Annotated in this window: 32 protein-coding genes (1 of these 32 cut by a window edge); 21 read left to right on the plus strand and 11 right to left on the minus strand. The window is 72.7% G+C overall.

Features of this window, described 5'->3' with window-relative positions; genetic code table 11:
- Both ABD191_RS22245 and ABD191_RS22250 read left to right on the plus strand, forming a co-directional pair.
- Positions 1–298: the 3' portion of an ABC transporter ATP-binding protein gene (locus ABD191_RS22245; protein ID WP_344085374.1), read on the plus strand. The gene continues 401 nt to the left of window position 1, outside the view; the window shows 298 of its 699 coding nt (coding positions 402–699); its start codon lies off the left edge, out of view; the stop codon is at positions 296–298.
- Positions 295–1,482, plus strand: a complete 1,188-nt coding sequence (locus tag ABD191_RS22250; RefSeq protein ID WP_344085377.1) for an ABC transporter permease — start codon at positions 295–297, stop codon at positions 1,480–1,482. The genes ABD191_RS22245 and ABD191_RS22250 overlap by 4 nt, the downstream gene beginning before the upstream one ends.
- A 55-nt stretch (positions 1,483–1,537) precedes the next feature.
- On the opposite strand, the gene ABD191_RS22255 is transcribed toward ABD191_RS22250, so the two are convergent.
- Positions 1,538–3,172 carry a hypothetical protein gene (locus ABD191_RS22255; RefSeq protein WP_344085380.1) on the minus strand — a complete coding sequence of 545 codons (1,635 nt, stop codon included), beginning with the start codon at positions 3,170–3,172 and terminating at the stop codon, positions 1,538–1,540.
- Positions 3,169–4,377, minus strand: a complete 1,209-nt coding sequence (locus tag ABD191_RS22260; RefSeq protein ID WP_344085384.1) for a type VII secretion protein EccE — start codon at positions 4,375–4,377, stop codon at positions 3,169–3,171. Before ABD191_RS22260 ends, ABD191_RS22255 begins: the two co-directional genes overlap by 4 nt.
- A gap of 448 nt (positions 4,378–4,825) precedes the next feature.
- Here ABD191_RS22260 and ABD191_RS22265 point away from each other — a divergent pair, with 448 nt between their 5' ends.
- The 3 genes from ABD191_RS22265 (at position 4,826) to ABD191_RS22275 (ending at position 7,447) form a co-directional block, all read left to right on the plus strand.
- On the plus strand, positions 4,826–5,026 hold the full coding sequence (locus ABD191_RS22265) for a hypothetical protein (RefSeq protein ID WP_344085387.1): 201 nt from the start codon (positions 4,826–4,828) through the stop codon (positions 5,024–5,026).
- Between the two features lie 82 nt (positions 5,027–5,108).
- Positions 5,109–5,957 carry a hypothetical protein gene (locus tag ABD191_RS22270; RefSeq protein WP_344085390.1) on the plus strand — a complete coding sequence of 283 codons (849 nt, stop codon included), beginning with the start codon at positions 5,109–5,111 and terminating at the stop codon, positions 5,955–5,957.
- A gap of 56 nt (positions 5,958–6,013) precedes the next feature.
- On the plus strand, positions 6,014–7,447 hold the full coding sequence (locus tag ABD191_RS22275) for an RNB domain-containing ribonuclease (RefSeq protein ID WP_344085393.1): 1,434 nt from the start codon (positions 6,014–6,016) through the stop codon (positions 7,445–7,447).
- A 61-nt stretch (positions 7,448–7,508) separates the two neighbouring features.
- Here the strand turns inward: ABD191_RS22275 and panB are convergent, their stop codons facing one another.
- The 3 genes from panB to ABD191_RS22290 form a co-directional block, all read right to left on the minus strand.
- A complete protein-coding gene (gene panB, locus ABD191_RS22280) occupies positions 7,509–8,345 on the minus strand; it encodes a 3-methyl-2-oxobutanoate hydroxymethyltransferase (protein ID WP_344085395.1) in 837 nt (278 codons plus the stop codon).
- Between the two features lie 104 nt (positions 8,346–8,449).
- Positions 8,450–10,225, minus strand: a complete 1,776-nt coding sequence (locus ABD191_RS22285; RefSeq protein ID WP_344085398.1) for an NAD+ synthase — start codon at positions 10,223–10,225, stop codon at positions 8,450–8,452.
- 59 nt (positions 10,226–10,284) lie between these two features.
- Positions 10,285–10,779 carry a hypothetical protein gene (locus ABD191_RS22290; RefSeq protein ID WP_344085401.1) on the minus strand — a complete coding sequence of 165 codons (495 nt, stop codon included), beginning with the start codon at positions 10,777–10,779 and terminating at the stop codon, positions 10,285–10,287.
- 319 nt (positions 10,780–11,098) lie between these two features.
- Here ABD191_RS22290 and ABD191_RS22295 point away from each other — a divergent pair, with 319 nt between their 5' ends.
- From ABD191_RS22295 to ABD191_RS22310, 4 genes are all read left to right on the plus strand, one after another.
- Entirely contained in the window at positions 11,099–12,451 is a 1,353-nt protein-coding gene (locus ABD191_RS22295; RefSeq protein ID WP_344085404.1) for a glutamine synthetase family protein, read from the plus strand.
- 83 nt (positions 12,452–12,534) lie between these two features.
- Positions 12,535–12,837, plus strand: coding sequence for a transposase (locus ABD191_RS22300; RefSeq protein ID WP_344085407.1), 303 nt, complete (start codon positions 12,535–12,537; stop codon positions 12,835–12,837).
- Entirely contained in the window at positions 12,834–13,724 is an 891-nt protein-coding gene (locus ABD191_RS22305; RefSeq protein ID WP_344085410.1) for an IS3 family transposase, read from the plus strand. Before ABD191_RS22300 ends, ABD191_RS22305 begins: the two co-directional genes overlap by 4 nt.
- A gap of 175 nt (positions 13,725–13,899) precedes the next feature.
- Positions 13,900–14,529 carry a hypothetical protein gene (locus ABD191_RS22310; protein WP_344085413.1) on the plus strand — a complete coding sequence of 210 codons (630 nt, stop codon included), beginning with the start codon at positions 13,900–13,902 and terminating at the stop codon, positions 14,527–14,529.
- A 416-nt stretch (positions 14,530–14,945) separates the two neighbouring features.
- Here ABD191_RS22310 and ABD191_RS22315 read toward each other — a convergent pair whose 3' ends face one another.
- Positions 14,946–15,470, minus strand: coding sequence for a MarR family winged helix-turn-helix transcriptional regulator (locus ABD191_RS22315; protein ID WP_344085416.1), 525 nt, complete (start codon positions 15,468–15,470; stop codon positions 14,946–14,948).
- A gap of 99 nt (positions 15,471–15,569) precedes the next feature.
- On the opposite strand from ABD191_RS22315, the gene ABD191_RS22320 reads away from it, so the two are divergent.
- A complete protein-coding gene (locus ABD191_RS22320) occupies positions 15,570–18,695 on the plus strand; it encodes an efflux RND transporter permease subunit (RefSeq protein WP_344085420.1) in 3,126 nt (1,041 codons plus the stop codon).
- A 31-nt stretch (positions 18,696–18,726) separates the two neighbouring features.
- Here ABD191_RS22320 and ABD191_RS22325 read toward each other — a convergent pair whose 3' ends face one another.
- Complete coding sequence (locus tag ABD191_RS22325) at positions 18,727–19,260, minus strand: GNAT family N-acetyltransferase (RefSeq protein WP_344085423.1); 534 nt, start codon at positions 19,258–19,260, stop codon at positions 18,727–18,729.
- 211 nt (positions 19,261–19,471) lie between these two features.
- Between ABD191_RS22325 and ABD191_RS22330 the strand changes: the two genes are divergently transcribed.
- The 8 genes from ABD191_RS22330 (at position 19,472) to ABD191_RS22365 (ending at position 31,785) form a co-directional block, all read left to right on the plus strand.
- The gene (locus tag ABD191_RS22330; protein WP_344085426.1) at positions 19,472–19,879 is read left to right on the plus strand and encodes an SCP2 sterol-binding domain-containing protein; all 408 of its coding nucleotides are present in this window, start codon (positions 19,472–19,474) and stop codon (positions 19,877–19,879) included.
- Positions 19,876–21,966: an amylo-alpha-1,6-glucosidase gene (locus ABD191_RS22335; RefSeq protein ID WP_344085428.1), complete on the plus strand. Its 2,091-nt coding sequence runs from the start codon at positions 19,876–19,878 to the stop codon at positions 21,964–21,966. The genes ABD191_RS22330 and ABD191_RS22335 overlap by 4 nt, the downstream gene beginning before the upstream one ends.
- Before the next feature lie 87 nt (positions 21,967–22,053).
- The gene (locus ABD191_RS22340) at positions 22,054–24,534 is read left to right on the plus strand and encodes an FHA domain-containing protein (protein WP_344085431.1); all 2,481 of its coding nucleotides are present in this window, start codon (positions 22,054–22,056) and stop codon (positions 24,532–24,534) included.
- Positions 24,535–24,629: 95 nt separating this feature from the next.
- Entirely contained in the window at positions 24,630–26,090 is a 1,461-nt protein-coding gene (locus ABD191_RS22345) for a hypothetical protein (RefSeq protein WP_344085433.1), read from the plus strand.
- A gap of 14 nt (positions 26,091–26,104) precedes the next feature.
- A complete protein-coding gene (locus tag ABD191_RS22350; protein WP_344085436.1) occupies positions 26,105–28,369 on the plus strand; it encodes an FHA domain-containing protein in 2,265 nt (754 codons plus the stop codon).
- A 14-nt stretch (positions 28,370–28,383) separates the two neighbouring features.
- Positions 28,384–29,106 carry a vWA domain-containing protein gene (locus ABD191_RS22355; protein ID WP_344085439.1) on the plus strand — a complete coding sequence of 241 codons (723 nt, stop codon included), beginning with the start codon at positions 28,384–28,386 and terminating at the stop codon, positions 29,104–29,106.
- Between the two features lie 17 nt (positions 29,107–29,123).
- Positions 29,124–30,431: a protein phosphatase 2C domain-containing protein gene (locus ABD191_RS22360; RefSeq protein ID WP_344085442.1), complete on the plus strand. Its 1,308-nt coding sequence runs from the start codon at positions 29,124–29,126 to the stop codon at positions 30,429–30,431.
- A 10-nt stretch (positions 30,432–30,441) separates the two neighbouring features.
- Entirely contained in the window at positions 30,442–31,785 is a 1,344-nt protein-coding gene (locus ABD191_RS22365) for a protein kinase domain-containing protein (protein ID WP_344085445.1), read from the plus strand.
- 32 nt (positions 31,786–31,817) lie between these two features.
- Here ABD191_RS22365 and ABD191_RS22370 read toward each other — a convergent pair whose 3' ends face one another.
- Positions 31,818–32,789 (minus strand): DUF559 domain-containing protein, encoded by a 972-nt coding sequence (locus ABD191_RS22370; RefSeq protein ID WP_344085448.1) that lies wholly within the window; start codon positions 32,787–32,789, stop codon positions 31,818–31,820.
- Between the two features lie 138 nt (positions 32,790–32,927).
- Between ABD191_RS22370 and ABD191_RS22375 the strand changes: the two genes are divergently transcribed.
- From ABD191_RS22375 to bioD, 3 genes are read left to right on the plus strand one after another with little or no spacing between them, the layout of a single operon-like run.
- Positions 32,928–34,367 (plus strand): alpha/beta fold hydrolase, encoded by a 1,440-nt coding sequence (locus ABD191_RS22375; protein WP_344085450.1) that lies wholly within the window; start codon positions 32,928–32,930, stop codon positions 34,365–34,367.
- 10 nt (positions 34,368–34,377) lie between these two features.
- Positions 34,378–35,670: an adenosylmethionine--8-amino-7-oxononanoate transaminase gene (locus tag ABD191_RS22380; protein WP_425560810.1), complete on the plus strand. Its 1,293-nt coding sequence runs from the start codon at positions 34,378–34,380 to the stop codon at positions 35,668–35,670.
- Between the two features lie 2 nt (positions 35,671–35,672).
- The gene (gene bioD / locus ABD191_RS22385; protein WP_344085456.1) at positions 35,673–36,383 is read left to right on the plus strand and encodes a dethiobiotin synthase; all 711 of its coding nucleotides are present in this window, start codon (positions 35,673–35,675) and stop codon (positions 36,381–36,383) included.
- Here the strand turns inward: bioD and ABD191_RS22390 are convergent.
- The 3 genes from ABD191_RS22390 to ABD191_RS22400 all read right to left on the minus strand — a co-directional run bounded on the left by ABD191_RS22390 (position 36,380) and on the right by ABD191_RS22400 (position 41,334).
- Positions 36,380–37,195 (minus strand): metallophosphoesterase family protein, encoded by an 816-nt coding sequence (locus tag ABD191_RS22390; RefSeq protein WP_344085459.1) that lies wholly within the window; start codon positions 37,193–37,195, stop codon positions 36,380–36,382. The two genes, bioD and ABD191_RS22390, sit on opposite strands and share 4 nt — an antisense overlap.
- Positions 37,196–37,324: 129 nt before the next feature.
- Complete coding sequence (locus ABD191_RS22395; RefSeq protein ID WP_344085462.1) at positions 37,325–39,982, minus strand: DUF7824 domain-containing protein; 2,658 nt, start codon at positions 39,980–39,982, stop codon at positions 37,325–37,327.
- On the minus strand, positions 39,979–41,334 hold the full coding sequence (locus ABD191_RS22400) for an SWIM zinc finger family protein (RefSeq protein WP_344085465.1): 1,356 nt from the start codon (positions 41,332–41,334) through the stop codon (positions 39,979–39,981). The genes ABD191_RS22395 and ABD191_RS22400 overlap by 4 nt, the downstream gene beginning before the upstream one ends.
- Between the last annotated feature and the right edge of the window lie 237 nt (positions 41,335–41,571).

The raw sequence follows: 41,571 nt of genomic DNA on the forward strand, positions 1-41,571 counted from the left end.
GGTGGGGTTGGGCGACCGGCTCGACCACGTGCCGTCCGAGCTGTCGGGCGGGGAGCGGCAGCGCGTGGCCATCGCCCGCGCGGTGGTAGGCGAGCCGGTGCTGCTGCTCGCCGACGAGCCCACCGGAAACCTCGACAGTGTGGCCGGCGCAGCCGTGCTGGAGCTGCTCAAGGAGCTGCACCGGGCCGGCACGACCGTCGTGGTCATCACCCACGACATGGGGGTGGCCGAGCAGCTGGACCGCCGCATCGAGATCAAGGACGGGCGGATCGTGGCCGACACAGGGGAGGGCGGATGAGAAAGCGTGCCAGGATCCGGCTCAGCCCGGCCGACATCGGCCGGCTCGGCGCCGTTGGCCTGCGTACCCGGCCGCTGCGGGTGGTGCTGTCCGCGCTGGGCATCGCGATCGGCATCGGCGCCATGATCGCGGTCGTGGGCATCTCGGCGTCCAGTCGCGCCGAGCTGGACCGCACGTTGAGCCGGCTCGGCACGAACCTGCTGACCGTGCGGCCCGGCAGCACCATTCTGGGCGACGACGCAAAACTCCCACCGGAGTCCGTGCCGATGATCGGGCGTGTCGCGCCGGTGGAGGCGGTGGCGGCAACGGGGGCCGTCAACGCCTACGTGTACCGCAACGATCACATCTCCCCCGGCGAGACCAGCAGCATCGACGTCCTCGCGGTGGACCGGGATCTGCCCGGGACCCTGCGGTTCACCGTGCGCGAGGGCAGCTGGCTCACCCAGGCGACGGCGACGTACCCGGCCGTCGTGCTCGGCTCGCGGGCCGGGGAACGCCTCGACATCCGCGCCCCGGGGGTACGGGTGTGGCTGGGCGGTCAGTGGTACGCGGTGGTGGGCATCCTCGATCCCGTCGAGCTGGCGCCCGAGCTGGACAGCGCCGCCCTCATCGGGTGGCCGGCCGCCCAGCGTTACGCGACGTTCGACGGCCACCCCACCACCGTGTACCTGCGGGCGAACGAGGAGCAGCTGGGCGCCGTGCGGTCCGTGCTCGGACGCACGGCCAACCCTCGGGCGCCGCATGAGGTGGCGATCTCCCGGCCGTCGGACGCCCTGGCCGCCAAACAGGCGACCGACGCCACCCTCTCGGCGTTGCTGCTGGGGCTGGGCGCCGTGGCGCTGCTGGTGGGCGGCATCGGCGTGGCGAACACGATGGTGATCTCTGTGCTGGAGCGGCGCTCGGAGATCGGCCTGCGCCGGGCACTCGGCGCGACGCGCGGCCACATCCGCACCCAGTTCCTCACCGAGTCGCTGCTGCTGTCGGCCTTCGGCGGCGGTGGCGGCGTCATCATCGGCGTCGCGGTAACCGCCGCGTACGCGACGAACCGGGGGTGGCCGGCCGTCGTGCCGCTGTGGGCGACGCTGGGCGGGCTGGCCGCCACGATGGTCATCGGCGTGCTCGCCGGCCTCTACCCCGCGATGCGGGCCAGTCGCGTCGCGCCGGCCGCCGCCGTGGCCGGCTGAACACCGGCCGTTGGGGCGGGCATCGCGGCGCCCGCCCCAACGAGCGTGGGCGCCGTCAGGCCCGGCCGGCGGCGCAGTTGACCCGTTCGGCCTCTGTCTGGACCAGCCAGACGTAGCGCTCGCGGCCACCGCCGACGAGGCTGACCATGTCATCGGCCAGTTGACCGAGCCGCTGACGGCTGTGTTGGGGCAGGTTGAGCGCATCACGCGTCAGTTCGGCCTCGGCCGGCCCGACGCGCTGGAGCACGGCGACATCGCTCTGCCGGACGGGCGCGATGCCGGTCTGCTCCAGCCGGCGCAGCAGGGTCAGCTGCGTCTGCCACGGCCCGAGCTGCTGTTGCAGCCCGGCGCCCACGACGCCCCGGTCGTAGAGGAGCAGCATCGGCTGCCGCGAGCTCGCCGTCAGCGCCAGCGGTTGCTCATCCGTCAGGACGGCCACCTGGTCGCCGCGGCCGGTCGCGCGGTCGCCGAACCCGTGCCACGCGGCCGGGTCGGTGGTGACGACGACGACGCGGGCGCCCAGGCCCAAGGCCCGGAACGCGAACAGCTGCGCCAGCCACGGGCTGCCCACGGCCGCGACGCGGGTGGGCTGGCGGCGGAAGAACGCGATCGGCACAGGGGCGCGGTTGGCGTCCATGCCGAGGAGCAGTCCCACGGGCGGGCTCGGCAGCCGCAGTTGCGCGAGCGCGGCGCCGTTCGCGGTGTGGTAGCCGATGCGCATGCGGGTGAGGTGGCGCCCGCGCTCCCGCCGGCCGGCCTGGTTGATGGCCTTGTGGCTGCCGAAGTCGCCGCCGCGCGGGGGCGCGCCCGAGATCGCGGTGGCGGACCCGGCCGGCCGCTGCGCCGGCGCCGGGGCCGCCGCGGCGCGGCTCTCGCGCGCGGCGATCGTGGTGCTGGCGGCCTCGGCGGCGGCCTGACGGCTGCTGGTGGGCACGCCGATCGCCGGCTGCGCGGTGGTCGGGTCCGCGACGGGCGCGGCCCGCTGGGCGGGCGGGGCGGTCGCCGTGGCCTGGGCGGGCGGGGCGGCGGTCGCCATGGCGTGGGCGGGCGGGCCGATCGCGGCGCTGGCCCGCGTCGGTTCAGCCACCGCGCGGCCAGCCGGCGCGGACTGCGGTGCGGGCTGCGCGAATGGCGGTGCCGGCTGCGCGGCTGCCGGGGGCAACAGCGTGGACGGCGGTGCGGGCCGCGCGGAAGGCGGGGGTGGCGGCGGTGGGGGCGCGGCGTGCGGGGACGGCGACCCGTGCGAATGCCGCGGCGGTTGCACGGGCTGCGGCGGTTGCCCGGGCTGCGATAGCAGCGGAGTGAGCGCGGGCGGGCCCGGCGGGGCGGGTGGTGTGGCGGCGGACGGCAGCAGCGTGGTGTGCGCGGGCGGGTCGAACCCGTGCCGTGCCGGCTGGCTGGCCGGCAGTAAGGGCTGTCCCGGGCCCGCCGACCGCACCGGTGGCGGTGGCGGCGGCGCGAACGCCTGCTGCCCGGCGCTGTGCCGGGGCGGGGAAGCGGGCCCGTGCGAGGCCTGCCCCGGCGCCGTGTGCCGCGCGGAGGTGGGTGGCGCGGTAGGCGGCGGCGCGGCGGGCGGCGCCCACGGATGCTGGTCGTCGGGCGGTGGCTGCTCTCGCGGCACGGAGGGCCACTCGGCGGTCGCGTCGGAGTCGCGCGCGGGCCGGCGTTCGCCGTACTCGGGACTGGTCATCCGCCGCCACCCCCGGTCGGTGCGGACGCGTAGACGGCGAGACCCTGCTCGCCGTCGAGCGCGAAGAGCCGGGCGTTCGCCTTGCGTACGCCCCGGTCGAGCTGCTGACACAGGCCCGCCAGCTGGTCGACCGGTGCGGCCAGGCGGACCAGGCAGCGCATGTCGACGAGGCGGTCACGCGGCACGAGCACGAGCGACACGGTTGTCGCGGTCGCCGGCGCCCTGGTGAGCCAGCGCAGCAGCGCGTCGGCCTGGGTGGCCGGCGGCCAGTCGCTTAGCCAGAACGAGCGGTGGGCGAGGTCGCGGGAGTGCCACAGGGACCACTCCTCACGGGGCCGCACGGTGGCACCGCCGCTGGCAGGGGTCAGGTCGCAGGCGTGGGCGAGGGCGCTGAGCAGGCCGTCGGCGTCGAGGACCCGGTGCGCGACGCCCGCGTGGCGCAGCGTCTTGCCGACCCGGCGGACGACCGTGGCGACGACGGACGCGGCCAGGTCGGCGTTGCGGTACGGGTCGGCGCCGGACTCCGCGAGCCCTTGCTCGTCGAGCCGGACGGCCATCCACGTCGTGTATTCGCTGGCCACGACGGCGTCGCCGACCAGTTGCCGGTACGACTGGCCCGCCGGGGTGGCCGTCGGCGAAGCGGGCACCGCGTGCGCGACGATCTGCAGCACGGTGCCGGGCTGGCCGGTCTCGGTCAGCGCGGCGAGCAGGGCGGAGACCGGCACGCCGGCGCCGGGTGCCTCGCTCGTGACGACCGCTTCGGGCGCGACCTCGACGACGCCGAACCAGCCGGCCTCGTCGCGTCCGACGCCGACCGAGCTGTCGTCGGCGAGGGCGATGTTCTCGATGGCCAGGCCCGGCGCGAGCGCGCGCAGGGCGGTGAGCCGTGGCTCGGGGTGGTCCGGCGCCCGGGTGCGGGAGCGGCGGCGCAACTGTGACGCCACCATGCGGTCGTCCACCCACCAGCGGCCCTTTCGGCGGGCCAGGACGGCGACGAGCAGGGCGACCGTGAGGACGCCGGCCACCACGACGGCGAGCGCGGACCGGCCGGCCGCCGCCAGTACTCCCACAATGCCGACCTCGACGGCGAGCAACTGGAAGACGTGGACGGGCCCGAGCTTTCCGGGGGCGCGTCGCGGGGTGAGGACGGGACGCGCTCCGGGCCCGTCGGGCCGGGAGTTGGTGTCCGCCTGCCATGTCGACATGGTCGCTCGACGCACTCCCCCCTGCACCGATCCGCTCGCTCGCCCGCCACGCGCTGCGCGTCGCATCATCATAGGGACGGCGGCCCATCTGTGGCTGACCCGGCGGGGTCGTCCGGCCGCTGTAGCGCCCGTCCCGACGGTAGTGCCTGCGGCGGCGGAGAGTCCAGATGTGACGGCGGTACGCGTCTACCGGGCCGTGGCGCCCGGTGCGGGCCCGGTCGCGGCGTGGTTTTTTCTGGGCGGCGTCGCCCGGCCCGAGGCGCGCCCGGCGCCACTGCGGCGGCCGGCGGCGAGTCGTGAAACCCTTGCGCCGCAACGGTTTCCTCGTCAGGTGTGCGGCTGCCGGCGGCCGGGCATCATAACGAGGGATTACGTCTAATGTGGAAGTCTCGGCAAATTTTCGGATGAATGAGCACCATATGGGAGGTTCAGCGTGCATAGTGATGACATGAGAAGCGGCGTGGGCGCTCGGTACTACTGGTGCCTGTTCCACAACCGGGTCGAGACGGACGACAACGTCTGCCCGGGGCACCGCCGTCTCGGGCCGTACCCGACCGCGTCGGAAGCGCAAGCGGCACTGACCAAGGTGGCCGAACGCAACGCGGAGTGGGACGCCGAAGACGCCCGTTGGGAGGGCGAACAGACGTGACGGCTGCGTCACGCCGCCGAGGGGGTCCGTCCGGCGGACAGCCGCCGGACCGACCCGACAGATAACGCCTGAGGAGGCAAAAATGGCCGTTGCGAAGAGGGCCACGACCAGACCGGCCGCGAAACGCGCGGCTGCCAGCAAGAGCACGACGAGCGCCGCGAAGAAGACCACCGCGCGCGCGTCGGCCGCGAAGAAGGCGCCGGCAAAGAAGGCCACCACGCGCACGACCTCGGCCCGCAAGGCCACGGCGAAGCGCACGGCGGCGGCGGCCACGCCCGCCAGGAAGACGGCCGTCAAGGCCACGGTCAAGAAGACGGCGGCGGCGAAGAAGACCACCGCCGCGAAGAAGACCACGGCGGCGAAGAAGACGACCGCGGCCAAGAAGACCACGGCCGCCAAGAAGGCGCCGGCCACCAAGCGGACGACCGCCGCGCCGGCGAAGAAGACGACCGCCAAGAAGACGACCGCGGCGAAGCGGGCCACGGCGGCCAAGACCACCGCCGCGAAGAAGACGACGGCCGCGAAGAAGACCACGGCGGCGAAGAAGACGGCGGCGGCGAAGAAGACGGCGGCCGCCAAGAAGACGACCGCCCGCGTGAGCGGCGCGAGGAAGACCACGGCCGCCAAGAGCACCACCGCCAAGAAGACCACGGCGGCGAAGAAGACGACCGCGGCCAAGAAGACCACGGCCGCCAAGAAGGCGCCGGCCACCAAACGGACGACGGCCGCCAAGACGACCGCGCCGGCGAAGAAGACGACCGCCAGGAAGACGACCACGGCGAAGAAGACGACCGCGAAGAAGACCTCGGCGGCCCGCTCGACGCCATCGCGCCGCACGGCCACCGCAACGCTGAAGAAGGCGGCCAAGCGGGCGCCCACCCGCCGGTCGACGAGCGCGTCGCAGAGCATGGCGCGCACGATGGCGACCTGATCCACACTGACGGCAATCCGATGCCATCGGGGCGGCGGCGCTGGTAAGAACATGAGGTGGTTACCAGACTCGTCGCCGCCCCGAAAATCGACTTCTCCGACCTGCGCCGCGAGCTGGAGCTGCCCATCGGCTTCCCGCCCGCGGCGCGGCATGAGGCCGAGGTGGCCGCGGCGGGCCCGCTGCCGGCCGACCCCCGCCGGGTGGACCGCACCGATCTGCCCTTCGTCACGATCGACCCGGCGACGTCCCGCGACCTGGACCAGGCCGTGTGCCTGGAGAGCGCCGGCAACGGCGGCTTCCGGGTGCACTACGCCATCGCCGACGTCTCCGCGTTCGTGCCCGTCGGCGGCTCGCTGGAGCGCGAGACCTGGCAGCGCGGCCAGACCATCTACCTGCCCGACGGCAAGGTGCCGCTGCATCCCCAGGTGCTCTCGGAGGGCGCGGCCAGCCTGCTGCCCGACGCGGACCGCCTCGCCGTCCTGTGGACGATCGACCTGGACAGCGACGGCGCCACCCGCGCGGTGTCGCTGACCCGCGCGACCGTGCGCAGCCGCGCCAAGCTCAACTACGCGGGTGTGCAGGCCGCCGCCGACGCGGGCGAGCTGCCCGAACCCATCGCGCTGCTGCCCACGGTCGGCAACCTGCTCATCGAGCGGGGCCTCGACCGGGGCGCGATCAACCTGCCCATCCCCGAGCAGGAGGTGGAGCCCGACGACGGCGGCTTCCGGCTCGTCCTGCGTGCCCCCGTCCAGGCCGAGGAATGGAACGCGCAGATCTCCCTGCTCACCGGCATGAGCGCCGCTGACGTCATGCTCGCGGGTGGCATCGGCATGCTGCGCACGATGCCCACGCCGCGCCCGGAGGCGATCGCGTCACTGCGGGTGGCCGCCGCGGCCCTCGGGGTGGCCTGGCCCGAGGGGGCCGGTCCCGGTCGCGTCCTGCACACCCTTGATGTGAGTACGCCCAGGGGAGCGGCGTTCGTCGACCGCGCCGCCGAGCTGATGCGCGGCGCGGGCTACACGGCGTTCGACGGCACCCCGCCGGCGGAGCCGGGCCACGGCGCGGTCGCCGCCCCGTACGCGCACGTGACGGCTCCGCTGCGGCGGCTGGCCGACCGGTACGTCACCGAGGTGTGCCTGGCCCTGCACGCCGGGGTGACCGTGCCCGCCTGGGCGCGCGCCGCCCTGTCCCGGCTGCCCGAGGTGATGAGCCGCACCGACCGCGTCGCGGGCACGGCCGAGCGCGGCGCGGTCGACCTGGCCGAGGCGGTGCTGCTGGCCGGCCGCGTCGGTGAGGAGTTCGACGCGGTCGTCATCGACGTCGACGAGGAGCGCCGCGACAACGGCCGCCCGCGCGGCGGCGACATCGTGCTCGACGACCCGCCCGTGAAGGCCCGCTGCACCGGCGACCTGCCGCTCGGCGAGCGCGTGCGGGTCCGCCTCGTCGTCGCCGACCCCCACCGCCGCCAGGTCACCTTCGAGGCCGCCTGACGGTGTCGGGCGAGCGCTGAACCGGGCTGGCACCCGTGCGTACCAGCCCGGCTCTCGGCGCTCAGAAGGTGTGTTCCGCCGCCGGGAAGGCGCCGTCGCGGACCTCCTCGGCGTAGCGCTTCGTGGCGTCCGTGAGGACGTCCGCCAGGTCGGCGTAGCGCTTGACGAAGCGGGGCGCCTTGCCCGCGCGCAGGCCGGCCATGTCCTGCCAGACGAGCACCTGCGCGTCCGTTTCCGGGCCGGCGCCGATGCCGATCGTCGGGATGCGCAGCTCGTGGGTGACGTGCTTGGCGACCTCGCCGGGCACCATCTCCAGCACGACGGAGAACGCGCCGGCCTCGGCGACCGCCCGCGCGTCCGCGAGGACGTCGGCCGCCGCGTCGCCGCGGCCTTGCACCCGGTAGCCGCCGATGGCGTGCTCGCTCTGCGGGGTGAACCCGATGTGCGCCATGACCGGGATGCCGGCCCCGGTGATCGCGGCGATCTGCTCGGCGACCCGCCGGCCGCCCTCCAGCTTCACCGCGTGGCAGCCGCCCTCCTTCATGAACCGCACCGCCGTGCGCAGCGCCTGCGCGGGGCCCTCCTCATAGGAGCCGAACGGCAGGTCCGCGACCACGAGGGCGCGCTTCGTCGAGCGCACCACCGCCCGTACGAGGGGGAGAAGTTCCTCGGCGGTGATGGTCACGGTCGTCTCGTAGCCGTAGACGTTGTTGGCGGCCGAGTCCCCGACGAGCAGGACCGGGATGCCCGCCCCGTCGAAGATCCCCGCCGTGTACTGGTCGTAGCTGGTGAGCATCGCCCACTTCTCGCCGCGCTCCTTGGCGGCGTGCAGGTCGGTGACTCTCACGCGTCTGGTGGCGGGGCCGCCGTACAGCGACGCCACTTCTGGTTGGGCCATGTGTGGACTCCTCGTCTGCCTCGAGGCCGCGTCCGCGGTCCCCGGGTCCTACCGCCGATAGTCCCACCGGGGCGGGCTCTGCCGGCGGCTTTGCGGGGAATCTCTCAGCTGGTGCCCTCGCGGAAGCGGCTCGTGATGGGCAGCCGCCGGTCCCGGCCGAACGCCTTGATCGAGATTTTCGGCCCGGGCGCGGACTGGCGGCGCTTGTACTCCGCGATGTCGACCATCCGCAGCACCCGGTCGACCGTCGCCGGGTCGTGGCCGGCGGCCAGCAGGCCGTCGCGGCCGATGTCGCCGTCGACGTAGTCGGCGAGCACCGCGTCGAGCACCGCGTAGTCCGGCAGCGAGTCGGAGTCGACCTGGCCGGGGCGCAGCTCGGCGCTGGGCGGCTTGGCGATCGAGTTTTCCGGGATGGGCGGCACGGCGTCGCGGCGGGCCGCGTCCGCGTTGCGCCACCGGGCGAGCTGCCACACCATCGTCTTCGGTACGTCCTTGAGGGGGTTGAACCCGCCGACCGAGTCGCCGTAGAGCGTCGAGTAGCCCACCGCCAGCTCGCTCTTGTTGCCCGTGGTCAGGACCAGGTGGCCGTCCTGGTTGGAGTGCGCCATGAGGATGATGCCGCGCACCCGGGCCTGCAGGTTCTCCACCGCGAGCCCGGACAGCGCCATGTTGGCGAGGAAGGCGTCCACCATCGGCTGGATCGGCTCGGTCAGGTAGTTCAGCCCGGTGCGCTTGGCCAGGTCGGCCGCGTCGTCGCGGGAGTGCTCACTGGAGTAGCCGCTCGGCATCGACACCCCGTAGACCCGTTCGGGCCCGAGCGCGTCAACCGCGATCGCGGCCACGACGGCCGAGTCGATGCCGCCCGACAGGCCGAGCACGACGGTCTTGAACCGGTTCTTGCGCACGTAGTCGCGCAGCCCCAGCACCAGGGCGTGCCACACCTCCGCCTCGTCGTTGACGCGCTCGGCGACGTCGCCGAGCCGGCGGTCCTGGCTGAAGGCCGGCCGGTTGCCCAGCTCGGTGCGCGCGATCTTCATGGGGCCGAGGTCGCCGTGGGGCGCGTCCGGGTCCGCCGCAGGAAGATCCACATCGAGTACGAGCAGCTGCTCGGCGAACTGCGGTGACCGGGCGAGCAGCGTCCCGTCCGGGGCGACGACCATCGAGTCGCCGTCGAAGACCAGCTCGTCCTGCCCGCCGACCATGTTGAGGTACGCGACCGTGGCGTTGGCCTCCCGGGCCCGCCGCTGGACCAGGGGCAGGCGCAGGTCGTCCTTGTTCAGCTCGTACGGCGAGCCGTTGATGTTGACGACGAGCCCGACACGGGCCTGGGCCGCCGCGGTGAACGGACCCCCGGCCTGCCAGATGTCCTCGCAGATCGTCAGCGCCACGTCCACCTGGCCGCCGTCGCCGTTCATACGGACGACCCGCAGGGTGTCGCCGGGCACGAAGTAGCGGTCCTCGTCGAAGACGCCGTAGTTGGGCAGGTGATGCTTGAAGTAGCGGGTGACGACCTTGCCGTCGTGCAGCACCGCGCACGCGTTGCGGGCGCCCCGGCCGGGCGCCGTGTCGGCGTCGGGGCGGGTCGGTCCGTCCGCGTCCAGATAGCCCACCACGACCGGCAGGTCGCCCAGGCCCTCCGCCTGAAGGTCGGTGGCGAGCTGGGCCAGCCCGGTGATGGAGGCGCCCACGAACGACGTACGGAAGACAAGGTCCTCCACCGGGTAGCCGGTGAGCATCATCTCCGGGAACGCCACCAGGTGCGCGCCGGCCTCGGCCGCGCGGCGGGAGACCTCGCGCACGATGGCGGCGTTGCCGGCGATGTCGCCCACGGTGGGGTCGACCTGGGCGAGGGCGATGCGGAGCCGGACGTCCTTCGTCATGCCCCGATTGTCACCCAAAGCCAGGTCGACCGCGCCTGTGGTGCGGCCCACGTGGGGGCTCAGTCCATGCTGAGCAGGGTCGCCCCCACGAACAGGCTGAGTGCCACGGCCAGCAGCGCCACCTGTGCGGGAAGCTGGCTGAAGGCCCGCAACACCCGGCTGAACGAGTGCAGCAGGTGTCCGGACGCCTCCAGCGTCGCCGGGACGGAGGTGGGTGTCGCCGGCAGCGCCTCCGACGTCGTGACCAGGTTCTGGGTCACCTCGTCGGACGCGCCGATGGGGCGCAGCTCCCGGTCGTTGGTCTGGGCCAGGCGGTCGACCATGCGGACCCGGCCGCGCATCTCTATGATGATCACCCAGGCGGCGCCGGCCGTGACGAGGCCGCCGAGCAGCATCATGCTGAGTGCGACCAGGTCGGCCACCCTGGGCCCGGCGCCGTTGTTCGACTCCGGGTCGGCCATCCGATAGAAGACCAGCCAGATGGGTAACGAGACGACCGTGAGTGCGGCGAGGATGACGCCCGCGGAGGCGTACGCGAAGCGCGGTTGCCACACAAGATCGTGGCGTGGGTCTCGGGCGGCCGCCTGGCTTCTGATGGCTCGGGTGAGCTCAGCCAGGGCCGAGTCGCCGGTGGATGGGGATTGACCTGCGGGAACGTGCGCAGAGTGAGTGGCCACCGTCCGACCTCCCCAGGAGGTGAAATGATCGGTAGACGAATGATAAGTGTCCCGGCCTGTCCAAGGAAGTGGCTGGTTTTCCGAATCATCCCCGCGGGATGGGTCGAGTAACGTACCCGTAATAGCGTCGCGGAACACTCGCACGGTGAATACCCAGACGAGTCCCGCACCACCCTGGCAAAGCAGGAGTAGAGACATGGACCGTCAGCAGGAGTTCGTGCTCCGCACACTGGAAGAGCGCGATATTCGCTTCGTGCGGCTGTGGTTCACCGACGTGCTCGGCACGCTCAAGAGCGTCTCCGTGGCGCCCGCCGAACTCGAGGCCGCGTTCGAGGAGGGCATCGGCTTCGACGGGTCCGCCATTGAAGGTTTCGCCAGGGTCTACGAGTCCGACATGGTCGCCATGCCGGACCCGTCCACCTTCCAGGTCTTCCCGTTCGAGGGCGGCGCCAGCGGCGAGAGCGCCCGGATGTTCTGCGACATCCTGCTGCCCGACGGCTCCCCGTCCTGGGCCGACCCGCGCCACGTCCTGCGCCGCGCGCTGTCGAAGGCCGCCGAGAAGGGCTTCACGTTCTACACCCACCCGGAGATCGAGTTCTTCCTCCTCCAGGACGTGCCGACCGACGGCGGGGTGCCGACCGCGGTGGACTCCGGCGGGTACTTCGACCACACCACGCACCTCATCGCCCGCGACTTCCGTCGCCAGGCTGTCCTCGCCCTGGAGCGCATCGGCATCTCGGTCGAGTTCAGCCACCACGAGGTCGCCCCCGGCCAGCAGGAGATCGACCTGCGCTACGCCGACGCGCTCACCACGGCCGACAACATCATGACGTTCAAGCACGTCGTGAAGGAGGTCGCGCTGTCCCACGGGGTGCACGCCACCTTCATGCCGAAGCCGTTCACCGACCAGCCCGGCAGCGGCATGCACACCCACCTGTCGCTGTTCGAGGGCGAGCGCAACGCCTTCCACGACGCCGCCGACCCGATGAAGCTGTCCAAGGTGGGGCAGGCGTTCATCGCCGGCCTGCTCGCCCACGCCCGGGAGTACACGGCCGTCACCAACCAGTGGGTCAACTCGTACAAGCGGCTCTTCCCGCAGGCCATCACCGACCGGATCACGGAGTCGCCGGCGTACGTCTGCTGGGGGCACCTCAACCGCTCCGCGCTCGTGCGCGTACCGGCCTACGGCAAGCCCAACTCCGCGCGCGTGGAGGTCCGCTCGCTCGACAGCGCCACCAACCCCTACCTGGCGTTCGCGGTCATGCTCGGCGCCGGCCTCAAGGGCATCGAGGAGGGGTACGAGCTGCCCGCCGGCGCCGAGGACGACGTCTGGTCCCTGTCGGACGCGGAGCGTCGCGCGATGGGCTACGAGGCCCTGCCGCAGAACCTCTCCGAGGCCCTCGACGTGATGGCCGGCTCCGAGATCGTCGCCGAGGTCCTGGGCGAGCACGTCTTCGACTTCTTCCTCAAGAACAAGCGTGCCGAGTGGGAGGACTACCGCAGGGTCGTCACCCCGTACGAGCGCCAGCGGTACCTCGGCGTCCTTTAGCCCTTGACGGACCGCCCCCACCCCGCCGAGGTCATGCAGTTCCCCTCGTAGCGTGGAGGCCTGGACTTGAGGGATAGAGGTTCATGGCTGAGACGAGACGCCGGTTTGATCCGGACTTCCGCGAGGGTGCGGTGCGGATTGTGCGTGAGACCGGCAAGTCGATCGCGCAGGTCGCTCGTGACCTGGGGATTAACGACGGGACCCTGGCCAACTGGGTGAAACAGGATCGCGAACGGCGTGGTGAGGCCGCCGCCGCGGGCGGGTTGAGTGAGGACGAGCGGGCGGAGCTGGCCAGGTTGCGGCGGGAGAACGCCGAGCTGGCGATGGAGCGTGATGTCCTCAAGCGATCCGTGGTCCTGTGGGTCAAGGAAGCGACGGGCCGGTGAGCGTGGCCGCCTTCATCGCCTCCCAGAGGACCGAGTACCAGGTGCCGCACGCGATCGCCTGCCGAGCCCTGGGCGTGTCCGAGTCGTGGTTCTACAAGTGGCGCGACCGGCCACCCACGCCACGGCGGGACCGTCGCGACCGGCTGGCCGTGGCGGTCCGCACGGTGTTCGACGCATCCGGTGGCACGTACGGCAGCCCGCGTGTGGGTGACGAGCTGCGCGAGCAGGGCTGGCGGGTCTCGGACAACACCATCGCGGTGCTGATGGCCGAGCTGGGTCTGGTCGCCCGGCCCAAGCGCCGCCGCCGTGGGCTGACCCGCCAGGGTAAGCGGCCGGCCGCCCCGGATCTGATCCGGCGGCAGTTCACCGCCCCGGCACCGGACGTGGCCTGGTGCGGCGACATGACCGAGATCAACACAGATGAGGGCAAGCTCTACCTCGCCACCGTCATCGACCTGTACTCCCGCCGAATCCTCGGCTACGCGATGGGCGAGCGTCACGACGCCGACCTGGTCGTGGCCGCGTTGAACATGGCCGCGGTCACCCGCGGCGGCCAGGTGACCGGAGTGATTTTCCATAGCGACCGTGGAAGCGAATACACCTCCGCCCGCTTCGTCGCCGCCTGCGCACGGTGGGGTGTGCGTCAGTCGATGGGCCGGGTCGGCTCGTGCTTCGACAACGCCGTCGCCGAGGCCACCTTCTCCACCATCAAGGTCGAGTACGTCCACCGCCGGCACTTCGCCACCCGGACCGAGGCACGCATCAAGATCGCCACCTGGATCACCGACTTCTACAACCACCGCCGCCGCCACTCCGTCTGCGACGGACGCTCACCTATCGACTACGAACGATCAACAACGCGGGCGCTGGAGGCCCGGGCCGCATAACGGAGCCCTCCACGTTTTCAGGGGATTGCCATCACGCTTACCGGCGAGGTGGGACGTTGCGCCGCTGACCGCTCCGCTTCGCGTGGGGTTGGTGGCGGGTGGCTCCGCCATAGCCGTGCCTTTGGTGGGGCGGGGAGCGCGGCGCTTCGCCATAGCCGTGCCTTTGGTGGGGCGGGTGGCGCGGCGCTTCGCCAAAGTCGTGCCTTTGGCGGGGCGGGTGGCGCGGCGCTTCGCCAAAGTCGTGCCTTTGGCGGGGCGGGTGGCGCGGCGCTTCGCCAAAGTCGTGCCTTTGGCGGGGCGGGTGGCGCGGCGCTTCGCCAAAGTCGTGCCTTTGGCGGGGCGGGTGGCGCGGCGCTTCGCCAAAGTCGTGCCTTTGGCGGGATGGGGAGCGCGGCGCTTCGCCATAGTCGTGCCTTTGGCGGGATGGGGAGCGCGGCGCTTCGCCATAGTCGTGCCTTTGGCGGGATGGGGAGCGCGGCGCTTCGCCAAAGTCGTGCCTTTGGCGGGATGGGGAGCGCGGCGCTTCGCCAAAGTCGTGCCTTTGGCGGGGCGGGTGGCGCGTGGCTTTGCCAAAGTCGTGCCTTTGGCGGGGCGGGTGGCGCGGCGCTTCGCCAAAGTCGTGCCTTTGGCGGGGCGGGGAGCGCGTGGCTTTGCCAAAGTCGTGCCTTTGGCGGGGCGGGTGGAGGCGCGCCCGCCGCGGTCGTGTCGTTGGGGACGCGCATGCGCTTGTGCGGCAACGGCGGCGCACGTCGCGGTGCTGCGCTTGTCACGGAGCCCTCTATCAACGATCTCTGGCGCGCGATGACCGAGCCATGATGAGCACCTGAGCGGACAGATCACCGCAAACTGTCTATTGTGGGGACCTGGCCTTACCAAGATCAGCGTTTTGTGGCGGGATGTGTGGCTGGGCTCAACGTTCTGCCGGTAGACGCCGATCTTGGTAGACGTGGCCGCGCTGATGACAGCGATCGCGCGCCACGAGCGTTTCCGGGCGGTGATCGTGGCAGCGGGTACAGCGGAGGCTGGCGGTGGAGGGCGGCGATCTGTGCTGAAGGCACTATTCATCCGGTTGTTCGGCGGTCGCCCCGTAGATCTTGGGGGAAAGGCAAACCTATGAGTCGTGTTCGGCCCCAAGATCTGGTCGTGCCAAGCCCGTCGGCGACCCGGCCCGGGCGCGCTCAGCCGCAGGCGGTGATCGTCACGGCGCTGGTGGTCGGCCGGTCAGGGGGCGGAGGAAGCGTCAGATGCCGGTCCGTCGGGGCGGTCGGCGAGTTCTGCCGCCAGCGCCGTGCGGAGCAGGGTTACCGCCTCGTCGATGACCCGCAGGCCGGCCAGGTCGATGCGGTTCATCAGGCGGCGCTGGTGTTCCTCGCCCGCCGTGAGGATGTGGTCGATCATCTCGCGACCGCGGGTGTCGAGCTCGATGCGGCGTACCCGGCGGTCGTGCGGGTCTTCGTGGCGGGTGACGAGGCCCTGGGCGACGAGGCGGTCGACGATGCCGGTCATGGTGGCGAGGCTGACGCCGAGGTGCCGGGCCAACTCCTGGCCGCCGGAGCCGCCGTGCAGGCGCAGCAGCAGCAGGATCTTGAGCTGCGACATCGTGAGATGCGAGTTGAGCAGCGGATTGGACCGGTCCTCGGCGAGCATCCGCTGAACGAGCTGCTGGCCGCTCATGATCCGTTCAATGAGCACGTTCCGCTCGTCCGGGCTGGTCGCGGACGGGCGGGATGCGGACTGATCGATCATCTCAGGTCAATACCCTAACAGGGTTACCCGCGTTAACACGAATTATTCGCGTCGGGCAAACTATCTGGGTCGCAGACCTTCTTCGGGGGAGTTGAGTCCATGTCCCGCCTGGCCAGACTGAGCCTCGCCAACCGTGGTCTCACGGCACTCATCGCCATTGTCGTGACCGCGTTCGGCCTCCTGACCATCCCGTCGCTCAAGCAGCAGCTGTTCCCGTCCATCGACTTCCCGGGCGCGTTCGTCTCCGCGACCTTCCCGGGCGCCTCGCCGGAGGTGGTCGAGGAGCAGGTGACCGCCCCGATCGAGAACGCCCTGCAGGGCACCCCGGGGCTCAAGAAATACTCGTCGACCTCGCGCGAGGGCCTGTCGCTCGTGCAGATCGAGCTCGACTTCGGCACCGACCTGGACGCCGCGGTCGCCAAGATGGAGAGCTCTCTCAACCGGATCGCCGCCCAGCTCCCCGACGGCGTGGACCCGCAGGTCTTCGCGGGCAGCACGGACGAGTTCCCGGTCGTGGTGCTCGCGGTGAGCGGCGACGGCGACCAGGACGTACTCGCTGACAAGCTGCGCTCGACCGTACTGCCGAAGATCCAGGCCATCGACGGGGTACGCGAGGCCGAGCTGACCGGCGTGCGCGACAAGCAGGTCGTCATCACCCCCGACCCGGTGAAGCTCGCCGCCGCGGGCGTCGACGCGTCGGCGATCGCCACGCTGCTGCGCACCAACGGCATCGCGATCCCGGCCGGCACCCTGACCGAGGGCGACCGGAGCGTCAACGTCCAGGTGGGCACCCCGGTCACCACGGTCGACCAGCTCAAGGGCCTCTACCTGGCGAGCACCAAGGGCAAGCCCGTGACGCTGGGCGAGGTCGCCGGCGTCGTGGCGCAGCCCGCCGAGGTCACCTCCATCACCCGTACGAACGGTAAGCCCAGCCTGGGCATCGCGGTGACCGCCACCCCGGACGGCAACGCGGTCGGCATCTCCCACGAGATCCGTGACCTGATCCCCGAGCTGAAGACGGACCTCGGGGCGGGCGCCGAACTGACCCCCGTCTTCGACCAGGCGCCCTTCGTCGAGAAGTCCATCGAGGGCCTGACCACCGAGGGCCTGCTGGGCCTGATCATGGCCATCATCGTGATCCTGGTCTTCCTGCTGTCCGTGCGCTCCACGATCGTGACGGCCGTGTCGATCCCGCTGTCCGTGGTCGTGGCGCTGCTCGCGCTGGGCACGTTCGACTACTCGCTCAACGTGCTCACCCTCGGCGCGTTGACCATCGCGATCGGCCGCGTCGTCGACGACTCCATCGTCGTACTGGAAAACATCAAGAGGCATCTCGGGTACGGCGAGGAGAGGCGCGAGGCGATCCTCACCGCCGTCCGCGAGGTCGCCGGGGCCGTCACGGCGTCGACCCTGACCACGGTGGCGGTGTTCTCGCCGATCGCCCTGGTCGGCGGCATCGTGGGCCAGCTGTTCTCGTCGTTCGCGATCACGGTGACGGTGGCGCTGCTCGCCTCGCTGGTCGTCTCGCTGACGATCATCCCGGTGCTGGCGTACTGGTTCCTGCGGCCGGCGGCCACCACGGACCTGGCGGCGACCCGCGCGGCCGCCGACGAGAAGGAGCGCCGCAGCCTGTTGCAGCGCACCTACGTGCCGGTGATCGGGTTCGCCACCCGGCGGCGCTGGACGACGCTGGGCCTCGGCCTGCTGGTGCTGTTCGTGACGTTCGGTCTCGGCAACCAGTTGAAGACCAACTTCTTCGACCAGTCGGGTCAGAACGCGCTGAGCATCACGCAGAAGATGCCGGTCGGCACGAGCCTGGCGGCCACGGACGCGGCCGCCAAGAAGGTGGAGGCCATTCTTGAGCGCACCGAGGGCGTGCAGACCTACCAGGTCAGCATCGGCGGGGCCGGCGCGTTCGGCTTCGGCGGCAGCGGCGCCGGGGCGGCCGACTTCTCGCTGACGGTCGACGAGGACCACGACGCGCTCACGCTGATGGACCAGTTGCGGGCCGAGACCGCCAAGCTGACCGACGCGGGCGAGATCAAGGTGGACGCCGGCAGCGGGGGCGGCTTCTCGGCCAGCAACCTGCAGGTCATCGTGACCGCGCCGGACGCCGGGACCCTCAGGACCGCCTCCGAGCAGGTCCGCGCGGCCATGGCGGGCGTCGCGAACATCGCGGACGTGACCACCGACCTGGCGTCCAGCTCCCCGCGCCTGCAGGTGACGGTCGACCGCGACGCGGCGGCCGAGGCCGGCCTGACCGAGGCGACGATCGGGCAGAGCGTCTCGGCCGCGTTCCGGGGCACGCCGCTCGGCCAGTACAGCCTGGACGGCAGCCAGCGCACGGTGGTGCTGCGCTTCGGCGCCGCGCCGGTGAGCGCCGCGCAGGTGGAGAACCTGCCGCTGGTCACCCCGGCGGGGATCGTGCCGCTCAAGCAGGTCGCCAAGGTCGCCACCGTGGACGGTCCGGTGCAGGTCACGCGGTCCGAGGGCAAGCGGGTGGTGACCGTCAGCGGTACGGCCGTGTCCGACAACGTCGGCGCCGTGTCGCAGGACCTCACGAAGGCCCTGGAGAAGCTGACGCTGCCGGGCGGCGCCACGTACGAGTTGGGCGGCGCGAGCGCCGACCAGAGCGAGGCGTTCGCCAGCCTGGGTCTGGCCCTGCTCGCCGCCATCGCGATCGTCTTCATGATCATGGCGGCGACGTTCAAGAGCCTGGTCCAGCCGCTGATCCTGATGGTGTCGATCCCGTTCGCGGCGACCGGCGCGATCGCGCTGCTGCTCGCCACGGACACGGCCCTGGGCGTGCCGGCCCTGATCGGCATGCTGATGCTCGTCGGCATCGTCGTGACCAACGCGATCGTGCTGCTCGACCTCATCAACCAGTACCGCGAGCAGGGCATGAGCGTGCGCGACGCGGTCATCGAGGGTGGCCGGCACCGGCTGCGGCCCATCCTCATGACGGCCGTGGCGACGATCTTCGCCCTGCTGCCGATGGCGTTGGGCCTGACTGGCAGCGGCGGGTTCATCTCCAAGCCGCTGGCGATCGTGGTGATCGGCGGCCTGCTCAGCTCCACGCTGCTCACGCTGGTGCTGGTGCCGACGCTCTACACGATGGTCGAGGGCCGCAAGGAGCGTAGGGCCGCCAAGCGTGCCGCCCGCGCAGCCGCGGCCGGCCCCGCGCCGGAGCAGCGCACCGACGAGCCGGTTACGGCTCAGGCTTGACGGCCGGACGTCTGGTGGGCCCCGCGCGGGCCTACCAGACGTCCCCGTCGCGCCAGTCGGCGACCATGAGTGGGTCGCCCATATCCAGATCAAAGGACCCGGGCAGTACGTACACCCCGCCGTCCTCGTCCGGGGTGCGCCGGACGCCGTCGAGGGTCAGCGCCGACAGCGGGCCACGCCACCGCCGCCACCCGCGTGACTCGTAGAACGGCACCGCCTCGTCCGTGGCGCCCAGTGCGCCGAGGTCGTACCCGCCCCGGATGAACCGCTCCAGCGCCCCCATCAGGGCCGCGCCGTGGCCGCGTCGGCGCGCGGTCGCCCGTACCGCGACGCCTTCGACATAACCCGCGCGCAGGGCGACGCCGCGGTGGACCAGCCTGCGTTGGACGAGGCTCGCGTGCCCTACCAGCAGCGGCCCGGAGTACGCGAGGGCGTGGATGCCGCCCAGGCAGTGCTCCCAGTCGTCCTCGGTCATGTCGTCGAAGGCCTCGTAGAGCAGGGCCCGCGCGGCCCGCGCGGTCGCCGGATCCAACTCCGCGGTGTGCCGCGTCACGACGTGCGCCATCCGGCCATGCTCCACCCCCTGCCCGCAGCGTGCAAAGTGCGCACCCGGGCGGCATCGGAGGGCACCGGTAGGCGCCGAAGTGCGCACCTTGCAGGGCGGGGGCGGTGCGGTGCGGACGTTTGGCGATCTTGCGGTGCGGCCCACCGGCCCGGTATAGCATCGCAATGGGTCTAATCGGGCATATTGCTTAGCGTGACCAGGGCGGGCGGCGATGACTGACGTGATTATGGAGTACCTCAACGAGCTGGAGCGCAGCGATGATGTGCCGATCCTGAGGCGGGCCTCGGGCACGATGCGCTTCGACATCGAGGGTGAGAACGCCATCCAGCGCTGGCTCGTCACGATGAACCGGGGACAGATCTCGGTGAAGCGCAGCAACGCACCCGCCAACTGCGTGGTCCGTGGCGACCGGGCGATCATCGAGAAGATGATCAACGGCGAGCTGAATCCGCTCGCCGGCATGCTCCGCGGGCTGGTCCAGGTCGAACTGGCCGCCGACTCGGAGGTGCTCGTCCTCGTCGTCCGGTACACGGGCGCGCGGGTGCAACGGATGCGACAGGAGGGCCTCCTGCCGGCCCGACCCGCCGCGGCCACCCGGCCCAAGGGCAGGCGGCGATGAGCGAGCAGGTCGCGATCCTCGACGGCAACACGTTCGTCGTGAGCGACGGCTGCGGCGACATCGAGGCCACGCCCACGGACACCGTGGGGCTGTTCTCGTTCGACACCCGGTTCCTGTCCACCTGGGTGCTCACGGTCGACGGCCACCGGCTCAACGCGCTGTCGGCCGACAATTTGCAGTACTTCGAGACGCGCTTCTTCCTCGTCCCCGGCACGGGCACGGTCTACGTCGACGCGAAGCTGTCCGTGATCCGGCAGCGGGCGGTCGGCGGCGGCTTCCACGAGGATTTGATCATCCTCAACCACAACGACAAGCCCGTGAGCCTGGCCGTGCGCATCGACGCGCGGTCCGACTTCGCCGACATCTTCGAGGTCAAGAACGCCGAGGGCAAGAAGGGCAAGTACTACACGAGCGTCGAGGAAGGGCGGCTGGTGCTGGGCTACCAGCGCGAGACGTTCATCCGGGAGACCGTCATCAGCGCGACCGGCGGCCGGTGCCAGGTCGACGAGCAGGGACTCAGCTTCGACGTCAGGATTCCCGCGCACGGCCGGTGGGAGACCGACATCGAGGTGGCGGCCATCGTGGTCGCCTACCACGGCCGCCGGCCCCGCGGCCGCGAGCTACGCAAGGTCAAGCCCAAGTACGCCCACGACGAGCACAAGGCGCGCCCCAACATCGGCCAGAGCCTCGAACAGTGGGTCGCGGGGGCACCGAAGCTGGAGTGCGAGGACATCCACCTGCGGCTCACGTACCGGCGCAGCCTCGTCGACCTGGCCGCCCTGCGGTTCTCGCCACCGGTCTCCGCCGGGCACAACCTGCCCGCCGCCGGGCTGCCCTGGTTCATGACCATGTTCGGTCGCGACAGCATCTTCACCAGCCTGCAGGCGCTGCCGTTCACCTCGGAGCTGGCCAGCACCACCCTGAAGGCGCTCGGCGGCTGGCAGGGTGCCCGGGTCGACGACTTCCGCGACGAGGACCCGGGTCGCATCCTGCACGAGATGCGCTACGGCGAGACGGCCGCGTTCGAGGAGCAGCCCCACTCGCCGTACTACGGCGCCGCCGACGCCACCGCGCTCTACGTGGTGCTGCTCGACGAGTACGAGCGGTGGACCGGCGACGCGGCCCTGGTCAAAGACCTTGAGTACGAGGCCCGCGCGGCCCTGAACTGGATCGACGAGTACGCCGACCTGCAAGGCAACGGGTACGTGTCGTACCAGCGGCGCAACGAGGAGACCGGCCTGGAGAACCAGTGCTGGAAGGACTCGTGGGACTCCATCGCCTACGCCGACGGGCGGTTGCCCGGCTTCCCCCGGGCGACCTGCGAGCTGCAGGGCTACGCGTACGACGCGAAGGTGCGCGGGGCGCGGCTCGCCCGCGAGTTCTGGAACGACCCGGCGTACGCCGAGGAGCTGGAGCGCGGCGCCGCCGACCTGAAGAAGCGGTTCAACAACGACTTCTGGCTGCCCGACAAGCAGTACTTCGCGCTCGCCCTGGAGGCCGACGGAAGCCAGGTGGACTCGCTCACCTCCAACATCGGTCACCTGCTGTGGAGCGGCATCGTCGACAGGTCCAAGGCCAAGGCGGTCGCCAAACACCTGATGAGCGATCGGCTCTTCTCCGGCTGGGGCGTCCGCACCATGGCCACGGGCGAGCACCGGTACAACCCGATCGGGTACCACGTCGGCACGGTCTGGCCGTTCGACAACTCGTTCATCGCGTGGGGCCTGCGCCGGTACGGGTTCGCCGAGGAGGCGGCTCGGATCGCGGCCGGCATCCTCGACGCGGCGGTCTTCTTCGAGGGCCGCCTGCCCGAGGCCTTCGGCGGCTACGAGCGCGAGCTCACCCGCTATCCGGTGCAGTACCCCACGGCGTGCAGCCCGCAGGCCTGGTCGACCGGGGCGCCGCTGCTGTTCCTGCGCACGATGCTGGGGCTGGAACCGCGCGGCGACGACCTGGTGGTCAACCCGAAATTGCCGGGCGGCGCGGGACACATCGCGCTCCTGGACATCCCCGGCCGGTGGGGCAAGCGGGACGCCTTCGCCCGCGGCCGGATGCCGCTGCGGCACCGGCACGTCACCGAGGACTGATCCGCGCGGCGACCTGACCCTCCGGCGTCGGATAACCGTCCGCTGGCGGCATCGACCAGGCTGGCCGGCCTTCCCTATGATCGCGGGATGCCTGCCACCCCGCAGCCCCTGCACGTCACCACCCGAGGTGGCACGAAGACCTTCCAGCCCGGCACGACGGTCGTCATCGGGCGCGACACGGCCGCGAGCGTCGTGGTGGCCCACGAGAAGGCGTCGCGCCAGCATCTGACGGTCCACTTCGCACCCGAGCACGGCTGGGTGCTGACCGACTCCAGCTCCAACGGCACGTTCCACAACGGCCAGCGCGTCGCCCACCTGGTGCTGACCGGTCCGGTGTCCGTGCTGCTGGGCAACGCCACCGACGGCGAGCGGATCGACTTCGCCGTGGGCATGCCCGCGACGCCGCCCGTTTCGGGGCCCGTCGGCGCACCCGTCCCCGGGCCCATGGGCGCACCCGTCTCCGGCCCCGGGCCCATGCCCGGCGGGCCGGTGCTGCCGGGCGGCGGCGCGAACCCGATGAGCATGTCGTTCGGCGAGCTGTCCATGGTGTACGAGCCGACCAAGCGCCTGCGCATCGGCCGTGCTCCGGACAACGACGTCGTCGTCAACAACCTCATCGCGTCGCGCTACCACGCGCAGTTGCACGCCGACGGGCGCGGCGGCTGGGTGCTGGAGGACCTCAACAGCTTCAACGGCACGTTCGTCAACGGCCAGCGGATCAGCCGCCGCGCGCCGGTCGCCAACGGCGCGCTCATCACCATCGCCCACCACCACTTCGTGCTGGTCGACGGGCGCCTGCAGGAGTACGTCGACGACGGCCGGGTGAGCCTGACGGCGCTCAACCTGCGGGTCGTGGCCGGCAAGCTGCAACTGCTCGACGACATCAGCTTCCAGCTGGAGCACAACTCGCTGCTGGCGATCCTCGGCCCCACGGGCGCCGGCAAGTCGACCGTGATGCGGGTGCTCACCGGCACCCAGGCGCCGGCCGCCGGCGCGGTGCTCTACAACGGCCGCAACCTCTACGCCGCCTACGACGAGCTGCGTTACCGCATCGGGTACGTGCCGCAGGACGACATCCTGCACAGCCAGCTGTCCGTGCGGAAGGCCCTCAACTACGCCGCCAAGCTGCGCTTCCCCCCGGACGTGTCGTCGGCCGAGCGCGGCTCGCGCGTCGAGGAGGTCATGGCCGAGCTGGGCCTGAGCCACCGCGCGAACCTGTCCGTGAGCCGCCTGTCGGGCGGCCAGCGCAAGCGCACCAGCGTCGCGCTGGAGCTGCTCACCCGCCCGTCGCTGCTGTCGCTCGACGAGCCCACCTCCGGCCTGGACCCGGGCTACGAGCGGCAGGTCATGACGCTGCTGCGCGACCTGGCCCGCGGCGGCCGTACGGTGATCACGGTCACCCACAACACCGAGAGCCTCGACCTGTGCGACCGGGTGCTGTTCCTCGCCCCCGGCGGCCAGGTCGCCTACTACGGCCCGCCGAGCGAGGCGCGGGAGTACTTCGGGACGCCGCACTACCCGGAGGTGTTCACCCGCCTCGAGGAGGCGCCACCCGGCGCCGCGAAGGCCGCGTTCGCCGGGTCGCCCAAGGCCCGGCAGTACCTGGACCAGCCGCTGCGCCGGCAGCTGGAGTCCGCGCCGCTGCCCCCGCAGACCACGGCGAAGGCGCCCACCCGCGCGCCCGTACCCAGCCCGTTGCGCCAGGTGTTCACGCTGACCGGCCGGTACACGAACATCATCTCCAGCGACCTGCGCAACACGCTGCTGCTGCTCGTCCAGGCCCCGATCCTGGGCCTGCTCATGATGGTGGCGCTGGGCAAGGACGGCCTCAAGCCGGGCAGCCCGACGGTCACCGGGGGCGGCACGGTCCTGCTCGCCCTCGTCCTCGGCGCCTCCTACCTGGGCGCCGGCAACGCGGTCCGCGAGATCGTCAAGGAACGGGCGATCCTCGCCCGGGAACGGGCGGCCGGGCTCTCGCCCGGGGCGTACCTGTGGTCCAAAGTGATCGTGCTGGGCCTGCTGACCGTCGTGCAGGCGATCATCCTCGTCCTCATGGGTACGGCCCGGCAGGGCGGGCCCGCCGAGGGCGCGTTCATCTCCTCCGGCAAGCTCGAACTGATCGTGGTCGCCGCGCTGACCGGCCTGGCCGCGATGGCGCTCGGCCTGCTCATCTCGTCGCTCGTGTCCAACCCCGACAAGGCGCTGACGATCCTGCCGGTCGTCCTGCTCGCGCAGTTCCTGCTGTCCGGGGCGTTCTTCGACGTCAACGGCTCCGTACTCAAGCCCTTGTCGTACGTGACGAGCGCGCGCTGGGGCTTCGCGGCCGCCGCGTCGACCGCGGACCTGCAGGGTCTGGTGCCGCGTACGTGCGGCCAGCCGCTCGACCCCTCGCTGCCGCCGGGCACCCGTGTGATCAAGTCGGAGGCGGACGACCCGGCCTGCGACAGCACCCGCAAGCACGAACCGAAGACCTGGCTGCTCGACAATCTCTTTGTCGTGTTGCTGACGATCATCCCGCTACTTATAGCCTGGCTGCTCATCCGAAGGGTTGGACAGCCAAAACGTTAGCGGCCGGCACAGTTGGGCCGCGTGGATGATGATCGCGGACGCTACATTGTCGGGCGGATGCCCACCCCCACCCGTCGCACCCCTCGGGAGCCCAGATGACGCAGCCGTCCTATGACCGCAGCGGCGCCGCCAGACTGGCGCTGCAGGAGATCTTCCGCGACTACGGGTTGGCCGGCATGGACAACGACGCGCTGCTCAACCAGCTGCTGCCCGACCTGCTCGCCGGGTCGCCGAAGGAGGCCGGCCTCGTGCTCGCGGCCGCCTCCGCCGACGTGGCGCAGCTGCTGACCAGCCGCATCCAGGGCGGCATGGCCCCCGACGCGGCCGTACGCGACGTCGCGGCCGTCCTCGCCGACCGCAACGCCCTGGACACCAACGCGGCGCTGTGGGTCGTGTCGGAGTACTCCGCCGCGCTCGGTCACCCGGTTTCCGTCCAGTGGTCGGCGCCCCAGTCGCCGGTCGCGCCGCCCACGTTCGCGCCGCAGTCCGGGCCGCCCTCGCAGCAGACCTCCTCGCCGCCCCTCCCGCAGCAGACGTCGACGCCGCCTTTCCCGCAGCAGACGTCCACGCCGCCTTTCCCGCAGCAGACGTCCACGCCGCCCTTCCCGCAGCAGGGGCCGTCGCAACCCGGAGCGCCGCAGTCCGGGCCGCCCCACCAGCAGGTGCCGCCACCGTTCCCGCAGCAGGGGCCGCCCGGCCAGTTCCCGCCGCCGCAGCAGTTCCCGCCGCGGCCGGGGCCGGACGTGACCCGCATGGACGGCGGGCCGGCCGGGCCGGGTGGCCCGGGTGGGCTGGCCGGGCCGGGTGGGCTGCCGCCGACGAGCCAGCTGCCGCCGCCCTTCCCGCCCCAGTACCCGCAGTATCCGCCGCAGCCCAGCCGGTCGAAGGCGCCGCTCATCGTCGGCATCGTCGCGGGCGTGCTCGTGCTCGCGGTCGTCGCGGGCGTACTCAGCTATGTGGCGCTCAAGCCCGACGCCAAGAAGAAGTGCGAGGGGCCGGAGTGCACGGCGACCAGTACGACGGCGGCCGCCCCGCCCGCCACGTCGGCGGCCCCGCTGCCGACGACCGAGGCGCCGCCGACGACGGGCTCCGGCTCGAACCGGCTCGCCGACCTGATGCCGTCGGATCTCAGCGTTGCCACCGACTGCAACACCTCCAACATCCCCGCCCTGGCGAACGTCAACGGCCTGGTGGAGCAGCTCAGCTGCACCGAACGCAGCAACTCCACGATCGCGGGGGCCACGGTCATCGGCAGCCTCTTCGACAGCGAGTCGTCGCTGCAGGAGGGCCTTGACGCGCTGAACAAGGCCGTCTCGTTCTCCAACAGCAAGGCCGGCAAGGGCTGCCCGCCCAAGGGCAGCGCGGCCGGCGTCAACACGTGGCACCGCTCCGGCACGCCCGACGAGACCGCTGGCGTGCTGCAGTGCTACAGCTCCACCAACAAGACCAAGGTCTATATCTGGACGGATAAGGCAACGTACACCTTGTACTCAGCGGAGGCGCCAAACAGCGTATCGTTCGCCACCCTTGAGGACTGGTGGGAGAACTACGCCTGACGGATCGGGGCCCTATGTACCCGTTGGAGGTCGTCGCGGACGGCCGGCGGTACCTGTTCGACGCGGGTACCACGGTCGTCTGCGGGCGCTCGCCGGACGCCCACGTGGCGCTGACCGACCGGCGGGTCGGTCGCGTCCACGCGCGCCTGGCCTTCGCCGACGGCGCCTGGTTCGTGCACGACGAGAACAGCCGCAACGGCACGTGGCTGTCCGGCGCTCGGGTCACCACGCAGCGCGTCGACCACGAGATCACCATGCACCTGGGCAACCCGGTCAACGGCGCGCTGGTGTTCCTGCGCCCGCACCGCGACGCGTCCACCGCGCCCACGATGGTCACCAGGCCACCGGCGGCGGCAGGCGCGCGGCCGGCCGCCGAGCCGACTCTGGGCGGTCAGTCGATCCCCGCCACCCCCGCGCCGGCCGTGTCCCAGCAGCCGACACAGGTCGTCGCCCCGCCGCCCGGATCGCCGCCGTCCGCCCCGCCCGGCTCACCGCCGCCCGGCTCACCGGCGCAGGCGGGCGCGCCCGCGCAGCCGCCGGGACAGGTCCCGGCATCCGGGTCGCCCGCGCAGGCCGGCGCCACGGCCGTGCAGCCCGCGGTGCCCGCGCGGCAGGGTCCTTTCCCGCCCCCGGCCGCCACGTTCCCGCAGGTACCTCCGGCGCAGCCCACGCCCGTCCTGGTCGCGCGCCTGGGCGCCCGCACGCTCGTCTACCCCATGGGCGCGCACGTGCGGGTCGGGCGCGACCCCCGACTCGAGGCGGTCACCGACCATCCGATGGTGTCCGGCCAGCACGGCGTGCTCACCAGCGACCCGGACGGGGCCACGTTCACGGACACGTCCGAGCGGGGCACGTACCGCGACGGTAAGCCGATCAAGGGGCCGTTGCGCATCACCGAACCCACCGTCCTGCGCCTCGGCGACCCGGCGACCGGCGAGGAACTCGGCATCACCCCGCCGCTGACGATCGAACGCATGCGCGCGGGCCGGCGCCGGCGCGCGATGGTCCGCACGCTGACCGTCGTGGCGGGCGTCATGGCCGTCGTGATGATGGCCGGCATCGGCGCGATCCTGTGGACCCGCGGCGACGGGGGCGCGAACGAGAATGCCGCCGCGGTGCCGACGAACGCGGTCGCGCCCGGCGCCGGCACGGGCGTGCCGAGCGCGCTCAGCCCGCAGTTGCTGCACCGTGCGGAAACGGCGACCGTGCGGCTGCTGCAGGGCGGCGTCGACGACCACAGCGGGTGGGGTTCGGGCACGATCCTCACCGCCGACGGGCTGATCCTCACCAACGCGCACGTCGCCGCGCCGCGCGCGCCCGGGCTCGCGGTCGCGCTGGCCACGCCCGCGTCGGCGTTCGAGGCGGACCCGCCGTTCCTGACGGTGGAGTTCATCGACAGCGACGACTCGGCGGCGCAGGCCCGCTACCGGGCCCGCCCGGTGGCCGTGGACGGGTACCTCGACCTCGCGGTCGTGGCGATCTACGCGGACACGGCCGGCAACCCGGTCGACCGTTCGACGCTCAACCTGCCGTTCCTGGAGCTGGGTGACGTCGGCAAGGTGCGCCTGGGCCAGGCCGTGACGATCCTCGGGTACCCCGGGGTGAGCGGGTCGGACACGATCACGGTGACCACCGGCGTCATCTCGACGTTCATCCGCGACCCGCTGCGCCACGTGGACGACCCCCGGTTCGAGATGGAGACGACCGCGCGGGTGGCGCACGGCAACTCCGGCGGAGCGGCGATCACGGACGCGGGCGAGCTCGTCGGCGTGCCCAGCCTCGCCATCCCCGGCACCGGGTCGGACCTGTCCTGGCGGCTGCGCTCGGTCACCCAGGCGCGACCGCTCATCGACGCGGCGCGCGCGGGGCGCCCGTACGAAAGTGATCTTCTGGTGAAGCTGGGCTCGGCTCGCGTCACCCAGGTCGGGGTCGGCGCGGATGCCGCGCAGGCCTGCGCCGGCAACCCGTCCGTGCCGTCGGGCTCGCCGAACGCGGTGTTCGGGTTCCGGTACGAGGCGGCGATGCCCGGGCTCGACGTGGCGTTCCTGCTGCGCCTGCCGGACGGGCAGGTGGTCCGCACCGGCGCGTCCCAGACCCAGAACGTGCCAGGGCTGCCCCAGGGGGTGCTGCGCACGCCGACGGGCTGCGTCGCGTACTCGGTGAACGCCTCCGGCCTGGGCGCGAACGCGTTGCCCGACGGGGTGTACCAGGCCCAGTTGCTCGGCGGCGAAAATCTTGATCCGATGGGACCTGCCGCGACGCTCCGCGTCGGCGCGTGACGAGAGGGCCCGTGATGGCACAACCCGTACCGAACAAGACGGCGTGGGACCTGACCACGGCCGCGATCATGCCGGGTGGCGGCATCGCCAAGCGCCCGCTGCACTTCATCATCGCCGCCGACTGCTCCTGGTCGATGCACGGCGAGAAGATGCAGGCGCTCAACTACGCGATCGCCACGATGCTGCCGCGCCTGGCGGAGTGGGAGCGCGCGCAGGAGAACGCGCAGGTGTTGGTGCGCGCCCTCCGGTTCGACAACCGCGCCTCCTGGCACATCGAGGAGCCCACCCCGGTCGGCAAGGTGCGCTGGACGCCGCTGCGCTGCGAGGAGCGGGCGCTGACCCACATGGGCGCCGCGCTGCGCCTGATGGCCAGCGTGCTCACGGTCGACCAGATGGAGCGGCGCGCGTTGCGGCCCGCGCTGATCCTCATCACCGACGGCATCGCCACGGACAACTTCGAGACCGGGCTGGCCGAACTGCTGGCCACGCCCGGCGGCGCGGCCGCGATACGGGTCGCGGTCGCGATCGGCCAGGACGCCCGCCCGCAGCAGCTCGCGAAGTTCAGCGACGAGAACGTGGGCGTGCTCCACGCGTCCAACGCCGAGGACATCCCGGACCTGCTCATGGCGGTGTCCGTCGCCGTGTCGCGGATGTCCGAGGTGGGCGCCGACAAGGCGAACCTCACCCAGCAGTTGCGCCAGCACGGGTACGACCCGACCGACGACTCCATCGTCTGAGCGCCAGGAGACCACCAATGCCGTCCCCCTCCACCTGGCAGGTCCACACCGCCAGCGCGCTCGGCGCGCAGCACGTGGCGATGGGCAAGGGCAACGAGGACGCCGTCGCGGTGCGCCAGCCCGACCCGGACACGGTCGCCGTCGCGGTCGCCGACGGGCACGGCCACGCCCGCCACTTCCGCAGCGAACGCGGCTCCGCGCTGGCCGTCGAGGTCGCCACCGAGCTGGGCGCCACCGTGGGCGCCGGCATCCCCGCCGGCGCGACCGCCGAGCACATCGAGCGGATGCTGCGCGAACGCACCGGCCCGGACCTCGTCCGCGCGTGGCTCGCCGCCGTGGACCGCGACCTGGCCGCCCGCCCGGTCGGCGCCGACGAGCTGCACGCGGCCGGCCTCACCAAGCCCTCGCCCGACGAACTGGTCTTCGGCTACGGCGCCACCCTCATCCTCGCGGTCGTCTCGGCCGGCTGGCTGTTGTGCGCGCAGATCGGCGACGGCGACGTGCTGGCCGTCACCGAGGACGGTCGGGTGCTGCGCCCCGTGCCGGCCGACCCCCGCCTGGACGGGTCGCGCACCACGAGCCTGTGCCAGCCCGACGCGGCCGACGCGCTGCGCTACGGGGTGGTCAGCCTCGCGGGCGCGTCCATCGCCGCGGTCATGCTGGCCACCGACGGGTACGGCAACGCGCAGGCGCGCAACGACTGGGACACCGCGTTCGGCACCGACCTGGCCGCGCTGGCCGCCGCGCACGGGCCCGCGTGGCTGGGCAGGCAGCTGCCCCGTTGGGTGGGCCAGTGCGCGTCCTCGGACGGCAGCGCCGACGACGTGACCGTGGCCCTGGTGCTCGCGTCAGCGGCCGGCTGGCGCCCGGCGCTGCCCGCCAACCCGGACCGGACCACGGTCGTCGACGCGAACCTGCCGGCCGGTGGCGGCACGATCGTCATGAACGACCACACCGTGCCGAACGTACCGCCACCCGGCCGCCCGGTCGTCATCGACGACGCGACCGTGCTCACCCCCGGCCGCCGGCAGATCGGCGACGACACCACCGTGCTGCAGTCGCCGCGCCGGCCCGGAGGCGACGACACGACCGTGGTGCACTCCGCCTACGGCGCCTCGCCGGCCGCGCCGCTCGCCGCGCCGCCCGTGACGTCACCTCCGGCGGTCGTGCCACCGGTGACCTCACCGCCGCCCCTGCCGTACGCCGCGCCGCCCGCCCGCTCGGGCCCCCTGTCCGGGTCCACGCGCGAGACCGTGCTGCTCGTGGCGCTCGCGGCCCTCGCCGCCGTGGCCGCCGTCGTCTTCGTCGTACTCCTGGTGAGGTGACCGGGTGTACGTGAAGGAGCTACCGGACCGTGGCGACACGCTGCGGATGGACCGCACCGGCGAGCCGCTGAAGGTCGGTGAGCGCGTCGGCGAGGGCGCCCAGGGCGTGGTGCACCGGGTGATCCTCGGGTCGGGCGCGTCCCTGGCCCTCAAGTGGTACCGGCGCACGACCGACACCCCCGCGCAGCGTTCGGCCATCAAGGACCTGACGAGCCGGCCGTGCCCGCACCCGGCGTTCCTGTTCCCGATCGACACGGTGACGTCGCCGAACATCGGCGGCTTCGGGTACGTGATGCCGTGGATGGACAAGCGCTTCTCGACGTTCGCCCAGGTCGTGAACGACCCGCAGCCGCTGGGCCTGCAGACGAAGGCGCGCATCGGCCGCAAGCTGTCCGAGGCGTTCGGCGCCCTGCACGCCGCCGGCCTGTGCTACCGCGACATCAACTTCGGCAACCTGTGGGTCGACCCGCTGCGCGGCGACATCGCGATCCTCGACAACGACAACGTCGGCATCGACGACGGGCACGTGGCCGTGTGGGGCGTGCTGCGCTTCATGGCGCCCGAGGTGATCCGCCGGGAGAAGAAGCCGTCCACGACCACCGACCTGCACTCCCTCGCGGTCCTGCTGTTCTACCTGCTCATGCACGGCCACCCGCTCGACGGCCGCCGCGTCGAGGCCGGCTTCACCTGGGACGGGCAGCGCCGCTCGGACGAGGAACTCGCGCTCGTCTACTACGGCCAGGCGCCGCTGTTCGTCTTCGACCCGGGCGACGACACCAACCGCCCGGTGGCCGGGGACGGGCCGGAGCGCTGGTGGCCGATCTACCCGAAGTTCGTGCAGCGCCAGTTCGTGCAGGCGTTCACCCGGGGCCTCAGCGACGCCACCCTCGGCGGCCGTGTCCTGTCCACCACGTGGCGGGACACGTTCGTCGCGCTGTCCGACCTGTGCGCCGTCTGCCCCCACTGCACGGCCGCGATCGTGCTCGACCCGGCCGAGCCGGAGCGCCGCTGCTGGCACTGCAACCGGCTCATGCCGAAGCTGCCGTCCCTGCGCCTGCGCGGCGGGCGCAGCACCGTCCTGCTGGTGCCCAACGCCATGATCAGCAACGCCCACCTGGGCGTCGACCGCGACTTCGACACGGCCGCGGCGCTCGTCGAGGTGCACCCCCGGGTGCCGAGCGGCGTCGTGCTGCGCAACAAGTCGACGACGGCCTGGTTCGCCCAGCCCACGGGCGAGGAGGCCCGCCTCGTCGAGCCAGGCCAGGCGTTCGCCGTCCGCCCCGGCACCATCAACTTCGGCTCCGTCCGCGGCGAGATCACCGTCCCACCCCAGGACGCCGCCCCGCAGCTGTGAACCGTGGCGGTACCTATGGGTACCGCCACGGTTCATCGCTCCGGCCAACCGGCGGCAATGAGGGCCGCGCGGACGTCGGCCACCACCTTCGCCGGGTTCTCGCGAACCAGCCAGGCCGGGAAGCGGAGCACCCGGTCACCCGCCCGCCATACCTCGTTCTGCCGCGCCATGTCGTCCCAGGCGACGCGAGGGTCGACATGGTGCGCGCCGTCGATTTCCACATGCAGCCGCCACTGGGCGAAGTAGAAGTCGAGGTAACGACGCCGGCCGGCCGCGTCCCGACGAACCTGTTGCATCACCGGTTCCGGCAGACCGGCGCGCCTCACGAGGGCGAGAAAGTCCAGTTCGCCCAAGGCGGTGGCACCGCCCTCGGCGTCACGCGCGACCGCGGCGATCAGCCCTCTACGCCGGACGTTCGGCATGCGGTCGAGCACCTCCATGACGCCCGCCAGCCGGACCAGCCCTTGCTGGAAGCCCGCCGCCACGAAGTAGGTCGCTGCCCGATCCGTTGGTGCCCACGACGCGGCGTCGACGAGTGACCGAGCAGGGCTGGTCCGCGGCGGCCGCCCGAACCGGCTGACGTCGCGGTCGGTCAGCGTGGCCGTCCGGTGCACCGACACCCCGGCGGGTGGCGCGCCGCCTCGTCGATGGCGCGGCACGAGCAGGAAGATCGCCTCGGAATTCACGCCCCGTAGGCCTTGCGCCTGCAGCGCCGTCAATCCACCAAGGATCGCCGGCCGGTCGATCCCTACGGCAAGGACCGCGATCCACCGACGTTGGTCCGGGTTGATCGGACCGCTGTGGGCGACAACAATGCCTGGGTGAGGCTGCTGCCACCGGCCGGAGCGCACCCGATGCCGGACGGCACCGCGCGAAACGAATCTCGCGGCCTGCCCGGTGGTGAGCACGCCGGCCTGCCGCGCGAGCAGCAACGCCAGGCCCACGACATCGGCTCCGCGCGACATCGCCCGCAGATCGAACAGCGCTGACTCCGGCACGTACACGAGTCTGTCGCCCCGTCGACGAGGCGACTACCGGCTGTGGATAACCCGGACTGAGCGATGAACCGTGGCGGTACCTATGGGTACCACTGTGGTTCCCCACCACGCTAAGATAGACAGTAGTCGATGTAAGGAGTTGTGGTGCGGCGGGTTCTCGCGGGCGTGCTGGTTGTCGTGGGGCTGCTGTCCGTGGGGGCGGCGGCGACCGCCGCGCCCGTACGGGCGCTCAGCTGGGGGACGTGCGACGGGCTGAGCGACCCCCGGCTGCGCTGCGCCACCGTGAGCGTGCCGTTGGACTACGCGAAGCCGCACGGCCGCCGCATCGACATCACACTGTCCCGCCTGCCGGCCGCCGACCCGGCGCTGCGGCGCGGGGTCCTGCTGATGACCTCCGGCGGGCCGGGCAACGCGGGCGTGCCGCTGCCCGGGCAGTACGGGCAGGTGCTGGACCAGCGCGTCCTCGACCGCTATGACCTGGTCGGGTTCGACATCCGGTTCCTGGAGCGCAGCACGCCCGTGAGCTGCGGGCAGCCGGCCGAGGAGCCCGGCGGTTACTGGGTGCGCGTCCACGGCCACGGCACCCTGGCCGAGCACGCCAACGAAGCGAAGGAGTACGCGCGCGACTGCGTGCGCCACGCCGGCTGGGCGTTGCCGCACGCGACCACCGCGAACGTGGCCCGCGACATGGACACCATCCGGGCCGCCCTCGGTGAGACGCGGGTGTCGTACCTGGGCGGCTCGTACGCGGGCCTGGTCGGCGAGGTGTACGCGACCCTGTTCCCGCACCGGGTCGACCGGATGGTGCTCGACAGCGCCAATGACGCCGACCGGGTGTGGCGCCCGTTCGAGGTGGAGCGCACGGCCGCCATGGAGCGGACCTTCGAGGCGTTCACCGCCTACGTGGCCGCCAACCCGGCCTACGGGCTCGGGGCGACGCCGGCCGAGGTGACCGCCGCGCTGCGCGGGCTGCTCGCGCGGGCTCCCGTCACGGCCGGGGGACAGGCGTTCACGCATGGCGAGCTGGGCTATCTGATGCTGCTCGCCGAGGTGCAGGAGCAGCTGTGGCCGGTCGCGGCCGTCAACCTCGCCGCCATCGCGGCGGGCGCCGCGCCGCCCGTACCGGTGCCGTTGCGGCCCACCACGTCGTCCGGCGCGGCCGGCGTGCCCGCCGACAACCACACCGCGGTGAACATGATGTTCCGCTGCGGGGACGGCGCCTGGCCCCGGCAGCTCGCCGCCTACGCCCACGACCTGGACTTCTACGGCAGCCGGTACCCGAACTACGGCCCGGCCAACGCCAACATCACGCCGTGCGCCTTCTGGCCCGCCACGAAGGACACCATCGCGCCGCTGGCGGGACGCAAGCCCGTGCTCCTCACGGCCGCGCTGCACGACGCGATCGTGCCGATCGCCAACGCCCGGGCCGTCCAGCGGGCCATGCCCGGTTCCCGGCTCGTCACGATCGACGCCCGGTACCACGCTCCCTTCCCGTACGCCGGAAATGTCTGTCTCAACGGCGCGGTGACCGACTACCTCGCCACGGGAGTCCTGCCCGCTCAGGATGTCGGCTGCATGGGCTAGCGTCTGGCACGTGGAACCACGGCAACTGATCGAGCTGGACCGCGCGCACGTCTGGCATCCCTACGCGCCCATGCCGGGCACGGCGACGCCGCTGGTCGTGGCGTCGGCGCAGGGGGTGCGGCTGCGGCTGGCCGAGCCGGTCGGCGGGGTCGAGGAGCTGGTCGACGGCATGTCGTCGTGGTGGGCGGCGATCCACGGCTACCGCCACCCGGCGCTCGACGCCGCGGTCACGGACCAGCTCGGCCGGATGAGCCACGTGATGTTCGGCGGGCTGACCCACGAGCCGGCCGTGCGCCTGGCCAGCACCCTCGTGGAGATCACCCCCGAGCCGCTGCGGCATGTGTTCCTGGCCGACTCCGGCTCGGTGTCGGTCGAGGTCGCGGTCAAGATGTGCCTGCAGTACTTCCGCTCGACCGGCCGCCCGGCCAAGCGGCGCCTGCTGACCTGGCGGGGCGGCTACCACGGCGACACGTTCCACCCCATGTCGGTGTGCGACCCGGACGGCGGCATGCACCGGATCTGGACGGGCGTGCTGCCCGAGCAGATCTTCGCGCCGGAGCCGCCGGCCGGCTTCGACGCCCCGCTCGACGAGACGTACGCGACGCACCTGTCGGACCTGATCGCCGCGCACGCCCACGAACTCGCCGCCGTGATCGTCGAGCCGGTGGTGCAGGGCGCCGGCGGCATGCGTTTCCACAGCCCGGAGTACCTGCGCCTGCTGCGCGACGTCACCCGCCAGCACGACGTGCTGCTCATCTTCGACGAGATCGCGACCGGCTTCGGCCGCACGGGCGCCCTCTTCGCCGCCGACCACGCCGCCGTTTCCCCGGACGTCATGTGCCTCGGCAAGGCGCTGACCGGCGGTTACCTCAGCATGGCGGCCGCCCTGTGCACGTCCGAGGTCGCCGCCGGCATCTCCCGGGGCGAGCTGCCCGTCCTCGCCCACGGCCCGACGTTCATGGGCAACCCGCTGTCGTCGGCCGTCGCCAACGCGTCCCTGGCGTTGCTGCTGGACAGCGACTGGGCCGCGAACGTCAAGCGCATCGAGACCGGCCTCGTCGACGGGCTCGCCGCCGCGCGTGACCTGCCCGGCGTGCGCGACGTGCGGGTCCTCGGCGCCATCGGCGTCATCCAGCTCGACCACGACGTCGACATGGCCGCCGCCACGGCCGCGGCCGTCGCCGAGGGCGTGTGGCTGCGCCCCTTCCGCGACCTGATCTACACCATGCCCCCGTACGTCACGGACGACGCGGACCTCGCGCGCATCACCGCCGCGATGCGCCGCGCGGCCGCGCAGGGCTGACCATGAGCAGTACGGGCTACCGCGGCATCCTTGTCGTCACCGGGACGGGCACGGAGGTCGGCAAGACCATCACGACGGCCGCGATCGCGGCGCTGGCCCTGGCCGACGGGGCGAGCGTCGCCGTCGTCAAGCCGGCCCAGACGGGTGTCGCGCCGGGGGAGCCCGGTGACCTCGCGGACGTGGTCCGCCTCGCGGGCGACGTGACGTGCGTGGAGTACGCGCGCTACCCCGACCCGCTCGCCCCGGCCACGGCCGCCCGCCGCGCCGGGCTCGACCCGATCGATCTCGACGAGGTGGCCGCCGGGGTCCGGTCGCTCGCCGCCACCCACGACCTCGTACTGGTCGAGGGCGCGGGCGGGCTGCTCGTGTGGTTCGACGAGGTGGGCACCAACCTGAGCCACCTGGCCATGGAACTCAAGGCCCCCGTACTGGTCGTGGCCGCCGCCGGGCTCGGCACGCTCAACGCCACCGCGCTCACCTGCGAGGCGCTGCGCGTACGCGGCCTGACGTGCCTCGGCGTGGTGGTGGGCAGCTTCCCGGCCGAGCCGGACCTCGCCTCGGCCAGCAACCTCGCCGACCTGTCGGAGGTGGCCGACGCCCCGCTGCTCGGCGTGCTGCCCGAACGACTGGGGACGGCGACCAGGGCCGACTTCCTGAGCGCGGCGAAGGCGGGGCTCGACCCGGTGCTGGGCGGCACCTGGCCCGTTTGCTAGTTCTCGAACACCACGGTGCCCGCCTCGGGATCGCGGGCGTGCAGCGCGTAGCACAGGGGTGAGGACGGCCCGCCGACCTCGACGACCGAAGCGCCCGCGCCGGTGACGACCCGCAGCCGACCGGGCGGCGCGGTCAGGTCGGCACGGGTGACGACGCCGGGCGTGACCCAGACCGGCACACCGTGCAGCGTGCCGGACAGCTGCAGGTGGAAGTGCCCGCACAGCACCGCGAGCACGTCCGTGCCCGCGACCGCCGCGCCAAGGTCGTCCGGGTTGTGCAGCCCGATCGCCGCTAGGGCGGGGAAGGGCGCGATCGGCGGGTGGTGCAGCATCACGACCGAGCCGCCGGGTGCCGGGGTCGCCAGTTCGGCCCGCAGCCAGGCCAGTTGCGCGTCCGGGATCACCCCGTGGATGGCGCCCGGCACGAGACTGTCCAACGTGATGACCCGCAGGTCGCCGACGTGGCTGATCGCGGCGCGGTCCGGACCCGCCCGGCCGATGTCGTCACCGTTGCGGTCGAGGTGGCCGGTGCCGAGAGCCGCGCCGAAGCCGTCGCGCGTGTCGTGGTTGCCGGTGCAGTAGACGTGCGGGATGCCGCGCTCGGCGGCGAACCGGCCGACGCGGTCGCGCACCTCCGCGCAGCCCTCGGTGGAGCCGTCGTCGGCGATGTCGCCGCTCACCACGACGAGGTCGAGGTCCGGCAGCGCGCCGGCGTCCGCCAGCATCCGCTCCAGCGCGGCCGTGCTGGCCACGCCGTCCTCATCCGTGCCGGCGGCGGTGACGTGCGTGTCGGACAGGTGCAGGATCCGCATACCCGCAGGCTACGGCAGAGGTACGACGGGCCCAGAGCCTGAACGGCGCGGTCGAACCGGCGAACTCCGAGATCATCAACGGTCTCCCGGGGCCTGCTCCGGCCCCGCGCTGGACCGTGGCGGCTCGGTTCAGCCCTGCGACAGCACGCGTTGCAGCCGGCGGGCCTCCGTGACCAGGCGGCCGTTGCCGGCCCGCGCCGCGACGGGTGCGAGCTCCGGTAGCGGCGCGAGGTCGGGGCGGCCGGCCGCCGTCCGGGAGGCGAGGGCCAGCAGGTCGGGCGTGCTGGGTGGCGCCTTCGGCAGCGGCAGGACGGCCGCCAGGACGCGGGACGCGATCGCCCAGGTGGCGGCGGGCTGGCCGGCGTTGGCCAGGTCGGTGAGCGACGCGGTGATCCGGTTGACCTTGGTCGCGTCGGCGGCCAGCAGGGCGGCCAGGGCGTCACCGACCGCGAAGCCGTCGAGGTCACCGGTCACTGCGAGGGTCAGGGCGGCGTCCACCCCGGCGACGCGGCCGGATTCCCGGGCCGCGCCGAGCCCGTACGCCAGCGCGGTGGCGACGGCCGGGCCGCACGGCCCGGTGCCTTCGGCCAGGGCGGGCAGCACGGTGACGGGGTCCCCGGCGCCGTACTCCGGCCCGACCGCGAGGTCGGGCAGCAGGTGCGCGGCGACGACCTCCCGGTGCGACGGCAGGACCCCCGGCCACAGCGCCTGGCCGGCGAGCCAGACCGGCCAGCCGCGGCGGATCGGCGCGTCGCGGAACAGGGCGTCGGCGATCGGATCGTCGCTCGGCTCCGGCGGGACGAGCCGCACGATCGGCAGCCCGGTCACGTGCGCGGACGAGGACCAGGGCGGGGCCCAGTCACGCGTGGCCCGCAGGACCCTCGGATAGGCGGGTGCCCCGGCGGCCAGCCGCGCGGCGAGCCGGCGCCCGGCCGGCGACGTCAGGCCGGCGGCCCGGGCGACGACCTCGGGGTCCGCCTCCCGGGGCAGGCGGAGCAGGGCCTGCGCGAAGTCCACCGGCCACGGCTGCCAACCGTCGCGCTCCGCGCTCGCCACCCGGTCGACGAGCACGGCGGGGTCGAGGTGACCGGTGGCTGTCGTCGGCGTGGCGACGAGGAACGGTACGGGCTGGCGGCGCACCCGATGCCCGACCTCAGCGACGCGCTGCAGGAGCATGGCGTGCGGAGCCGGCAGGCCCCGCCACGGCTTGCGGCGCGTCACGTCCAAGGTCGCCAGCTGGCTGATCGTCTCGATGGTCTGCTGCCAGAGGCCCAGGGGCGGCTTGCGGATGACCGCGCGCAGGGTCATGCCGAGCAGCTGATCCAGCACGCCATTGTGGAGGTCCGCCGCGTTGGCGTACGGGACCGTCCGGTCCAGGACCGGAGCGAGGACGTCGTGCAGCGCCGCGCGATCGCCCGCCAGCGACACGCAGCCGGCGAGCACCCGCTCCCACGCGACGAGGTCGCCGCCGCCCAGCACGACCGTGGCCTCGGCGGCGAGTTCGGCCGGCGACGCGATCGGCGCCGGCATGGGGCGTGGGGCGAGCGCCACGACGGCAGGCAGGTCGACCGGTTCGGCCATCAGCGGCGTCCTCAGCAGGCCGGCGGCGCGGCCGGCCAGGTCGGCGCCGAGCATGGTGGCCGCGTCGGCCAGCGCGGCGCGGGCGTCGGCGTCGCACCCCCCGACGTGCCGGGCCACGATGGTGAGGGCGCGCTCCTGCAGGTCGAGCGACGGATGACCGAACGCGGTGGCGACGGACCCAAGGAGGTCGCCGACCGCCTCCGGGTGTCGTTTCGCCGCGCGGTCCATCCAGGACAGCTGCGTTCGCACGAGACCACGTTGCGGCCGGAACAGCACGTCGCGGCCGGCCTGCGCGATCACCTCGACGTCGAGGCGCCCGGCGTCGTCCAGGGCGCGCAGGGCCTTCAGCGCGCGGGTGGCCACGACCGGTGGCGCGACCGGCAGCAGCCGGGCGTAGTCCTCGTGCCGTTCGGCCAGCTCGTCCAGGGTGGGTGCCAGCGCGTCGTGCAGCGTCACGAACGCGGTCAACGCGGCGGGCCGGTCGCCCTTGAGGAACCGGCCCAGGCAGCCATCGAGCAGCGTCGCGCGGTCGAGCCGGCCGTCCCCGGCGAGCGACGCGAAGGCCAGCACGCCGTGGTCGGCGTCGGGCTGCTGGGCGGGTGCGGACGTCCCGGAACCGGCGGCCATGATGGCGCCGGCGCCGTCCACCTCGAACAGCCGGGGCACCAGGGCGTCGAGGAAGGGCGACTCGCGCAGCGCCTGCGCGACGCCGTGCCTGCGACGGCCGTTCCCGGTGAAGAGGGACTCGAGCCAGCCGAGCACGAACTGGTCGCCGGTCGGCGGCTGTGCGCCGGACACCGTGACGAGGTCCGCCGCGAGGCGCCAGCGTTGCGGGGTCCGGCTGCGCTCGGTCAGGCCGTCGGCGAGCCGCCACGCCAGGTCGGGCAGCCACGGCACGCCCCGGTCGGTCAGTACCGCGACGAGGACCGCCGGGTCCATGTCGACCATGCCGAACGCGGGCCGGTTGAGCCAGCCCGCCACCTGGATGGCGGTGGGCAGGCAGCCGGCGCCGGCCACCATCAGCGCCCGCATCTCGTGCCGCCGCTGCCAGGCCGCCCACTGGTCGACGCCCGTGAGCTGCTTTTTCACGACGGCCGCCACGGCCTGCCGCTGCTGCGGGGTCGCTGCCCGCAGGGCGAGCACGACGCCGTCGGTATCGCCCTTGCCGACGTGCCGGAGCACCTCCGCCGCGAACTCCGCGCTCACGCCGGCACCGCCTCGCGGTCGCCGGTGAGCACCATGCCGACCGCGAGGGCGTGCTTGCACGGGCCGCGGCCGCCCCGGTATCTCGCCCACCACGGGCACGTGCACGTGGCCGGGGCGCCGTCCACGACGGCCACGTCGTAGGTCTCCTCGCCGCTGCGTACCCGGGCGGTGTTGTCCGTGACCGCGACCGCGCCGTCCGCGACCAGCTGGCGTGCCCCGATCAGGCGGGGGTTGAGCTTCGCGGCGGCCGCCGCGTCGTAGGGCAGGACCCGGTGAAAGTACGCGGCGTCGGCCACGTCGAAACCGACCCGGCCTGCGGTGCCGAGCTGGGTGAGGGCCGCCCGGACCCGGTCGGCGGGCAGGGCGGCGGCCGAGGCCAGCGCGTCCACGTCGACGGTCGGGTCCCACGACAGCAACGCGCTGATCAGGTCGGCGTCGGCGATCGCCTCGTCGGTGGCCAGGGCGGTGAGTACGGCGCCCTCGCCGGAGAACCCGCGGCTCGGCTCCGGCGACAGCGTCAGCGACACCCGCAGCGACGGGGTCTCGATCTCCCACGTGCTCGCCACGGGGGCACTGCCCGGGCCCACCGGCGGCCCGTAGGCGCGCAGCGTCGTGGCGAAGCGCAGCAGCGGCCGCAGCACGGCCAGGCGGCCCTGCCCGGGCAGGCACACGGCACCCGCGACCGGCCGCGACGTGAGGCGCAGCGAGCGCCCCGACGGCACGACCCACAGGACCGTACGGTCCGTAGGGGACGCGGCCCGGCGCAGGAACGCGGCGGCCTCGGCGGCGGACACCTCGATGCGCGGGTCGAACCGCGACGCGATCACCTGCACCTCGGCGAAGCCGCGCAGCCACCGGGTCGGCAGCGGCACCTTCTTCTCCACGACGCTGCCGTGCATTGTCGTGACGGTCAGGTCGTCGGGACCGACGTCGAGGCGCAGCGCGGACGACCCGGCGACCCGGGCGAGCGCGGTGCGCAGCGGGGCATTGACGTCCACATTGGTCGTACCGTGGTCGGGGGTCTCCCCGTCGAGCGCGGCGGGCAGCACGTCCATGCGGGCGTAGACGCCGCAGCAACCGGAGAACGACTCGAAGCGCAGCCGGTCGCGGCTGCCGGTGACGACCGGGTCGAGGCTGCGTGGGCTCAGCGGCTGGTAGTAGCGGGTGCGGGCCACCTCGGCGACCGCCAGCAACCCGGCCGCGACCGGCTCCGCCGTGGTGACGAAGCCGCTGAAGAAGCGCGGACGCGCAGCGGCGGCGGCCCGCTGCGCGACCCCGCCGGAGGTCTGCAACGACAGCCCCCCGTCGGCGAGCCCGGAGGGCCGCAGATACGAGTACGTAGCGCTCGACATGCCGGCGACCTTACGACCCCCCTCCGACACCCCTCGCCCCCATCCCGCGCCGCCCACCCGTTCCCGCCCGACGGCGCCGTTCCCGCCCGACGGCGCCGGGCCCGCCCGACGGCGCCGGGCCCGCCCGACGGCGCCGTGCTCGCCCGACGTTTGGACGATTCCGCGTGGAATCCGGGGCGGTTATTCCACGCGGAATCGTCCAAATCATCGGGCCCGTGGCCGGGCGCCCTGGAGGCG

The sequence above is a fragment of the Luedemannella helvata genome, assembly GCF_039528415.1.
GTDB classification, from domain to species: domain Bacteria; phylum Actinomycetota; class Actinomycetes; order Mycobacteriales; family Micromonosporaceae; genus Luedemannella; species Luedemannella helvata.

What these genes read in the sequence shown, in the direction of transcription:
- ABD191_RS22250 (WP_344085377.1), top strand. Translation starts at nt 295, where the DNA reads ATGAGAAAGCGTGCCAGGATCCGGCTCAGCCCGGCCGACATCGGCCGG.
- ABD191_RS22255 (WP_344085380.1), bottom strand. Translation starts at nt 3,172, where the DNA reads ATGACCAGTCCCGAGTACGGCGAACGCCGGCCCGCGCGCGACTCCGAC.
- ABD191_RS22260 (WP_344085384.1), bottom strand. Translation starts at nt 4,377, where the DNA reads ATGTCGACATGGCAGGCGGACACCAACTCCCGGCCCGACGGGCCCGGA.
- ABD191_RS22265 (WP_344085387.1), top strand. Translation starts at nt 4,826, where the DNA reads ATGAGAAGCGGCGTGGGCGCTCGGTACTACTGGTGCCTGTTCCACAAC.
- ABD191_RS22270 (WP_344085390.1), top strand. Translation starts at nt 5,109, where the DNA reads ATGGCCGTTGCGAAGAGGGCCACGACCAGACCGGCCGCGAAACGCGCG.
- panB (WP_344085395.1), bottom strand. Translation starts at nt 8,345, where the DNA reads ATGGCCCAACCAGAAGTGGCGTCGCTGTACGGCGGCCCCGCCACCAGA.
- ABD191_RS22285 (WP_344085398.1), bottom strand. Translation starts at nt 10,225, where the DNA reads ATGACGAAGGACGTCCGGCTCCGCATCGCCCTCGCCCAGGTCGACCCC.
- ABD191_RS22295 (WP_344085404.1), top strand. Translation starts at nt 11,099, where the DNA reads ATGGACCGTCAGCAGGAGTTCGTGCTCCGCACACTGGAAGAGCGCGAT.
- ABD191_RS22300 (WP_344085407.1), top strand. Translation starts at nt 12,535, where the DNA reads ATGGCTGAGACGAGACGCCGGTTTGATCCGGACTTCCGCGAGGGTGCG.
- ABD191_RS22315 (WP_344085416.1), bottom strand. Translation starts at nt 15,470, where the DNA reads ATGATCGATCAGTCCGCATCCCGCCCGTCCGCGACCAGCCCGGACGAG.
- ABD191_RS22320 (WP_344085420.1), top strand. Translation starts at nt 15,570, where the DNA reads ATGTCCCGCCTGGCCAGACTGAGCCTCGCCAACCGTGGTCTCACGGCA.
- ABD191_RS22325 (WP_344085423.1), bottom strand. Translation starts at nt 19,260, where the DNA reads ATGGCGCACGTCGTGACGCGGCACACCGCGGAGTTGGATCCGGCGACC.
- ABD191_RS22330 (WP_344085426.1), top strand. Translation starts at nt 19,472, where the DNA reads ATGACTGACGTGATTATGGAGTACCTCAACGAGCTGGAGCGCAGCGAT.
- ABD191_RS22335 (WP_344085428.1), top strand. Translation starts at nt 19,876, where the DNA reads ATGAGCGAGCAGGTCGCGATCCTCGACGGCAACACGTTCGTCGTGAGC.
- ABD191_RS22340 (WP_344085431.1), top strand. Translation starts at nt 22,054, where the DNA reads ATGCCTGCCACCCCGCAGCCCCTGCACGTCACCACCCGAGGTGGCACG.
- ABD191_RS22345 (WP_344085433.1), top strand. Translation starts at nt 24,630, where the DNA reads ATGACGCAGCCGTCCTATGACCGCAGCGGCGCCGCCAGACTGGCGCTG.
- ABD191_RS22350 (WP_344085436.1), top strand. Translation starts at nt 26,105, where the DNA reads ATGTACCCGTTGGAGGTCGTCGCGGACGGCCGGCGGTACCTGTTCGAC.
- ABD191_RS22355 (WP_344085439.1), top strand. Translation starts at nt 28,384, where the DNA reads ATGGCACAACCCGTACCGAACAAGACGGCGTGGGACCTGACCACGGCC.
- ABD191_RS22360 (WP_344085442.1), top strand. Translation starts at nt 29,124, where the DNA reads ATGCCGTCCCCCTCCACCTGGCAGGTCCACACCGCCAGCGCGCTCGGC.
- bioD (WP_344085456.1), top strand. Translation starts at nt 35,673, where the DNA reads ATGAGCAGTACGGGCTACCGCGGCATCCTTGTCGTCACCGGGACGGGC.
- ABD191_RS22390 (WP_344085459.1), bottom strand. Translation starts at nt 37,195, where the DNA reads ATGCGGATCCTGCACCTGTCCGACACGCACGTCACCGCCGCCGGCACG.
- ABD191_RS22400 (WP_344085465.1), bottom strand. Translation starts at nt 41,334, where the DNA reads ATGTCGAGCGCTACGTACTCGTATCTGCGGCCCTCCGGGCTCGCCGAC.